Origin of the sequence: Pseudophaeobacter sp. C1-32P7 (genome assembly GCF_041008775.1) — a bacterium.
Classification (GTDB): domain Bacteria; phylum Pseudomonadota; class Alphaproteobacteria; order Rhodobacterales; family Rhodobacteraceae; genus Phycobacter; species Phycobacter gallaeciensis_A.
Window position 1 is genome coordinate 1 of the sequence record NZ_JAXGFR010000012.1, and the last position, 57,671, is coordinate 57,671.

A 57,671-nucleotide genomic window follows, 5' to 3' on the forward strand; every position below is an offset into this window, starting at 1 on the left:
CCCAGAGATTTGAGAAACGAATTTGTAGCGCACATTGCGAAACGCACTCCCCATCATGAGATGGAGATCACATCGCAGCCGAAGCCATTAGCAGCAATGTGGGGTTGAGACGGCGCTTACTTTCCGGGCGTCGATCACGCACGAATGCTGCGCCTCAACACCTTGCAACCTCAGCTTAAGTATGGACAGCATGCCTCTGTATTCACTCAACAATAAACCGCTCAATGTTTGAGCTCTCCCGCCTCAACCTAGCCGCGTTGGGCCCAAAACACGCAACAGGCTTGATCGGTGAAGCATTAGCCGCCAACATGATCCGAAATGCATTCCAAAAGGAGAATACCGCTACGTATGACAGTTTGAGCTCACCGCCGGGACAGGTCGGGAGTTCGGTAATGCAACAGGGAGATCAAAATGAAATTCACAAGACTAGTTACCGTCTCGCTTCTGGCGATGACGGCGGCAAGCCCCGCGCTGGCCGAGAATGTCCTGCGTTGGACAAGCCAGGGCGACGCTCTGACCATGGACCCCCATTCGCAAAACGAAGGCCCCACAATCGCGATGAACGGGCAGATCTATGAATCGCTCGTTACCCGCGATGCAGACCTTACCCTGCAACCTGAACTCGCCGAAAGCTGGGAAGCCGGGTCCGACGGCTGGACCTTCAAGCTGCGCAAGGGAGTGAAGTTCCATGATGGCGCGGATTTTACCGCCGAAGACGTGGTGTTTTCCTTCGAACGCGCCAACCACGAGGCCTCCGACTACAAAGAGCAGGCCAAAAACGTAACCTCGGTCGAGGTGATCGACGATTACACCGTCAAACTGATGACCGATGGCCCGAACCCGATCCTGCCGAACCAGTTGACCTCGATCTATATGATGGACAAGGGCTGGTCAGAGGCGAACAACGTCACCGCCCCGCAGGATTTCAAGGCCAAAGAAGAGACCTATGCGGTGCGCAATGCCAATGGCACCGGCCCGTTTTCGCTGGTCAGCCGCGCCCCGGATGAGCTGACAGTGCTGGAGCGCAACGCCGCCTGGTGGGGCAATGACATGTTCCCCGGCAATATCGACAAGATCGAATATCGCCCGATTTCCAATGCCGCGACTCGCGTTGCTGCGCTGCTGTCGGGTGAGGTCGACTTCGTGCTGGATCCGCCCTTGCAGGATCTCAAGCGTATCGAGGCCGCCGATGGGCTCGGCGTCAAAACCGTGGCCCAGATCCGCTCGATCTTCTTCGGCATGGATCAGGGCGTCGACAAGCTGCGCAGCTCGGATGTGGATGGAAATCCGTTCAAGAACAAGCGGGTACGCGAAGCCTTTAACCTGGCCATCGACAAGGCCGCGATCCAGCGCGTCGTCATGGAAGGCCTGTCCTTCCCGACCGGTATGATCACCCCGCCGGGTGTTCTGGGCAATACGCCGGACAACGACGCTTCCTACGGCTTTGATCCGGAAAAAGCGAAATCCCTGCTAACCGAGGCTGGCTATCCCGATGGCTTCTCGATCCAGCTGGACTGCCCCAACAACCGCTATAACAACGACGAGAAGATCTGCCAGGCGGCCGTGGCGATGCTGGCCAAGATTGGCGTAAAGGTGAACCTCGACGCGATTCCGAAGGCGCAGCACTTCCCCAAGATCCAAAAACGGGAATCGGATTTCTACATGCTGGGCTGGGGTGTTCCGACGCTCGACAGCCACTATGTCTTTTCCTACCTGCTGGATGGCGAAGGGTCCTGGAACGCGACCGGCTATGACAACGCTCGGGTGAACGAGATCACTGATGCGATCACCACCGAGATCGACATCGACAAGCGCACCGCGCTGATCGATGAGGCCTGGGATTTGGTGAAGGCCGACATTCCCTATGTGCCGATCCACCACCAGGTTCTGGCATGGGGCATCTCGGACAAGGTCGATATCGCGATCGCGGCGGATGATGCCTTCCGCCCCCGTTTCGCGGTCATGAAGTAAATTGAGTCACGGGGCGGGCCTGGCGTCCGCCCCTATGCTCCGGGGGCTCAATGACATTCTTTATCCTCAAACGGCTGGCGCAGTCCTTGCTTGTCATGGCTGTCGTCTCGGCCATCAGTTTTTGCCTGTTCAACTTCGTCGGCGATCCGGTCAACAATATGGTCGGACAGGATGCCACGCGCGAACAGCGGATCGAAATCCGTCAGAAACTGGGGCTCGATGACCCCATCCTGACGCAATACACTCGCTTCATGGGGAATATCCTCAGCGGCGATTTCGGGCTCAGTTACCGGATCAAGCGCCCCGTGGATGAGTTGATCCTGGAGCGGTTACCCGCGACGCTAGAGCTGGTTTTTGTCAGTGCGATCATAGCCTTGGCGGTTGGAATTACACTGGGTGTCTATACCGGTATCCGGCGCAAATCCTGGGTCAGCCGGGTCATCCTGTCGACATCGCTGATCGGGGTCAGTCTGCCAACCTTCATCATTGGCATCGCGCTGATCTATGTCTTTGCCGTGCATCTGCGCTGGCTGCCGTCCTCGGGGCGCAGCGGTACAGTGGACCTTGGCTGGTGGAAGACATCACTGCTGACCAGCGATGGCTGGCGCGCCATCGTCCTGCCCGCGATTACCCTGTCGCTGTTTCAGCTGACGTTGATCCTGCGTCTGGTGCGGGCCGAGATGATGGAGGTCATGCGCACCGATTTCATCAAGTTCGCCCGCGCCCGTGGCCTGTCTGAACGGGCGGTGAACTTTCGTCACGCGCTGCGCAACACGCTGGTTCCGGTGATCACCATCATCGGCCTAAATATCGGCGGGCTGATCGCCTTTTCGGTGATCACGGAAACCGTGTTTCAGTGGCCCGGTACCGGCCTGATGTTCATCCAGGCTGTCGATTTCGTCGATGTGCCGATCATGGCAGCTTACCTTGTCTTCGTGGCGCTGCTGTTCGTCCTGATTAATCTGATCGTCGACATTCTATATTTCGTCGTCGATCCACGTATCCGTCTGGGGTCCTGATGAGCCTTCCAACCGATCGCCCGGCCACCCGCTGGGAGCGTTTCAAGGACAATGACATCGTCTGGTCCTTTTTCCATTCACCGGGGGCGGTGATTGCCGCCGTGATCACGGTTCTGATGATCCTGGCCTGCGTTTTTGCCCCTGTTCTCGCACCATTTGATCCCTTTGATCCGGCGCAAATCTCGCTTTGGGATGGCAAGCTGCCCCCCGCCTGGGCCGAAGGCGGGCAACCGCAATACCTGCTGGGCACTGACAACCAAGGCCGCGACATGCTGTCGACGATCCTTTACGGTGGGCGCCTGTCGATCATCGTGGGGCTGGCTGCGGTCTGCCTTGGCATGGTGTTGGGCGTCACGCTGGGGGTGATTTCCGGCTACGTCGGCGGCGTCACCGATGCAGTGATCATGCGCATCGCCGATGTGCAGCTGACCATCCCGGGCATTCTGCTGGCGATCCTGATCAACGGCATCGGCCGTGCCGTACTGCCGCTGGAGCTGCGCGACGAATTCGCCATCTACGTGGTGATTATCGCCATTGGCCTGACCGACTGGCCGCAATTCGCCCGCGTCGCCCGCGGCGCCACATTGGTCGAGGCGAACAAGGAATACGTTCAGGCGGCGCGCATCATCGGCCTGCCCCGCTGGCTGATCATGATCCGTCACATCTTTCCCAACACCCTGCGCCCGGTTCTGGTGATCGCGACCATTGGCCTTGCCCTAGCGATCATTTCCGAGGCGACCCTGTCTTTCCTCGGTCAGGGCATCCCGCCCACCACGCCATCGCTTGGCACCCTGATCCGGGTTGGCAACGAATACCTCTTCTCCGGTCTGTGGTGGATCACCTTCTTTCCCGCAATCGCTCTGGTCGTTCTGGTTTTCGCAGTGAACCTGCTTGGCGACTGGATGCGTGATGCCCTCAATCCGAAACTAAGATGACTGAACTTTTGAAAATCGAAGGACTCGATGTCGAGTTCCCCACCCGCCGCGGCACGGTCAAGGCGGCGCGCAATGTGTCGCTGACCGTGAAGCCGGGCGAAGTCGTCGGTCTGGTCGGGGAATCCGGCGCCGGTAAATCCACCATTGGCAATGCCATCATCGACCTCTTGGAGGCGCCGGGGCGCGTTGCAGGCGGCTCGATCCTGTTTCAGGGAGAAGAGCTGCGTGGGCGCGACGAGGACGAGATGCGCCGGATCCGGGGCGACCGGATCGGGATGATCTTCCAGGATCCGCAAACCTCGCTCAATCCCCTGATGACCATCGGCGCGCAGCTGGTTGAAACGATTGAAAAAACCACGGGATTGAAGGATGCCAAGGCCGAAGCCCGTGCGGTGGAACTGCTGGAACAGGTCGGCATCACCGAGGCCAAGGCACGGCTGCGCGCCTATCCGCACCAGTTCTCGGGCGGCATGCGTCAGCGGGTGGTCATTGCCCTTGCCCTTGCCGGCGATCCCGATCTGATCATCGCGGATGAGCCGACAACCGCGCTTGATGTCTCGATCCAGGCGCAGATCCTTGATCTGCTGAAACGGCTTTGCCGGGAGCGCAATCTGGGCGTCATCATCGTAACCCATGACATTGGTGTCATTGCCAATATCGCCGATCGGGTCGTGGTGATGTACCGCGGCGAAGTGGTGGAGACCGGTGATGTCGCGCAGATCCTTGGCGCCCCCAATCACGAGTACACCCGGTCCCTGATCGCCGCTGTTCCGCGCGCCGACCGCAAGCTGGAGCGGTTCACCTCGGTCGATTACATCGAGGGTGACACCAAACCCTTTAGCCGGATCGACATTCAGAACCACTGGCTGGGACAGGCCCGCAGTGACCGTCAGGAAAGCGCCGCCGTGGAGGTGCAAAACCTCAACCTGTCTTTCGTGCTGCAAAAATCGCTGTTCAAACGGAACCGGCGCATGCTGAGGGCCGTGAATGAGGCGACATTCTCGGTTGCCGAAGGGGAAACCTTTGGCATCGTTGGGGAATCCGGCTCAGGAAAGTCAACCATTGCGCGGCTGATCGCGGGGCTTTATCGCCCGGATTCCGGTGCCATTCGGGTGCTGGGCCAAGATGTCAGCTCGCGCCCCAACAGCGCCCCGGCGCAGCAGGCCCGCCGGGCGCTGCAAATGATATTCCAGGACCCCTATTCCTCGCTCAATGCGCGGATGCGGGTGTTCGATATTGTGGCCGAGCCAATCCGTTATCACCGGATGACCGACAATGAAAAGGAAACCCGCAGGGTCGTTGGCGATCTTCTGGATCATGTCGGGCTGGGCGCCGCCGCCGGGCTGCGCTATCCACATGAGTTTTCCGGCGGTCAGCGGCAGCGTATATCAATCGCCCGGGCGCTGGCCTCACGACCACGGATCCTGATCTGTGATGAGCCGACCTCAGCGCTGGACGTCTCGGTGCAGGCAACAATCCTGAACCTTCTCAAAGACTTGCAAGAGGAACTCGGCCTGACGATGATTTTCATCAGCCATGACCTGCCGGTGATCCGCCAGATGTGCGACAGGATTGCGGTGATGCGGAACGGCCAGATCTGCGAAATCGCGGAGGCAGAAACTTTGTTCGAAGCCCCCGCGCATGAGTATTCGCGTCATTTGCTAGATCTGATGCCCCGCATGGATCTGCTGGGCGGCGCGACGGCATAGGGTGGCCAACATTCCCGGACCTTCCTTCAGGCCCGGGAATGCAATTTTTAAGAGAACAATTCGTGCGCCAGTTCCAGCGCATCGACCAGCGTGTCGACCTCTTCCCTTGTGTTATACATCCCAAAGGAGGCACGGCAGGTCGCCGCCACACCAAGGTGATCCATCAGCGGCGCCGCGCAATGCTGCCCGGCACGGACAGCGACGCCCTTCTTGTCGAGAATGGTCGAAATGTCATGGGGATGCGCGGCATTGTTCATGGTTAAGCTAAAGATCGCCGCCTTGCCCGGTGCTTGCCCCTGAACACTGATCCAGTTGAGACCGTTCAGGCGTTCGGAGGCATAATTGCACAGATCGCGTTCATGGGCGGCGATGTTCTCCATGCCGATACCCATCATGTATTCCAGCGCAACACCCAACCCGATGGTCTGCACGATACCCGGCGTGCCGGCCTCGAACTTCATCGGTGGATCGTTATAGGTGACCGTATCGCGCGTGACTTCGCGGATCATGTCACCCCCACCAATAAAGGGACGCATTTCCGCCATCCGTTCGGGGCGGATATAGATTGCCCCAGACCCCGACGGACCATAAAGCTTGTGTCCGGTGATGGCATAGAAATCGCAGCCGATATCCTGCACATCGACTGGCATGTGCACGGCGCCTTGCGACCCGTCCACCAAAACCGGAACGCCTTTGGCGCGGGCGCCTTCGGTCACCGCCTTTACATCCACCACGGTCCCCAACACGTTCGAACATTGGGTGATGGCAACCAGTTTGGTTTTCGGACCGATGGCATCGATCACCGCCTGCGGATCAAGGCTGCCGTCGGGCGCGGTATCCACCCATTTCAGAACGGCGCCTTGCCGTTCGCGCAGGAAATGCCAGGGCACGATATTGGCGTGATGCTCCATCACCGACAGAACGATCTCGTCCCCCGGCTCGAACCGCGGCATGGCCCAGCTGTATGCCACCAGGTTGATCCCTTCGGTGGTGCCGGAGTTCAGCACGATTGTGTTCTCATCACCTGCGTTCAGGAACCGGGAAATGACACCCCGCACGGATTCATACTTCTCGGTCGCCAGGTTAGACAGGAAGTGCAAGCCTCTGTGAACATTGGCGTATTCTTCCGAGTAAGCCCGTGTAATCGCATCGATCACCACCTGCGGCTTCTGCGCCGAGGCACCGTTGTCCAGATAGGTTAACGGCTTGCCGTTCACATGCCGGGACAGGATCGGGAAATCGGATCGGATCGTGTTGACGTCATACATAAGCGGGCAGTCCCAGTTTGGCTGGGCCAAGAAGACCCAAAACGAATGTCAGAGTAAAGAGGGCCAGAAGGCTCGCCATCACCAGCACGCCAAAGGCGCGCCACAGGGAATTGAACCTATGCGCCTCGTTCACGAAATGCAGGAGCACGTAAATCAAAAACACGTTAACCAGCAGGCTCAGCAACGCGCCGATACCGGCGGAGAGCAGCGTCACCACGATCACCACGGCCTGAATGCCAACACGGACCAGTTGCAGCCAGATCATCACCGGAAGAACTTGGGCAAAGCCACCCTGCCCACCGATCAGTCGACCACAAAAGGTCACCGCCACGGAAAAGACCACGAGAAGCCCGGCAGAAAGCCCCACCAGCGCTGTCGGTGATAGGTTCAGAAACGCCAGTTCCTGCGCCACCGGAAACAGCCACAGCATCAGCGCATGGGTCAGCGCGTTCAGCACGGCCACCAGCAACAGACCTGTCCAGACCGCCTCTCCCCGCCACTGCTGGGCAAGAACGATCTCGGCCGCCTTGGCCGGGCTGCGCAGGGTCAGCAGTGCAAGGTTCAAGAACGGGTTCATGTGCGGGTCCAATAGGCTTCGATCATGCCGGACAGCCAGAACCACAACACGACTGCCAGCCACAAAATACCAACACTGTTGAGCGCCGGACCCGGGCCGATGAACCCGGCAACCAATCCGTTCAGCAGCAAGAGCGGGCTGGAGGCCAGAAGCGTCCAGAACAGGACCAGACGAGAGCGATAAGCCTCACCCTGCCCGCCCAGCATACGCGCCAGAAGATGCAGCACGAAAGACATGGCATAAAGCGCCAGTGGCGCCATGAAGACCAGTCCCAGAAGTGCGCCGCCCAGCAGCATGTTCAACTCTTGCCCCGTCAGATGCGCCTCACGCGCAAGCCGGGGCATCTGCGCCACGAACGCCATGGCGCAGCCAAACATCACAAAGACCAACAACCGGTCTTCGCGGTGGCCCATAGACAGGAGCCGCGCAATTACACGGCGCGGCCCCCGGTATGTGGCAACAATGTCAGTTGTCACAGCCATCAGCGGCGCCGCGACAACCAGCCTTCGAGACGCGCGACGATTGCCTCGGCGATCGTGTCGTCCTCGATTTCGTCGACGGCCTCGGCCAGGAACGCAAGCGTCAACAGGTCGGTCGCATCACCTTCCGGCACCCCACGCGAACGCAGATAGAACAGCGCATCCTCGTCAATCGCGCCAGACGTGGAACCGTGCGAGCAGGCCACGTCATCGGCGTAGATCTCCAGCTCGGGCTTGGCGAGGAACTGGCTGTCGTCATCCAGCAGCAGCGATTGGCTGATCTGGTAGCCATCGGTTTTCTGCGCACCTTCCTTGACCAGGATCTTGCCCTGGAACACACCGGTTGCCCCGTTGCGCAGAACCTTCTTGAAGACCTGACGGCTTTCGCAATTCACCGCGTCGTGGGTGATGAACACGGTGTCATCGTGATGGAAGTCGCCATCACCGGCGCAGGCGCCCGCGATATGCGCAATCGCATCGTCGCCGGTCAGCTCGATCACCGCCTCGTTACGGGTCAGCACGCCGTTGACGGTGAGGGTAAAGGCCTTGAGCTGCGATTCCGTGCCGAGCCGCGCAAACAGATGCGTGGCCGCGCGGCGTTCGTGATCACGGCCCTGCGAACGCACCAGATGCAGCTTGCCGGTGTCGGCAATGTCAATCTCCATGCATTTGTTGAACCGCGCCGCCGCCGGACCGTTTTCCAGGATCGTGGCTTCGGCGCCCGCGTCCACAAGAATGACGTGGTGCAGGATTGCATCCGAACCGGTCTCGGTGTGGCGATAGACCATGTTGATCGGCTTGGAAGGTGTGCCGGTCACGTGGATCGCCAGACCATCCTGGGCAAAGGCCGTATTCAGCGCCGCAAGCGGACGGGCAACCGGGGATTGGCCGCGTGCCTCAAGAACACCGTACAAGTCTTTGGCCCAATGGATATCTTTTCCACAGATATCGGCGATCCGGTCGATTTGAACGCCTTCGAGCGCCAGATCATCTGAGGCCTCGGCGTCAAAGACGCCATCGACAAAGACCACCTTCAGGCTGTCGAATTCATCGAACATCGGCGGCTCGCCCGCGTCAAAGACGGCGGCAGGCGTCACCTCGGCCGAGGTCAGCGTCTCGGGCCGGGTGTATTTCCAGTACTCATCGCGGCGACCGGGCAGACCCAGCGTTTGCACGCGGGACAGCGCAGCGCGGCGGGCCGGTCCCAGGCAGCCGCCCTCGGGCAGCGTCAGCGCGGCGAGCCGCGCATCCGTAGCTGTTTGTTTTACCTCGGGAAGCGCCATTTACGCCACCTCTGCCAGGATGTCGGCATAACCGTTGTTTTCTACCTCAAGCGCCAGCTCGGGGCCGCCGGTTTTGATGATGCGGCCATTGGCCATGATGTGCACCACATCCGGTTTGATGTGATCCAGCAGGCGCTGGTAGTGGGTGATCACCAGGAAGCCACGGCCTTCGTCACGCAGCGCGTTGACGCCATCGGCCACCAACTTCATCGCGTCGACGTCGAGCCCGGAGTCAGTTTCATCGAGAATGCACATCTTGGGGCCCAGCATCGCCATCTGCAGGATCTCGTTGCGCTTCTTCTCACCGCCGGAGAAACCGACGTTGACCGGACGTTTCAGCATGTCGGCGTCGATCTTCAGATCCTTCGCCTTGGCGCGGACTTCTTTCAGGAAATCAGCAGCGGAGAGTTCGTCCTCGCCGCGCGCTTTGCGCTGCGCGTTCACGGCGGTGCGCAGGAAGGTCATGTTGCCGACGCCGGGAATTTCGACCGGATACTGGAACGCCAGGAACAGGCCAGCTGCCGCGCGCTCTTCCGGCTCCAGATCCAGCAGATCTTCACCCTCAAGCGTCGCCGATCCGCCCGTTACCTCATAGCCGTCCTTGCCGGACAGAACATAGGACAGGGTCGATTTACCCGACCCGTTAGGTCCCATGATCGCGTGTACCTTGCCGGCTTCGACCGTCAGGTCCACACCTTTGAGGATCTGCTTATCCTCTTCTTCAAGTTTGACTTGCAGGTTTTTGATTTCCAGCATGATTTCCTCGTTTCTTATCCTGAGTGCACGGCCGTGGCCGCGCCTGAATTCGTTTTCTTTGTCGGATCCGCCGCCAGAGCCTGCTGGCTCCGCAACGCGGCGGGAAATGTGTCATAAAGCGCAGCCTGAGCCGCAGCGATGCCATCGGCATGGGGCAGCGGCCCGTCGTCGTGGTGCAGGCCGCGCGCAAGGCCGGGAATATCTTCCCATGCCTCTGGCGCGATCATCGCCCGCCCGATCGAGGCAGCGTAGTCGTGGTATTTCAGATAACCCTGATCGCCGGGCCAAACCCAGGTAGAGGGCACGCCGTAAGAATCCGCCGTGATCAGCCCATGCAGCGACGACGCAAACACATGGCGGCAGGCGCCGATCTGTTGGCACACCACCTCGGGCTCCCCGCGCGGATCGATCAGATCGAAAGCAGGATCGGAGGCCGCAACGGCCCGGACCATCGGATCGTCGATCTGGCTGTGATGCGGTACCAATCCGATACGGTCGCCCCGCTTCGGCTTGTCGCCAAGCGCATCCGCGATCAGAAGCCCCGGGTCCCCGAACCGGTTGGTCTGCAAGCCGAGCAAGGCCGCCGTTACCGGCCCCCGCAGCAAAGCCACCTGAACATTCTCAAGGAACCCATTGGGAATATGGTGCAAAACACCGCTTCCCCAGATCCACGGCGCGTTGTTTTTCGGTGTGGATTTATCCGAAAAATTCCGGCGTACGATCTGCAGGATCGACCCCACCGCAAACAGATCCGCCTGCGCCGGGCGGCTGTGCTGCACCGCACGTCCCGAGACATGCGCCGTCACGATGCGCGACAGGGGATCACCGAAGTTCGGCGTACCTTTCCACCAGAACAGCCGCAAAGGCCCGTTATGCAAAGGAACAGCAGTCATTTCAGACCATCCCTGCCGCGTTGACGGCGGCGAGAGATCCAGAAACCGACGCACCAAAACGCCAGAGCTCCAACCGCACCCGCTGCATAAACGCCAAGCCCATCAGTGATCCAGCCGCCCACAACGGCGCCCGTGCAAAACCCGGCCAGCAGCACTGCCGCGCTGCCGGTTCCCTGCCGATGGAGACGGTGGTGATCCCACGCGCCCCGAGCCGGTCTGGAAAGGTTTTGATCAGGCGTCCGCCGCATCGGTATCAGCCCACCGAACCTTCAAGGCTGATCGCAACCAGCTGCTGTGCTTCCATGGCGAATTCCATCGGCAGGGCCTGCAGTACGTCCTTGCAGAAGCCGTTCACCACCAGGGCAACCGCCTCTTCTTCGTCCATGCCACGCTGACGGCAGTAGAACAGTTGTTCATCGTCCACTTTGGATGTGGTCGCCTCATGCTCCACCCGCGAGGAATTGTTCTTTACCTCGATGTAGGGAACCGTGTGGGCGCCGCACTTGTCGCCGATCAGCAAGCTGTCACACTGGGTGTAGTTGCGGCTTTCCTTGGCTTTAGGGTGCATAGAGACCAGACCACGATAGGTGTTCTGCGCCTTGCCGGCCGAAATCCCCTTGGACACGATGCGGGATTTTGTGCGCTTGCCCAGGTGCACCATCTTGGTGCCGGTGTCGGCCTGCTGCATGTTGTTGGCGATGGCGATCGAGTAGAACTCGCCTTGGCTGTCGTCGCCGCGCAGGATGCAGGACGGGTATTTCCAGGTCACGGCAGAGCCGGTTTCCACCTGGGTCCACATCACCTTGGCTCGGTCACCGCGGCAATCAGCGCGTTTGGTGACAAAGTTGTAGATGCCGCCCTTGCCGTTTTCGTCACCGGGGTACCAGTTCTGAACGGTGGAATATTTCACCTCGGCGTCTTCTTCGATGATGATCTCGACCACGGCTGCGTGCAGCTGGGCCACGTCACGCTGCGGCGCGGTGCAGCCTTCGAGGTAAGAGACGTAAGAGCCCTTGTCCGCGATGATCAGAGTCCGCTCGAACTGGCCGGTGTTTTCCGCGTTGATGCGGAAATAGGTGGAGAGTTCCATCGGGCAGCGCACGCCCGGCGGCACGTAAACAAAGGAGCCATCCGAAAACACGGCCGAGTTCAGCGTGGCGTAGAAGTTGTCGGACACCGGCACGACCGAGCCGAGGTATTTCTTCACCAACTCTGGGTGGTTCTTGATCGCTTCGGAGATCGAGCAGAAGATGACACCCGCCTCTTCAAGCTCCTTCTGGAAGGTGGTGCCGACCGACACGGAGTCGAACACCGCGTCCACAGCGACCTTGCGGCCTTCGGCAGGTGTATCCTCAGCGCCTTCGACGCCTGCCAGAATCATCTGTTCTTTCAGGGGGATACCAAGCTTTTCGTAAGTGGCGAGCAGCTTGGGGTCGACCTCGTCCAGCGACTTCGGCTTCACTTCCATAGATTTCGGACGGGCGTAGTAATATTGATCCTGGAAATCGATTTCCGGGTAGCTGACCATCGCCCAGTCCGGCTCATCCATCTTTTCCCAGCGTTCAAAGGCGGACAGACGCCATTCGGTCATCCATTCCGGTTCTTCGTTCTTTTCAGAGATCAGGCGCACGATATCGGGGTTCACGCCCTTGGGGGCGTATTCCATCTCGATATCGGTCTCCCAGCCGTATTTATACGTGCTGACCTCGGCCACCGCATCCACGGTTTCCTGGTCTACACCTTCCTTGACTTGCGTCTGGTCCAAAGCGGCCATGATCATCTCCTGCACTCACGCCGCGCGGGCGCGATGTTTCTTTTGTTTCTTCAGCCACGCTTCGGCAAAGCGCAGCACATCTTCTTCTGTTGTCTCCAGCCCGAGCGAAACCCGAACGGCGCCCTGGGCGGTTATCTCATCGTATCCCATCGCAGTCAGAACCGCGCTGGCCCGGACCTTGCCGCTGGAGCAGGCGCTGCCCGCGCTAATGGCGAAACCGTCAAGGTCCATTTGCATGACCTGCGTTTCGCCTTTCCAGCCCGGAGTGGCGAAACAAGTGGTGTTGGGCAGGCGGGGCGACTCTTTCCCGACAAAAATAGTTTCCGGGGCGTCGACCGCAAGGGCATTTTCTAGAATATTTCTAAGTTCGGCGACGCGATCCCAGCCCCCATCGGCTAGATCCCGGGCCGCCGCCGTGGCAGCAGCCGCAAAACCGGCGATCCCAATCACGTTCTCGGTGCCCGAGCGGCGGCCCATTTCCTGTCCGCCGCCCTTGATCTGCGCCGCCAGATCGGTGCCGCGCTTCAGCACCAGCGCGCCGCAGCCCTTGGGGCCGCCCAGCTTATGCGCCGAAATCAGCGCCATCTCGGCGCCGAGCCAGTTAAAGGCCACCGGCAGCTTGCCAAAGGCCTGTGTCGCGTCCGTCACCGCAAGCCCCTGCGGCAGGTTCTGCACCACGCCGGTTTCCGAATTGGCCAACTGCAACGTCGAGCCAGCCGGGTCGGGCACCTCGACGATACCATGCTGGGACACCGAAAGATCCTCGTTAGTCCAGGCCCTTACAGCATCGTGTTCAACCGGGGCGCCGTGCAGACCCCGCCCAGACAAAGCCAGCGCTGCGCTCTCGGTGGCGCTGGAGGTAAAGACAATATCGGCCCCGTCTGCGCCAAAGGCCTCCGCGATCTGCGCGCGGCTGCGTTCGATCAGGGATTTCGCCGCGCGCCCTTCGGCATGCACTGACGACGGGTTGCCGCACAGGTCCATCGCCGCAATCATCGCATCGCGCGCCTCTGCCCGCACGGGCGTGGTGGCATTGTGATCCAGATAAACGCGTTTCATAGACTCATGTTTTCCAATCTGAGGGCACTTGCACCGTCCCTGCCTCTAGCGGGAACCGGGGTCAATCGGCCTCGGCGTCGACCACCGCAAAAAGGTTCGGAACCGCCGGGCACGGCGCCAGCTCGTTTTCGATCACATCCGACAGGCGCGTCTGGTGCAGGAACACATAGACCTGCGCGCTAAGACTTTGCCACAGACGGTTGGTCAGCGACTGCGCCCGCGATCCAGAGGCCGCGCCGGAGGCACCTGCCCCCTTGTGCATCGCATCAACGGTTTCATCGACGGCCGACAGCACATCCACCACCCGGATTTCCGACGCAGGTTTCGCCAGACGATAGCCGCCGCCCGGCCCACGTACCGAAGCCACCAGATCGGCCCGGCGGAGTTTCACAAACAGCTGCTCCAGATAGGGCAGCGAAATATCCTGACGTTTGGAGATATCGCCAAGCACGACAAGGGTGCCTTCCGGTTGCAGGGCTATATCAGCAAGGGCAACCATGGCATAGCGCCCCTTGGTGGATAGTTTCATCGTCCAGACACTCCAAACAGCCGCGTAAATGCCGAAAACATTGACCTTAACCGCATCAACGCATATCTGATCTTGACAGCGCAGGTCCAAGACCCCCGCAACAATTAGAACAGTTCTAAGGTGCCTTACCGAATTCGTCAAGTTTCCCGGTCCGGCATTCAAGGAAATACCAAGAGTAGGAACGTACTGCCCATGCCTGAGGTCATTTTCCCCGGACCCGAAGGCCGCCTGGAAGGCCGCTATCACCCCCAAAAAGAAAAAGACGCACCGATCGCGATCATCCTGCATCCACACCCTCAGTTTGGCGGCACGATGAACAACAAGGTTGTCTATAACCTGCACTATGCCTTCTACAACATGGGCTTCACCGTGCTGCGCTTCAATTTCCGGGGTGTTGGCCGGTCGCAGGGTGAATACGACCAAGGCGTCGGTGAGTTGTCCGATGCGGCATCGGCGCTGGATTACCTGCAGTCGATGAACAACAACTCCAAGCATTGCTGGGTTGCCGGCTTCTCCTTTGGCGCCTGGATCGGAATGCAGCTGCTGATGCGCCGCCCGGAGATCACTGGCTTCATCTCAGTAGCTCCGCCTGCCAATATGTATGACTTCTCGTTCCTGGCGCCCTGCCCGTCCTCGGGTCTGATCATCAACGGCACCGCCGACCGCGTGGCGCCGCCCGCAGACACGGTGAACCTGGTGAACAAGCTGCACGAGCAGAAAGGTATCACCATCACCCATACCGAGGTCGAAGGCGCGGATCACTTCTTTCAGGATCAGCACATGGACACGCTGATGACCAACGTGAACGACTACGTCAAACGCCGCCTGACAGAGAACACGCGCTGATGAGCACGATCGAGACGCTGGCCCAAAAGCTGGCCATCGATACGCTGAAGATACAGGACGCCATCGGCCAGGACCGGCTTTATGTCGAAGTCGGACAGGTTCTGGGCGCGGCGTCCCAATCTCTGGAAGAGGCATTTCTGACCGAGATCCGCGTGCGCCTTGCCGAACGCAAAGCCCGCGATTTCCTGAACCAGAAAATCGCAGCCCTGCAGGCCGAAGCTGAAGCGCAGCTGAACAAGACGGACGGCGCGTCGTGACGATGCGCCTCCAACGACAGTTCGACTTTCTCCTCGAAGCAGAGAAGCTACGCCGGATCGAACGGCAAAACCTCATTCTGGACGGGTCGCGCGCGGAAAACTCGGCCGAACACAGCTGGCACCTCGCACTTTATGCGCTGGCGCTCGCCCCGTTGGCAGACCCGGATGTGAACATCGACCGGGTCATCCGGATGCTGTTGCTGCATGATCTGGTGGAAATCGACGCGGGCGATCATCCGATCACCGATGACGTCGACTGGGAGGCCGTGGCGGTTTCTGAACTGGCAGCAGCCCAGCGACTGTTTGGCTTGCTCCCAGAGGATCAGGGCGCAGAGCTGTTCGACCTTTGGCGCGAATTCGAGGCAGGCGAAAGTCTTGATGCACGGTTCGCCAAGCATCTGGACCATTGTCAGCCGATCTTTCAGACCCTGTACTGTGCGGATGCGCCGGAGTTCCATTTTGATGTGGTCCGGGAAAACCTGTCCACCGGACGCGCCGCAGCGCTGGAGACGCAATTCCCCAAGGCCTACCATCACGCGATGAACCTTTTGGGTCAGGGCAGCGTAGCGAGTTGTGCGACACTGACCCAGAGGCTGGAATTCCTCAATCAGGCCGACGCGCTGAAACTGGTTCTGCGCGCCTCCAAACTCGGAGATGGATCGCGCCGGGAAAACTCTGCCGAACACAGCTGGCATATCATGCTCTATGGCTGGATCCTGGCCGAGCACAGTGCCCACGACGTGGATGTGGGCCGCATCGTGCAGATGCTGTTGCTGCATGATCTTGTGGAAATCGACGCCGGGGACACTCCAATACACGGCACCCAGGACCCTGCGGCGCTGGCCGCGCTTGAGGCCAAGGAAGCCGCCGCCGCTGAGCGCCTGTTCCACCTTCTGCCGCATCCGCAAGGCAGCGCCTTTCACGGGCTCTGGATCGAGTTTGAAGCCGCTGAGAGTCCGGATGCCATTTACGCCAAATCCATCGACCGGGTTCAGCCGATCTTTCTGAACCTATTGAACGGTGGCGGCAGCTGGGTGGAATACGATGTCAGCCTCAGCCAGCTGGAAGAGCGCGTCGGGGTAAAAGTGGCCAGGGGGGCGCCAGAGGTCTGGACACATGTGCGCGCTCAGTTATTGCCCTGGTTTGAAGCAGCCGGCCGGGTCTAAACACCTCCCCTCTGGACGGGCCCCACAGACATAATCAGACCAAACGGAAACCGGGGCAGTGATCACCACCGCCCCCGTTTCAATTCATTTACTTAATTCGGCCCGGCCAATGCGATGGACGGAACACCCAGATTGCTGGGCAGGGTTGCGTCAGCTCACCAGACGCAGCCCCCCTGCTCCACCCATACCTGACTGCTGATCATCAAGCTCAAAACGCGACAGCGTTCCGGCCAGCTCACGCGCCTTGCTGTCCATGCTCATGCTCATGGCGGTCATTTCCTCAACCATGGCGGCATTGGTTTGGGTCGCCCCGTCCAGCGTGCTAAGCGCCGAAGCCATTTCGGACAGGGCCGAAGCCTGATCGGTTGATGTGCCGGAGATTGCCTCAATCAGCTTATTGGTTTCGGAAACCCGCGCGACGATATCCTGAAGGGCGTCGCCAGCCTTGTTGACCAGTTCCGATCCTTCCTTGACCTGCTTGGCGCTGGTTCCAATCAGCGACTTCACCTCGTTTGCAGCGTCGGCGGTGCGCTGCGCCAGTGCCCGGACTTCGGCCGCCACAACAGCGAAGCCTCGGCCACTTTCTCCGGCGCGGGCGGCCTCGACGCCCGCATTCAACGCCAAAAGGTTGGTCTGGAAGGAAATATCCTCGATCACGTTGATGATCGTCGAAATCTCGTTGGAGGACTGTTCGATGTTTCCCATGGCATCCACGGCTGCGGACATCAGATCGCCGTTTTCCACCGCACCGCGATAGGCCGTGCGTGCATTCTCGGCGGCCTTGCCGGAATCAGCCGCGCTTTTCTTCACGGACTCGCTCAGCTCCTGAAGGGCTGCCGTGGTTTCGGTCAGGGTTGCCGCCTGCGATTCCGTCCGGGCCGACAGGCTTTGCACCGCCTCAGAAACGGAATGCGCATCGTTGCGGAAATCGCCGGAGATCGTCATTGCGGTGCCAATGCCCGAGTTCAGGCTTTCCGCCAGTTCATTGAAGGCGTCGCGCATGGATTCGTACTCATGCGGGAAATCTCCGGTGATACGACCGCTGAGTTTTCCTGCCGCCATAGTTTTCAGGCTCTCGTCGAAAATCATCACAACGTTTTCTGAATCCCGCTTGCTGCGCAGGGCTTCCTCTTCAGCTTCCTCGGCCTTGGCTGCCTCTTCCTGCAGCGCCTGTTGCTGCTCTTCGAGCGCCCTACGGGCCGCCTGACGCTGATAGATGCTCATCAGCAGAATACCGGCCTCCAGCAGCAGGATCACGGCGTGCATCACCGTGCGTTCGATGCTGGCAAGGACCGAGCCGCCCGGGAACACCAAGGAGGGCAGCATCAGGCTGAAGGCAAGGTGATGAACCGCCACAAGCACGGTGGCAAAGATTACCGCGCCGGGACTGTAGAGGGTCGACACCACGGCGAGCGAGGCGAAGAACAGCATATGACTGTCGATCTGCCAAGCATGACCGGTAAAGGAACTCGTGAACAGGATGCTGTGACCGATATAGCAGAAGGCGATGACATAATCGCGAAAACTATCGGAGAATCCTTTTGACAGCCAGGTCAACAGGCCCAACGCACCGCTCAAGCTGGCCATTAGCCACCACGGCACCGCGCCATCAACGAAATAGGCCACCAGGGCCGGAGCAGGCAGCAGGACCAGAGTGGCCAGACGCTGAAACTGTTTGTCAGATGAGTTTGTGACGGTGGACATATCCAGCCCATCGCCTTGTGTAACCTTGCCCATACTCGAGCAGCCCCTTTACTCACTCTGCGCAGATCTGGGCGATCACCGTTCCATCGACCACAAACCAAGCGCCGTTCTCTTTTAACCGTCTGGCGTCCGCCAGATCCTCAAGCACTGTTAGCGCACCAAACGGCGCACGTTCGGGGGAAATCTCCTGCAGACCGGATCCGGCGATCACGTCGGGTGCATCCGGCCCCCATGGCGCCGACACCACAAGGATTGGCGTGCCCGGGCTCAGGTCTTTGTTCGAAGCCAGAACCAGCAACGGCGACAATGCAACAACGATACAAGCCGCCATACCGGCCAGAAAATGCTTCATCAGATTTCCTTCCGGACTTCTCTCTATCCAAAACTCGTTGCCATTTGGTTAGAAAATTGAAAGCTGTTTTAACGATCATCCACAATCGCGCGCCCCGTAGAAACGGGCTCTTCCCGCAGCCCTTCAGATAGATTTAGCAAGGCCAGGATGCGGAATTTTCGCGCGGCACGTTTTTCGGGGCTGTTCCAACGCAGCGGCTTGCGATACCCGGAAGACACCACATCTCTCCCGGAAACTTCGGAGGCCGCGATGCCCGTGCACTACATCTACCTGATCATCGCAGTTGCCGCCGAAACCATTGGCACCACCGCCCTGCAGGCCAGCCAGCAGTTCAGCCGCCTGATGCCCTCCCTGATCGTTCTGGTCGCCTACGGGTTTTCCTTCTACATGCTGGGCCTGACCCTTAAGGTGATGCCGGTGGGGATCGTCTATGCCATCTGGTCCGGGCTCGGCATCGTGTTGATCGCGGTGATCGGTCTTGTGGTCTTTGGCCAGAAACTGGACCTGCCGGCCGTGCTTGGCATGGCGATGATCTTGGCGGGAATCCTTGTCATTCATCTGTTTTCAGGGTCTTCTGGCCACTGACACAGGCGCCCCGGCGCCCAAATCGCTGCGTCGCAGCGGCCTTTGCGCCGTGTTTGCGGATTTTCTCTGGCCTTCGGGCCGGTATCGGGCTATGCGCGGCGCAACTTCCTTACAAAGGCTGACGTCATGGACCTGCGCAACATTGCGATCATTGCACACGTGGACCACGGGAAAACCACCCTGGTCGACGAGTTGCTGAAACAATCCGGCGCCTTTCGCGAAAACCAGGCTGTGGCGGAACGCGCCATGGACAGCAACGATCTGGAGCGCGAGCGGGGCATTACCATTTTTGCCAAACCGACTTCGGTCGAATGGAAAGGCACACGGATCAACATCGTCGACACCCCCGGTCACGCCGACTTTGGCGGTGAGGTCGAGCGGATCCTGTCCATGGTGGACGGTGTTGTGCTGCTGGTCGATGCCGCCGAAGGCCCGATGCCGCAGACCAAGTTTGTGACCTCCAAAGCGCTTGCGCTTGGCCTGCGTCCCATCGTGGTGCTGAACAAGGTGGACAAGCCCGACGCCGAGCCGGACCGCGCACTGGACGAATGTTTCGATCTCTTCGCCTCGCTTGACGCGAATGAGGACCAGCTCGACTTCCCGCATATGTACGCCTCGGGCCGCAATGGCTGGGCCGATGCAGAGCTGGACGGTCCCCGCAAGGACCTGCACGCGCTGTTCAACCTGATCGTCAACCACGTGCCCGAGCCTGCACAGATCAAGCGTCAGGATGAAGGTTTCCGCATGCTGGCCACCACGCTGGGCAGCGACCCCTTTGTGGGCCGCCTTCTGACAGGCCGTGTCGAATCCGGCACTCTGAAAGTGGGTGCGACGGTTCAGGCGCTGACCCGCATGGGCCAGAAGATCGAACAGTTCCGCGTGACCCGTATTCAGGCGTTCCGCGGTCTGGCTCAACAGGACATCGAAGAAGCCCAGGCGGGCGACATCGTCTCCATCGCCGGCATGGCCAAGGCGACCGTGGCCGATACAATCTGCGCCCTTGCTGTGGACGAACCCCTGGATGCCCAGCCCATCGACCCGCCCACCATCACCGTGACCTTCGGCATCAACGACAGCCCGCTAGCGGGTCGTGATGGCAAGAAGGTCCAATCGCGCGTTATCCGTGACCGCCTGATGAAAGAGGCCGAATCCAACGTCGCGATCAAGATCGCTGACACCCCCGGCGGCGAGGCTTTCGAAGTTTCGGGCCGCGGCGAACTGCAGATGGGCGTTCTGATCGAAAACATGCGCCGTGAAGGGTTCGAACTGTCGATCTCCCGCCCGCAGGTGATCATGCGCGAAGAGACCGGCGTCAAGATGGAGCCCGTCGAAGAGGCCACCATCGACGTTGATGACGAATACTCCGGCGCGGTGATCGAAAAACTGACTGGCGCCCGCAAGGGGGAGCTCGTCGAGATGAAGCCCGCAGGCGCTGGCAAGACACGGATTATCGCTCATGTGCCTTCGCGTGGTCTGATCGGCTATCACGGTGAATTCCTGACCGACACCCGCGGCACCGGTGTTCTGAACCGCGTATTCCACGGCTGGACCCCGCACAAAGGCCCCATTCCCGGCCGTCGTGCAGGTGTGCTGATCTCCATGGAGAACGGCCAGTCGGTTGCCTACGCTCTGTGGAACCTCGAAGAGCGCGGCAAGATGATGATCGGCGCCCAGGCCGACGTCTATACTGGCATGATCATCGGCGAACACTCCCGTGACAACGATCTGGAAGTGAACCCGCTGAAAGGCAAGAAACTGACCAACGTGCGCGCCTCTGGCACGGATGAGGCAGTGCGCCTTACCACCCCGATGACGCTGTCGCTGGAAGAGGCAATTGCCTATATCAATGACGACGAGCTGGTCGAAGTCACGCCAAACAACGTACGCCTGCGCAAGCGCTACCTGGATCCGCATGAACGCAAGCGGATGGCCAAGTCTAACGGCTGATCACATTTACGAGGCCGCCCCCCGGGGCGGCCTTTTTCTATGCCACATTCATGATAGGGTCCGCCAAAATTACAGGAGGACCCGAATGCAGAAAATTCAGGTACAGGGCGTCCATCACATCACGCTGACCGGCGCCGACAGGCAGACATCGATCGATTTCTGGGAAGGCCTCTTGGGCATGCCCTTCGTCTTTGATCAGCCCAATCTGGACAATCCGGACGAAGGCCACCTCTATTTCGACCCCGGTGATGGGCGGCTGATTACCGTCTTCACCAATGAAACCCGCACGCCCGACCGCCGCCGCACCCCAACGGAACCCGGCTGCGTGCATCACATCGCGTTCAACGTCAGCAGGGCCATGTTCTCGCAAGTTGAAAAACGGCTGAAGGACCGCGGCATCGGCCACTCCGGCGCGAAGGACCGCGGCTTCATGGATTCGATCTACTTCAAGGATCCGCTGGGGCTGATGATCGAGCTGGCTTGCTACAGGTTTGAACCGCCCACCGGCTGCACCCATGCGGATGTAATGATCGAAGCCCACAAGATCCGCGTCGCCCGCGGAGATTACAACATACAGGAAGAGCACCTGGCCGATGCGATCGAGCTTCTGGTGACCTGCCATACCTCCAGCCTGACGGACGATAGACGACCCCGCGATCCCTATTGATTGCTGGTGGCATCCCGGCAAAAGAAAAGGAGCGCAGGATGACCTGCGCTCCTTTTTTGTCTCACCCTGCCCTTTTCGGGCAGGTCGCGGAAAACCGCAATTATTCAGAGGTTTCCACCACCATCAGTTCACGCTCAGAGGCGTCGCGCGCGTGGCTCAACGCCTCCTGGTATTCGGGGCTGTTGTAGCATTCGACGGCGGCCTCGACGCTTGGGAATTTCGCCACCACGTTCCGCGGGCGTTCCTTGCCTTCCAGCTGTACGAACTTTCCGCCGCGGGCGATGAAGCTGCCGCCGTGTTTCGCAATCGCTGGGCCGGCCAGCTCAGCGTATTTGCCATAGGCCTCCGCATCGGTGACCGTGACGTGAGCAATCCAGAGTGCGCCCATGATTATCCCTCCAAAAGTTGTTCTGCAGCCGCGATGGCCGCTTCGGCCCCGGCAAAATCCTTGCCGCCGCCCTGCGCCATATCGGGACGGCCACCGCCGCCCTTACCGCCAACAGCAGGCACAGCAGCCTTCAGCACATCTACCGCGGACACCTGACCAGTCAGATCATCGGTAACCCCGGCCGCGACTGCGACCTTACCGTCGTCGTTGGCGATCAGCAGGATCACACCAGAACCGAGTTTCTGTTTATGTGCATCAATGAGCCCGCGCAGATCCTTGCCGGAAACGCCTTCCAGCGCCTGACCGAGGAAGGTCTTACCCCCGATCTCTTTGGTCTCGACACCACCGGACGCACCGCCGCCCATAGCGACTTGCTGCTTCAGCTGCGACACCTCGTTCTGCAGCGCCTTGCGCTCGTCCATCAGCGCCTTGATGCGGTCGATGACATCGGAAGGCTGTGCCTTCAGCATCGCTGCCACATCCGCCATCCGGCCCGCCTCGGCCTCCAGATATTCAGAGGCTGCAGCGCCGGTCAGCGCCTCGATACGGCGCACGCCAGCCGAGGATGCGCTGTCGCCAAGGATGACGAAGGAACCGATATCACCGGTCTGCTTCACATGCGTCCCGCCGCAGAGTTCGATGGAATACGTCTGTTTGTCGTGACCCTTGCCGGTTGCTGCGCGCCCCATGGAGACGACACGAACCTCGTCGCCGTATTTCTCACCAAACAGCGCCTGCGCACCCAGGGCACGGGCATCATCCGGCGTCATGATCCGGGTCTCCACCGGGGTGTTCTGGCGAATATAGGTGTTCACGTCTTTTGAAACCTGGGTCAGCTCCTCGGCGCTCAGCGCCTTCCCGTGGCTGAAGTCAAAGCGCAGACGATCCTCAGCGTTAAGCGAGCCGCGCTGTGCCACGTGATCGCCAAGCGCCTCCCGCAGGGCCTCGTGCAGCAGGTGCGTGGCGGAGTGATTGGCACGAATGGCGCTGCGGCGGGTGTGATCCACCACCAGCTGCGCGGGTGCATTGACCGTCACGATCCCATCGGTCACTTCGCAGAAGTGGATAAAGACATCGGCAGCTTTCTTGGTGTCCGTGACGCGCAGGGCACCACCTTCGAGACGGATTTCACCGCTGTCTCCGACCTGACCACCGGATTCGGCATAGAACGGCGTCTGGTTCAGGATAAGCTGAACGCTATCGCCCTTACCCGCCTCACGCACGATCTCGCCATTCTTGACGATGGCCTGGATCTGACCTTCGGCGCTTTCGGTTTCATAGCCGAGGAAATCGGTGGCGCCATGTTCATCGGCAATATCGAACCACAGGGTGCTGTCGGCACTTTCGCCCGAGCCGGACCATGCGGCACGCGCCTTGGCCTTTTGCGCCGCCATGGCGGTATCGAAGCCGTCGGTGTCGACTTCACGCCCCTTTTCGCGCAGGGCGTCCTGCGTCAGGTCCAGCGGGAAGCCGTAGGTATCATAAAGCTTGAACGCAGCCTCACCCGGCAGGGGTGCGCCCTCGTCCAGTCCGGACAGTTCATCATCCAGCAGCTTCAGACCGCGGTCCAGCGTCTGTTTGAAACGGTTTTCCTCCAGGTGCAGCGTTTCCTGGATCAGCGCCTGCGCGCGGCCCAGTTCTGGATAGGCGGCGCCCATCTGCTGTACCAGGGCTGGGACCAACTGGTGCATCACAGGATCCTTGGCGCCCAGCAGGTGCGCGTGGCGCATGGCGCGGCGCATGATGCGGCGCAGCACATAGCCGCGCCCATCATTGGAAGGCATCACGCCGTCAGCAATCAGGAAAGAGGTAGAGCGCAGATGGTCCGCGATCACCCGGTGGTGCACGTTTTGATCGCCATAAGGATCAACGTTTGTTACATCGGCCGAGGCTTCGATCAGCGCCTTGAACAAGTCGGTGTCATAGTTGTCGTGGCTACCCTGTAGCAGCGCACCGATACGCTCCAACCCCATGCCGGTGTCGATGGACTGCATGTCCAGCGCCTTCATCGAGCCGTCTTCGAACTGTTCGTTCTGCATGAAAACGACGTTCCAGATCTCGATGAAACGGTCGCCATCTTCATCAGCGCTGCCCGGAGGGCCGCCCCAGATGTGATCGCCGTGATCGTAGAAGATTTCAGTACACGGACCGCAGGGCCCGGTCGGCCCCATCTGCCAGAAGTTGTCCGAGGTATCGATGCGGATGATCCGGTCCTCGGGCACGCCGACCTTTTTCCAGATTTCAAAGGCTTCGTCGTCGGTATGATAGACGGTGGTCAGCAGACGGCTCTTGTCGATGCCGAATTCCTTGGTGATCAACTCCCAGGCAAAGGGGATCGCCTCTTTCTTGAAGTAGTCCCCAAAGGAGAAGTTGCCCAGCATTTCAAAGAACGTGTGGTGGCGCGCGGTATAGCCAACGTTGTCGAGATCGTTGTGCTTGCCGCCCGCGCGCACACATTTCTGCGCGGTGGTGGCACGTTTGTAATCACGATGCTCGACCCCGGTAAAAAGGTTCTTGAACTGGACCATGCCCGAGTTGGTGAACATCAGGGTGGGATCGTTGCGGGGCACAAGCGGACCGGATTCCACGATTTCGTGGCCTTGCTTGGCAAAGTAGTTCAGGAAGGTGGAGCGGATGTCGTTCAGCGTCGCCATATGCGGGATCCCTTTTCGGGCTTTGTCAGGGTTTCAGGCAGGTTTAGCCCCAGAGCGCAGCCCTGTCCACTGCCCGCCGAAACGAAAAAGGGCGCAACCTGCGTTGCGCCCCAGTTCATATTGGATCGGATCACATCCGGGCGGCCTCAGGCCTCCAGAATGTCATCGTCACCGCCGCCGTCGGGGCGGTCAAAGTCGAGCCCATGTGCCGCGCGGATCTTGTCTTCGATATCATAGGCGATTTCCGCATGTTCCCGCAGGAACTGTTTCGCGTTTTCACGGCCCTGCCCGATCCGTTCGTCTCCGTAAGAGAACCATGCGCCGGATTTGTTGACCACACCGGCGGCCACACCCAGATCGAGCAATTCACCCATCTTGGAGATGCCTTCGCCATACATGATGTCGAATTCCACCTGTTTGAAGGGCGGCGCCACCTTGTTCTTGACGACCTTGACGCGGGTTGCGTTGCCGACAACCTCATCCCGATCCTTGATCGAGCCGATGCGGCGGATATCAAGGCGGACCGAAGAGTAGAATTTCAGCGCGTTACCGCCAGTTGTCGTTTCGGGCGAGCCGAACATCACGCCAATCTTCATGCGGATCTGGTTGATGAAGATCACCATGCATTTGGAGCGGCTGATGGACCCGGTCAGCTTGCGCATGGCCTGGCTCATCAGACGGGCCTGCACGCCAACACTGGAATCACCCATGTCGCCTTCAAGTTCGGATTTGGGTGTCAGTGCCGCCACCGAATCCACGATCACCATGTTGACCGCACCAGACCGCACCAGCGTATCAGTAATCTCCAGCGCCTGTTCGCCGGTATCGGGTTGCGAAATCAGCAGTTCGTCCAGATCGACGCCCAGCTTGGCCGCGTATTGCGGATCCAGCGCGTGTTCCGCATCAACAAAGGCGCAGACGCCGCCCTTTTTCTGCTGTTCGGCCACGCAATGCAGCGTCAGTGTCGTTTTACCGGAGCTTTCCGGGCCGTAAATCTCAACAATCCGGCCCATCGGCAGGCCGCCGATCCCAAGCGCGATATCCAGCCCCAGAGACCCGGTCGAACTGGCTTCGATCTCCTGGATCGCCTTGCCGTCGCCAAGCTTCATGATCGAGCCCTTGCCGAACTGCCGCTCAATCTGGGCAAGCGCGCTGTCCAGCGCCTTTTGCTTGTCACCGCTCTCTTTGTTTTTCATGGTCAACAGATCCGCCATAATCCCTAATCCCCTTCTATGTGTCATACCCGTGGGGTTGCGGCAATCACTTGCTTTGTTCGCCTCTTGTTCCTTATGAGATCAAAACGGGAACATTGCAAGTAAAACTTCCGAGAAGGCGTAGAGGACCGGCACAGGAACCGCTGTGTCTAACGCTGAGGCTGTCCCTGGCCAGACGAAGTTGGCAAAGGGAAGCGCCCGCCACGCGCACCAGAACCTCCCCCCTCAGGCACAGGCAAAGGATCTGATGCAGCCTTTAAAACGATACGGACAGACTGCAGGGAGCTTCTAAATAATTCTGACTTCAGGCAAGGGGGGGGAAACTGAGGCCCCTTCCCCTGGGATCAAAACCCAAACAAGTTAGCATTGGCTATGGCTTTCTCAACGAACACCGCACGGTCGGTTTCCGGTTTCCAGCCGAGTACCTGTTTTGGCTTTTCATTGCTGAATGGCGAATAATGTGCTCGGCTTTTCCAATCTGCGAGGCTGGGTCGGATTACGCCGGACCGGCGCAGAGCATATTTCTTGAGCGCATATTTGACCGCATCCGACGCGTAGAATGCAAACAGGTTGCCGGAGTTCACGCGGATTCTGGCGCCGAGTGCGGTCTCGATGGCGTCAAAATAGTCACGCGCCGAAAGCATCGGCTCACCGATGAGATTGAAACTCTGCCCTTCGACCGGGGCATCCATCATCCGGACAAGTCCATCTGCAATATCTTCGTTCAGGACGAAGGGCAGGATATTGCGCCCGTGGCCCCAAATGCGAACCGCCCCGGCACCGTGCCAGCGACCGATCCCCCAGTGCTGCAGCGGTCCGCCGGGCCCGACGACGATGCCGGGACGGGCAATTGTTACAGGCAGCCCGCGCTCGCGGTGGAGCTTCATCAGCTGCTTTTCGCATTCTGCCTTGGACCGCGCATATAGATTGCGGTCGGTCAGATCCTCTGCAAATCCCGTCTCTTCGGTGATGGTCAGTGCAGGGTTCGACATGTCATAGCTTGCGATTGTGCCAGTGTAGATCAACCGTTTTACACCTGCCATTTGGCAGGCTTCGGCGATGCGTGTCGCAACCCCCACGTCGTTGATCAGGCAATCCTCCCATGTGGTTTCAAGCGCCTTTGCTAAATTGAACACCACCTCGATCCCCTGCATTGCTGCGGTCAATGCCTTCAGATCGTGTAGCGAGGCGCTCACGGTTTCCACCTTGTCGGGAAGATCAGGAAACGGGCCAGAGCGGCTGCGCGACAGGACCCGCACATCGCGGCCGTCGGCGACAAGGCGCCGTGTCAGTGCCCGGCCGATGAAACCGGTTCCGCCGATCACCATGACGCTTGGCTTTGGTTTTCTGGTTTGAACGGCAGGTGCGGCGGCGCGCAAAACCTTTTCGGGCAATAGAGCGATAGCATCGTCGATCGCCTGCATGACCTCAACCGCGGTTTCGCCAGCATAAGGCTTTGCATGCGCCGCGCTGGGACCCGCTGCATAAAGGGCCGCATTCATGCCACGAAAGCTGCGCCCGTATGGGTTTTTGGTATTGAGAGACGCAGTCTGAACCGCCGCGTTCCCTATCCCCTGCCACAGGTGCTGGCGGGACAGGTCCAGCTGTCTACGCAGCGGGTTGGCCACCAAGTCCGATGTGTTTTCCCGCTCAACAACAAGCACGTCCTGCGCATAGTCCAGCCGCGCCCGCGCGCTGGATCCGCGCAGCGTCACGCTGCGGTTGTCGGTGGTTTCGACCATGGCAAGGGTAAAGGTGATCTGCACAGCACCAGCCCGCGCAAGGATCCGGAATCCCTGCGGGCGCATATCCTCTCCAGGCAGGGCGACGGGCCATTCCGCCTGGGCATGCAGCACCTCGACAGGACCAAAAAGATCATGCGCAAAGGCAAAAAGATGCGGCCCTAGTTCAAGCAGGAGGTTTTTTGGCTCGCGCAAAAGCCAAAGATTATAGGGGCCAGAGCGGAGCGGTGCGAGCGGCAACGCCCAGCTGATGTCACAGCCAGACACCCGTCCGTAGGCCCCAGCGCGCATGTCCTCTTTCATCTTTTGATAGGAGGGAAGACCCAGAAAGTTGTGCCCGGCGCAAAACCGCTTGCCTGCTTTGGTGGCTGCCGCCTCGATCTCGCGGGTCTCGGCCGCTGATTCAGCAACCGGTTTTTCAACCAACACATCGAGCCCGCCTTCAAGGCACTTGATGGCCAGCGCCCGGTGCAGATGCGGCGGGGTCAGGATATGCACGGCGTCGCAGCTACCAGAAGCGATCAGATCATCGACAGAGGTAAAGGCCTGCGCACCATATCGTCCTGCGAACCCTTTGGCCGCGGTTTCATTGACATCGCAGACCGCCGCGATCCGCACATTCGGCGTCGCCTTGAGGGCGTCCGCATGCCAGGTGGCAATATATCCGGCGCCAATCAGGCCTATGCGGGTTTCGCTCGCCATGGAATGTTCCTTTACTTGTACTCGATGATGCGCATGTCGCGCCCGGTTAGGCGGCGCAGGTGAAATTGCACCATGCCGATCAGGTTCGGAAATTTTGATAGGGTCAGTAGAAAGCCAGGGTATCTTGCATTGGTGAGCGGAATGCCATCCCTGCGCAATCCCGCCGTTGAGCGTGCCCAATTGAGCGCATAGACCCCCAGAATGGGCAGGCTGAACGGCCACCACACCGCAGCCGCAGTGAGTGCGAAGAGCGGTAGCGCAAGGGCGTAAACATAGGCGCGCCTGCATTCTGTGGTAAAATAGTCAGGATGAAGATGATGCACCTGCGCAAAGCCGTGGCCGGTGCGCACCGCTCGCGTCCACCACTGACCAAACCGCAGCATATCCGCATCATGACGTGTCATGTCTCTGGGTATGCGCCAGAGGGTATGGCCGGATTTGCGAAAACGGCAGCAGATCTCATCGTCTTCGGCAGCGATCACCTGCGGGTTCATACCGCCCACGGCCTGCCATAGCGCAGCACGAACCATCATATCGCCGCCGCAGGCCATGATTTCGCCCGGCGGACGATGCCATTCCCAATCACAGAGAAGGTTATAGGGGCTGGCCTCCGGATGGATCTCGGAGCGCCAGCCGGTTACCATGCCGACCTCTGGATGATCGTTCAGATAATCGCGCGCGGCCTCTACGAACCCGGATGCCAGAACACAGTCGCCATCGATGAACAGGACAAACTCGGGCTCCTCCAGCGCGTCAAACCCCGCGTTTCGCGCACGCGCCGCGGTGAAGGGGATCGACATATCCAACTCCACCACTTTGGCGTTGCACTTGCGGGCCTCGTGAAGGCTGTCATCGTCTGAGCCGCTGTCCACATAGACAATGTGCCGAGCCTGCCCCTGGACCGAGTCGAGGCAGGCAATCAGACGCGCGCCCTCGTTGCGCCCAATGAGAACGATATCGACCGGCGTCATGGACGCTTCTCCAGAACGGTGCTGCCGCCTGCATAGCTGGTAAACAGGCGGGATAGGCGGGCGGCTTCGGTATGAATGTTGAAATCGTCCAACACCTTTGCACGGCCTGCCAGCCCCATGTCCTGCCGGGCCTTGCTGTCCGCCAACATATGGTCCAGGGCCGCGCGCAGTTCTTGCGGATCGCCGGGCGGTACCAGCAGCCCGCTGGTGGCGTGATCCACCAGTTCCGGTATTCCTGCAATCCTTGTTGCAACAACCGGCACAGCCGAGGCCATTGCCTCCATCAGAACCACGGGCACTCCTTCGGCAAAGCTGGGCAGGACAAAGACGTCGGTGCTCGAGAGCGCTTCTGCGACTTCGGATTGCGAACGGTAACCCAGAAAATCGACATTTAGCCCCTGTGCCTGCGCCTCAAGCGCGGCGCGATCCGGACCGTCTCCGATCACCGTCAGTTTCCAGTCGCCAGAGAGGTCCCGCAACGCATCAAGCAGAATTGGCAGACCCTTGACCGCCGCGAGCCGCCCGACGAAGAGCAGGTTTGCCCCCTTGTGAGGCGCAGAAGTGTAGCGGCCCGGGTCAATGCCGCAATGGATGATATGAAAGCGCGCCCAATGGGATTGATCGGCAAAACACATCAGCTGTGATCGGCAGAATTCGCTGATGCAGGCAACAAACCGCGCCCGTGCGGCCTTTTCATCGATCCGCCAATGGTTCGGATTGAAAAAGATGTCCGGCCCGTGGATCGTGAAACTGTAGGGGATGCCCGATAGTTCCGAGGCCAGCATTGCCACAGTGCAAGCAGCAGTGGCGATGTGATTGTGCAGATGATCGACCTCCTGTCGGCGCAGCTCATCCGCCAAGACGCCCGCCTCAAGGAAGTAGATCAGGTTATAGAGGCGCCCCTTTACCCCTCGGGGCGCCGTTTTCCAGGCCAGTCGCAAGGCAGCGATATAACGGCCGGGATTTCGCATCCAGCGCAGATGCGCGCGCAGCAGGCGCAGGGGCTTTTTACAGGCGCCAAGCACCTTGAAGGTCAAGGCATGCTCCTGGCGCTGCTCTGGACCCACTAGGTGCTCGGCCCCCGTGGTGCGGATCGAGCAGGTCAGGACATCATGACCCAGCGCCCGCAACGCCGCGACTTCACGCTGGATAAAGGTATCCGAGGCGCGCGGGTATTCTCCGGTCAGATAGGCAAGCTTCGGCAATGTCATGGCTCACCTGCGATGCTCTGTGCCATCATCTCTTCGAATGGCGCGTGATCCTTGCCACCCAATGTGGCCCGCAAGGCCGCGTTGGGATAGCGCAGCGGCATCAGCCGTGCGCGAATAATCGGTTCCTGAAACAACCCCGGCAGCCCCGCTGATATCGGCCGCAACAGGCGCGCCAGCTTCAGCCAAACGTCATAGGTGATGGGAAGGACGAACTTGGGCCAGCCAGTCAGAGTTTTGTGCACCGACACAAACCGCCTCCGGTCAGGTAGATCATCGTCCACCACATTGATCGACACCGGTCCCTTTGGTTCCTTTTGCGCCGCCCGGATCAGGGTTTCGCCAAGGTGATCAACATGAACCAAAGGTAAGGCGCCATCCTTGCCGATCTGCACGAAAACGTTGGATGCCCAGAACCCCAGCAGAGCGTTCCACGTTCGTCCGGCCCCCCAAACCGCACCGGGCCGGATCAGCCAGGCATCGGGCATAGTCTCTTGGACCAGCGCTTCCTGTGTGAGCTTTGCCTTAGAATAGGCATCACGGGCTTTCTGGGCGGTTGCCAGAGCGCAGGTTTCGTCCAGAGCGTCACCGGGGGCAAGCGCCGCCGTATCGTAGACCGCAATGGAGGAAATAAGCACGAACGTGCCACGCCAGGTTTCCAGAGCAGAAAGCAGCGCTTGCGTCCCCCCCAAGGTTACACGGTCGTGCGCCGCCGCATCATCACCCAGATGCGCTGCGGCATGGATGATTGCCCCGACTTCGCTGACAAGTGGGGTCAGCTGTTCGGTGGCATCTGCCGCGGTTAGATCCAGCTTTACCGCAGTGATGCCGAGATCATCCTCCCACGCGGCGTGCGGCAGGCCGCGGTATAGCGCGATCACCTCGATCCCCTGATCGCGGGCGGCGCGCAGGGCAGCGGAGCCGACAAAGCCGCTCGCGCCGGTGATCAGGATACGGTTCACTGCGCCCATGGCATCGGCTCCATCGCATCGCAGCGGGTTGTCATGGTCTGGGCTCCGCTGAACTCGCCTGCGTTCTGGATGGCAAGCGTGACTTCGGTCAGGTGCAGGGCGAAATCACCGGACAGCCGCCCCGGGCGTCCTTCGGCAAGCGCGGATAGCATTTCGTCGGGGCCAAGCATGAAATTCATCGCCGCAGCCCCCCATTTCCCAACCTTGGGATGGGTTGGCTGCTTGAGCCGGATCCGTTTCTTCAACGGCGATTCCATCAGGCGCCGCCTTAGTTTGATACGCCGTGCGAACCGGATTTTCGCATCATTGTCCCAGGCTTCATCGCAGCTCAGCACGCCTGCGTCGCCGACGATCTGGATCTGGTGGTTGTGCGGCGCAACAAAGGAACAGGTCAGTCGCGTGACCGGGCCGTTCTCGAAAAACAGGGTCGCCACCGACAGATCCGGTGCATGCGGTCCGTGCCCCTCCTTGCCCGGAACAGCCTCGGCGCTGGCGGCAACTACCGTGCGGACCGCTCCGAACCAGCTGATCAGCCAGGCCAGGTAATAGCCTGCGTGTTCGAGCGTACAGCCAACCCGGAATTCATCCTCATAAGGCCAACGCGCGCCGCTCTCCGTCTGCCATTTGTGGTATTCAGCCTGGGTGATGAACCCGTCATCCAGCTCGGCATAGATAGCGCGCGGAGTGCCTGCGGTATTGTTGCGAAGAGCCTGACCAAGAGTTTGCGCCGCTTCCCCCAGGACCGAGCAAGGGGCCGAAGCGATCTGCAAGCCGCGGCTAATGGCAAGATCCACCAGTTCTTTGGCCTCAGGAAAGGTCGTCGCCAGGGGTTTTTCGGAATATACCGGGTGGCCCGCACCCAGACAGGCGCGGCTGGTTTCAAAGTGGGATCCTGGATTTGTCAGGTTGAGAACGAGAGCACCCGGCGCGCTTTGGAACAATGCTTCAAACGTTGGTGCAAGCGGCAGGTTCCAGTAGGTGCAGAAGTGTTTGAGCCGTTGTTTGTCGGTATCAAACACGCCCGCGATCTCGATCCCCGGCATAACCGCCAAGGACCGCATATAAAGGTCGGCCACAAAGCCGCAGCCAAGTACCAGAAGCCGCTGTTTCACGCCCCTGCCCCCGATAAGAAAAACCCGCAAGAACGGGACACACCTGCCAAACTTTCAAGGAGCACTAATAAGACCTGCCTTTTCCCACGACATCTGCCTATTTTACAAAAATGGCCAGAATTCGGCGAGACTTCGAATTCTGAATGATGGGCAAAAATGGCGCGTTTCCGCAACATTCGATGTCGCTTTGCGCTATTTCAGAGCGGAGAATTTACCTTCTCTTCCCGCTTTCCAGACCGAAATATCGCCCAATAGTGGCACAGTTTGCCAACTCCGTTGCAACCGGAAGCACGCCAGAGCAGTCAGACCGAAAATCAGGTGCTTTGCAGCACTGCCTCAATAGCGAAGGCCTCCACGAGGTATTAAGCTGACCACGCGAAATGCACTGCACTCTACCGCATCAAAGCTCTCGCGGCGCTTTTGTTGTCCTTTGAATGGAAGAATTGTGACACATGCAATCTGATAGTATGTCTTAGATTGATTTCCTTTCGGAGCCCCGTGGCAATGCTTGTATTTTATGACGAACGGCTGGTTCTTCTTTCGGTTCCGAAAACCGGCACCACGGCCTATCAGGCCGCGCTGCGGGATCGTGCTGATTTCGTAGTCTCCGATCCGCCGCAGCTGAAACATGCCCCTGTGTTCCGCTATAACCGCTGGTTCCGGCCGATGTTCGAACGGGTCTGCGGTGTTGAGCTGGAGCTGGCCGCCGTGATGCGTGAGCCGATCAGCTGGCTGGGCAGCTGGTACCGGTTTCGTCAACGGCCGTTTCTGGATGGGTCCCCGAATTCGACCAAAGGGATCAGTTTCGACGATTTCGTCCGAGCCTATTGCAAAGGCGATGTGCCGAAATTTGCCGATGTGGGAAGTCAGGCTAAGTTTCTGGAGCCACAGCGTAATGGTTGCGCAGTGACGCATCTGTTCCGATATGAGGACCAGCCCGCGCTCACAACCTTTCTGGAGGAACGGCTTGATATGAAGATCGCAACCGACCGCCAGAACGTCAGCCCCGCCATGGAGTTGACACTGGACCCCAAGGTCGAAGCCATCCTGCGGCGTAAGCGTGCGGCGGATTTCGAACTCTACGACAGCATCGGCGACTAACGCCGACGCCTTTCGTCAGAAAAATACTGGCTGCCGAAAGCAGGCAGCGCCTGCGCAGCGTCAGTGAAGTTGGGCGTGTACCGTTTCGGTCAGCTGGCTCAGCGAGAAGGGTTTGGGCAGGAACACCGAGTTCGGCACATCCGGGTCCGTTTCACCAAAGGCGCCTTCTGCATAGCCGGAAACGAAGACAACACGGGTATCGGGGCGTTCTTTCAGTGCCTCGCGTACCCAGCTGGGGCCATCCATCCCCGGCATCACAACGTCCGTGACAAAGACATCGACGCTCAGTCCCGGATCCTCCAGCGTGCGCAGCGCGTCTTCGGCGGATTCTGCCTCCAGCACCGTATAGCCGCGCATCCGCAGCGCGCGCGATGCAAAGGCGCGCACCGGCGCCTCATCCTCGACCAGCAACACCACACCCTCGCCATGCTGCGGCGCGGCGGTTTCCTCGACGGGTGCCTCGACTGGGGCATGTTCCACGGCGTCTTGCTTGTGCACCGGGAAAAACAGGGTGAAGCGGGTGCCGTGATCCTTGACCGAGTCGATGAAGATATAGCCACCGGTCTGTTTGATGATGCCATAGGCGGTCGACAGGCCCAGACCGGTGCCCTCACCCGTGCGTTTGGTGGTGTAGAAGGGTTCGAACACCTTCTGCATCTTGTCCGGATCGATCCCGACACCTTCATCTGACACCCGAATGGTGACCCAATCGCCCGCAGGTACTTTGGCCCGGTCGCGTTCCAGCGGTGCCGTCAGCGTAACCGCTTCTGTCTCGACGCGGATTTCACCGCCATTGGGCATCGCATCGCGAGCGTTCACCACAAGGTTCATCAGCACCTGTTCCAGCTGGCGTTTGTCCGCCCGGATCGAGCGCATCACCGGATCGTGGCTGAGCGTCAGAGTCACCTTCTCCCCGACCAGACGATTCAGCAGATGCGTCAGGTCCGACAGCGTGTCGCGCACGTCCAGGATTTCGGGCTGCAGGGTCTGCTTGCGCGAAAACGCCAGAAGCTGACTAACAAGGGAGGCCGCCCGGTTGGCGTTTTCATGAATCTGGATCAGATCACCATAGTCCTGATCGCCCTGATCGTGGCGCAGCAACAGCAGGTCACAATGGCCAGAAATGGCGGTCAGCAGGTTATTGAAGTCATGCGCCACGCCGCCGGCAAGCTGGCCGATGGCCTGCATTTTCTGGCTTTGCACGAATTGCGCCTCAAGCGTCTTCAGCTCGGTCGCGTCGTTCAGCACCGCGATCAAAACCGGCGCGCCCTCTTCGAAGGTGCGCGTCAGGGTCACCTGTACGAAAACCTCGCGGTCACGGCGCGATAGCCGCAGGAATTCGGACTTGTTAGAGGCCAGCCCTGCGGCCGTATCGCGCAGCCAATCGGACATCGGGCGCCCCAGTCCCTCCATCAGCTGACCGAGTTTCAGATCGTCGCGCGGCTCCACCGCCAGCAGACGCTGGGCCATCTTGTTGAGAGACAGGATATCGCCGCTGGGCGCCACTTTCAGGAAGGGCACGGGCAGGCTTTCGAACCCGGAGCTGGAAGCGCTGAGCCCGGAGGTGTCCACCTCCATCAGGTAAAGCTCGCTGCGGCCCTGGGTGCGGTTCAGCTCCGTCGCCAAGACGTCCACCGGCCCGGATTGGGTCATGATGGTGTTGAGCTGGCCGGGATTGACCGGCAGTGCTGTGAACAGGCGCTCGGTGGATTTGACCCGTTCGCCGATCAGTTTGCGGGCGGCCTCGTTCATGAACAAAACCGCGCCGGACCGGCCCACGGTGATCATCGGGATTGGCACCGCCTCGGCACCGCGCCCGCTGCCGCTGCTGCGTTCGGCAATATCCTCAACCCGCCACAAAAAGCTGCCGCCCTGCATCTGGTGCACCGCGAGACGGACATGACCGCGCCGGGTGACGATATCCTCACGCGCAGCACCGCTTTTTGCCGCCTGGCTTTGCAGGCGGAACAGTACTGCAGTCGGATTGGCCAGAACCGAGCGCAATGTGCCGGCAAGGGTTTCCTGTTTGCCTTCGGAAAACCGCTTCACGGCGGCCTCGTTGCAGGCGTGAATGCTGCCGTCCACATCGGTAACGAAGGTGGGCGTGGCGTCCTTTTCGATGAAACCGGTCAGAAGATCCGTCGCCATCGCCCGGGCATTCAGTCGCACCCTGGATTGCAGCACCATCAGAAGCGCCACCGCCACCAGAGTCAGCGAAACGGCGAGCATTCCGCGCGAGACCCGGTCAGGCCACTCAAGCGCCCAAGGCGCCACCAGCATTGCGCCTGCCAGCAGCAGAACGATCAAAAGGCGTTTATTCTCTGGGGTATTCACCCGCAATGAAGGAACGGAGGAAGTGGGGCGACCTGTCATTACGGCTCCGAAAAAAGACAAGATGCCGCCAATACGCCGCCATCAAGGTTAAGGCCACGTTAATGGTGCAGCGGCTTTTGTTGACAGATACTTATCAATCAGCCTTCGACCGCGTCAACATCGCTGCGAAGAAGCCATCGGTGCCATCCTGCACCCCCCAGGCTTTTTCGCCGATCAGTTGCCATTCCGGGCTGCGGGACAGGAAGGCACGGATCTGATCGCCGTTCTCCGTCTCCAGCATGGAGCAGGTGGCATAGGCCAGCACACCGTCTGGCGCTGTAAGTTCGGCCGCCTCATCCAGAATTTCGGCCTGAATGGCACGGATCTCGTCCAGCCGCTCCGGCGTCAGGCGCCATTTGCCTTCGGGTGCGCGCCTCCAAGAACCGGAGCCGGAACAGGGCGCATCGCAAAGCACCAGATCAAAGGGCGCCGCAGAGCGAACCGCCTCGGTGGGCTGGCAGCTGATCTGAACCCCAGCGCGCGATGCCCGCTCCGGCAGATCCTTCATCCGGCGGGGATCGATGTCATGGGCTGTCAGGCGGATTTGGGCACGCGCCGCCATGGCGAGGCTCTTGCCACCGCCTCCGGCGCAGTAGTCCAGCACGGACAGGCCATCACGCAGCGGCAGCATATCCACCACCGCTTGGCTCGCGGCATCCTGCAGCTCAACCAAACCATTGTTGTAAGCCGCCCCGTTACGCAGTTTGCGGGCGCCTTCGGTGATCTCCAGCGCGGTGGGTGAAGCAGCATGGGGCTCGGTTGAGATCCCCTCCTCCTCCAACGCGGCGCGGGCCGCCGCGACGCTGCCCTTCCGCAGGTTTACCCTGAGATGCACTGGGGCGCGCTGGCGCAGTGCCTGCGCTGCGGCCTCGGCATTGTCCCCAAGGCTGCTTGAAAAGGAGGACCAGAGCCAGTCCGGAATATCGAATTCCTCGGCCGGACTGGAAAAACCGACAGGCTCGGCCTGTTCTTCGGCGCAGAGCGGCGCAGGGGCGTAGCCTTCACCTGTGAACATATCGGAGGGATCGACGCCCGCCTCGCGCAGACCGCCAAGGATCAGGCCCCGGCCCGTCAGGCTGCCACCCAGAACCGCATGGGAGCGAAAGCAGCGCAGCGCTGTGAAGACGTGATCGCGCACTGCCGCGCGATCCTTGGAGCCCGCAAAGCGACTGCGCCGTGCCCAGCCGGTCAAAGCCTTCTCCGCCGCCTCGCCTGCGATCACCTGATCCAGGACCTCGATCGCCGCCTGCAGGCGGGCCGCCGGGGTCACGCCCCGGCCCCGATCTTCGCTGCCGCTGTCACAGTACTGCGCATCAAGATCATCCGATCCGGTAGTTCGGGCTTTCGCGTGTGATCTGCACGTCGTGCACGTGGCTTTCCTTGAGGCCGGCGCCAGTGATCTTCACGAAATTGCAGTTACGGCGCATCTCTTCGACGGTCGCACAGCCGGTATAGCCCATGGCCGCGCGAAGACCGCCGACCAACTGGTGAATGACCGCGCCTGCGGAACCTTTGTAGGGCACCTGACCTTCGATCCCTTCGGGCACCAGTTTGTCGCTGGCGGCGTCCTTCTGGAAATAGCGGTCGGCCGAGCCGCGCGCCATGGCGCCAAGGCTACCCATGCCGCGATAGCTCTTGAACGAGCGGCCCTGATACAGGATCACCTCGCCCGGGCTTTCATCGGTGCCGGCGATCATCGAGCCGACCATGGCGCAGGAGGCGCCGGCGGCAATCGCCTTGGCAAAATCGCCGGAGAACTTGATGCCGCCATCGGCGATCACCGGGGTGTCGCCTGCCGCGCTGGCACAATCCATCACAGCGGTCAGCTGCGGCACACCCACGCCCGCCACCATGCGAGTGGTGCAGATCGAGCCCGGGCCGATCCCGACCTTGATGGCATCCGCGCCCGCATCAATCAGCGCGCGGGTCGCTTCGGCGGTGGCGACGTTACCAGCAATCACCTGCACTTCGTTCGAAAGCGCCTTGATCCGTTTGACAGCTTCGATCACGCCTGCCGAATGGCCGTGGGCGGTATCAACCACAACAATGTCGACGCCGGCATCGATCAGCGCCTCGGAGCGTTCAAAGCCAGAATCGCCAACCGAGCTGGCCGCTGCGACGCGCAGACGGCCCAAATCGTCCTTGCAGGCGGTGGGGTTCAGAACCGCCTGTTCGGTGTCTTTCAGGGTCAGAAGACCGGTCAGCTTGCCCGATTTGTCGGTGATCAGCAGCTTTTCGATCCGGCGCGCCTTCATCAGCGATTTCGCCTCTTCGCGGTCGGCAGGCTCTTGCAGGATCGCCAGTTTGTCCGATGTCATCATCACCGAAACCGGCGTGTTGTCATCGCTCGCAAAGCGCATGTCGCGATTGGTCACAATGCCGACCACACGGCCATCGCTGTCAACCACCGGAAAGCCGGTCACGCGGTAGCGTTCCTGCAGCGCCTTGGCATCGGCAAGGGTCTGATCCGCCGTCAGGGTGATGGGATTATAGACGATACCGCTTTCGAAACGCTTGACCCGGCGTACCTGCCGGGCCTGCTCTTCGGTATCGAGGTTCTTGTGAATGACGCCCATGCCACCGGCCTGCGCCATGGCAATCGCCATGCGGGCCTCGGTCACCGTGTCCATGGCCGAGCTGAGCAGCGGAATGTTGAGCGAAATCGAGCGTGTCACGCGGGTGCGTGTGTCCGCCGTGCTGGGCAGCACTTCGGATGCCCCCGGAACCAGAAGAACATCATCAAATGTGAGAGCCTCACGAATCTGCATTTGTCATCCCCATGCAAAACCCCGTTTGGCGGTGACCCTATGGCACAGAAGCCCGGGAGGGAAAAGAGGCCACGACAAGAAATAGATCAAATCCCGTTGCAAGGGCCTCTGGGTCAGGCAAACGGGGCGTACGGCAGGCTCAAGACGCATCTCAGATGCTCATTTTTGAAAAATGCCGGAACCAGGCCCAAAAATGACGCGGGCCGCCTTTCCCTTGGGCAAAAAGAACTTATGCTCCGCCACAGAATTCTAGTGAAAAGGCACAGGCATGGCTGACGATCCTCTCGTTGTGTTTACCCCCTCCGGCAAACGCGGCCGGTTCCCCGCCGGAACCCCGGTTCTGACAGCTGCGCGGCAGCTTGGGGTCGATCTGGATTCCGTCTGCGGTGGCCGGGGCATCTGCTCGAAATGTCAGATCACCCCCTCCTATGGCGAATTCTCGAAACTCGGCGTCTCCGTGCAGGACGACGCGCTGAGCCCATGGAACAAGGTTGAACAGCGCTACAAGGACAAGCGTGGCCTGATCGATGGCCGTCGCCTTGGCTGCCAGGCCCTGATCGAAGGCGACGTGGTGATTGACGTTCCCCCCGAAAGCCAGGTCCACCGGCAGGTGGTCCGCAAACGGGCCGAGGCGCGCGACATCGTGATGAACCCGTCGACCCGCCTGTTCTACGTCGAGGTCGAAGAGCCCGACATGCACAAACCCTCGGGCGATCTGGAGCGGCTGGCCGAGGCCCTGCGGGTCCAGTGGGAGATCGAGAACGTCCAGTGCGATCTGCAAATCCTGCAAACCATGCAGCCCGTCCTGCGCAAGGGCGCCTGGAAGGTCACCGTCGCGGTGCATCTGGGCGACAGCAATACGCCGCCGCGCATCATGCATATCTGGCCTGGCCTCTACGAAGGCTCGCTTTATGGGCTGGCGGTTGACCTTGGCTCCACCACCATCGCGGCCCATCTGTGCGATCTGAAAACCGGCGAGGTCGTCGCCTCCTCCGGCATCATGAACCCGCAGATCCGCTTTGGTGAGGATCTGATGAGCCGGGTCAGCTATGCAATGATGAACAAGGGCGGCGATCAGGAGATGACCCGCGCGGTCCGCGAAGGAATGGCGCAGCTGTTCACCCAGATTTCGGCAGAGGCCGGGATTGATCAGACGCTGATCGTCGATGCGGTCTTTGTCTGCAACCCGGTGATGCACCACCTGTTCCTTGGCATTGATCCCTTCGAACTGGGTCAAGCGCCCTTTGCCCTGGCGACCTCGAACGCCTTGTCCCTGCGGGCCAGCGAGCTGGATCTCAACATCCACCCCGCAGCGCGTGTCTACCTGTTGCCCTGCATCGCCGGCCACGTGGGCGCCGATGCTGCCGCTGTGGCCCTGTCCGAAGCACCGGATAAATCCAAGGATCTGGTGCTGGTGGTCGATGTGGGCACCAATGCGGAGATCCTGCTGGGGAACACGGAAAAGGTCCTCGCCTGCTCGTCCCCCACAGGTCCAGCCTTCGAGGGCGCGCAGATCTCCAGCGGTCAGCGCGCCGCCCCCGGCGCCATCGAGCGTGTCGAGATCAATCCCGAAACCAAGGAACCCCGGTTCCGCGTCATAGGATCGGAACTCTGGTCGGATGAGGAAGGATTTGCCGAGGCGATTGCCACCACCGGCATTACCGGCATCTGCGGCTCAGGCATTATCGAAGCGATTGCCGAAATGCGCCTTGCCGGTGTTCTCGATGCTTCGGGCCTCATCGGTTCGGCAGAACAGACCGGATCCAGCCGCTGTATTCAGGACGGGCGCACCAACGCCTATGTCCTCTGGGATGGATCTGCCGATGGCGGTCCGACGATTACTGTCACCAACCCTGACATCCGGGCGATCCAGATGGCCAAGGCGGCGCTCTACTCTGGCGCGCGGTTGCTGATGGACAAATTCGGCGTCGACACCGTGGACCGCGTGGTGCTGGCCGGCGCCTTTGGCGCCCATATCTCGGCCAAACACGCGATGGTTCTGGGCATGATCCCTGATTGCCCGCTGGAAAAGGTCACCAGCGCCGGCAACGCCGCAGGCACCGGTGCGCGCATTGCGCTTCTGAACACCGAGGCCCGCCGCGAAATCGAAGAAACCGTGCGCCAGATCGAAAAGGTGGAAACCGCAGTCGAGCCCCGGTTTCAGGAACATTTCGTCAATGCCTCGGCCATCCCGAACTCGGTCGAGCCCTTTCCGATCCTGGAAACGGTGGTCACCCTGCCAGAGGTCAACTTCAACACCGGCGGCGGCGATGGCGCGGCAGACGGCGGGCGCAGACGCAGGCGTCGGCGCGGCTAATCCGCTCACCCAAGACTGTGTCCACTGGGGCTTGACGCTATACGTCCCGGTATTGGTCACCGGGACGTTTTTTTCATGTCCCGCCCCTTTGCCCCAAGATTGCTGGCCAAAGCCCACGTGAGGATCGGATTGAATCACATCACGTAGCCAGGTTGCGGCCGTCCCAAACACGCGATCGCTTTGACTGCCGTCCATCACGTACCCTACAGCCGACACCACTGGACCCAACCAGACCTCAGTCGAGTGAAGCGAGACAGGCCAGAAGTTCGGCCCTGCGAAACGGCTTGGTCAGGAATCCATTCATGCCGACCTCGAAACAGGCCCTTGTGTCGCTTTTCTGGGCATTCGCCGTCAGCGCAACGATCCGGCATTCGGCGCGGCCGGTTTCGGTCTCGTGCTGCCTGATCCTGCGCGCCGCCTCCAGCCCGCCCATGACCGGCATGGAAAGATCCATGAGGATCAGGTCGTAATCCGCGCCCAGATAGTTTTCGACGGCGGCAGCACCGTTTTCCGCAAGACGGACCTGCGCCCCCAGTTTCTGGAGCATCTTGTCCACGACCATCTGGTTGGTCTTGTTGTCCTCGGCTACAAGGATTTTCATCCCATGCAGCCGGTCCGATGCGATACCCGTGTCGGTCCCAACATCCCGTTCCAGACCACCGTTGATCTGATTGGGGACTGCCTTCCCCGCAGTCTCTGCCCCCCGCGGATCAGCAGCATCTGGCGCAAGGTTCAACCAAAGAGAGAAACGCGCGCCCTGTCCTGGCGCCGAGTCGACGGTGATGTCGCCCCCCATCCGTTCGATCAGCGCCCGCGAGATTGCAAGGCCCAGCCCCGTGCCCTCTGCCTGCGCCTGCGGCGAGCTGGCGGCTTGCTCGTAGGCCGAAAAGATCGAACGCAGCTTACTTTCCTCGATCCCGCAGCCGGTATCCGAAACCACGAATTGCAATGGCCCCCTTGCGGAGGCCGGATCATAGGAAACCGCCAGCGAGACATAGCCTTCGTCAGTAAATTTGATCGCGTTTCCGATCACGTTCAAAAGGATCTGACGGATCTTGCTGGCATCCCCCACGAAAACGGATGGCACGGCATCAGGGTAATCCAAGCGAAACTCAAGCCCCTTGAACGAGGTCTTGGCCGAGAAAAGCGTAACGATTTCATCAACAAGATCGCGCAATGAAAAGGGCTCATAGTGCAGTGAAATCTTGTCCGCGATGATCTGCGAGAAATCCAGAACTTCGTTGACGATCTTCAGCAATGAATTGGTAGAACTCAGTATCGTATTGGCAAGCAGGGACTGCTCTTCGTCCAGACTGGTGTCTTGCAGCAACTCGCAGATGCCAAGGATGCCATTCATCGGCGTCCGGATCTCATGGCTCATCTCAGCCAAGAACCGTTCCTTGGCCTGGCTGGCTGCCTCCGCCTCCTGCTTTGCGATCTTGGCCAGTTCCAAAGCCGCGTCGCGTTCACGTTCCGACGTGACATCTGCTGACGAGCCGACAAGGTGCGTCAGCTTGCCTGTCTCGTCGAAGACCGGGCTCATAGTCGTGCGGATGTATCGTTCCTTGTGGACCGCAGGGAGATTGATCTCATAGGTTACCTCTTCGGCGGCGCGCGCCACTTCGATATGCTTGGCAAGAGCCCGCTCGCCGGTGGAACCGCCAAATACTTCCATCGCAGTCTTGCCAAACCAACCCTCTGCCGGAAGTTTCGAAATAGCCCGGGCGCGCGAATTCATCGCGGCATATCGGGGGATCCCATCGTCGCCGACCTCCAAAACGATCACCGCCATGCCAATCGCATCCAGCATGGAATAGAAATCGGTCACCTGAAGTCGTTTCACCCGTTGCTTCCCTTGCAGCTCGGACACGTCACCCAAATGACCATGGGCAACCATTCCTCTGTTGTAATCTGTAAATGGATCACCGCTAACGAAGTCTGAAGATAACCTTTTGCCAAAGGTTTGTGCGCAATCCGACCGCACCCGCAACGTTTGGCTCAGGAAGCACACGCACGGGACACGGTCGCCCCTGCTCCGTTTGTCAAAATACGGTGCCCCCAGACCGCACACAAGAAAAGGCCGGGACAAATCCCGGCCTCCCCTCACGATATTGTTATCAGGTTCAGGCGCGGCGGCGACGGCCACCGGTGCGGCCACCGCGGCCACGGCCTTCTTCGCCAGCCTTTGCCGGTGCCTTGTTGGCGGCAATCCAGGCACCGCCGTGCGGATCATTGTTGGTCAAGAGGTTGGCAGCGCGGATCGCTTCCATCTCCTTGCCCGCGCGCGGCTTGGTCGAGCCGAGACCGAACAAGGTGACGAAGGTCTCATCGTCCATGCCTTCGGGCAGGATGATACCAGCGGCGGTTACCTGTTCCTTCTTCTCGGCAATCGCCTTTTGCGTCACCGGCAGCGCCACCGGGTTCATGATCGCAGAGGTCATGCCCGCGCCCATTGCCATCGGCAGGAAGGCGTTGTTGATGCCGTGACGGTTCGGCAGACCAAAGGAGATGTTCGACGCACCGCAGGTGGTGTTCACACCCAGCTCTTCGCGTAGGCGACGCACGAGGGTAAAGACCTGATGACCAGCGGTCGCCATGGCCCCGATCGGCATTACCAGCGGGTCGACCACGATGTCATGCGCGGGGATACCGAAATCGGCAGCGCGTTCGACGATCTTCTTGGCCACGGCGAAACGCACGTCGGGATCTTCCGAGATCCCGGTGTCGTCGTTCGAGATCGCAACCACCGGCACGTTGTATTTCTTGACCAGCGGCAGAACCAGCTCCAGGCGCTCTTCCTCACCGGTGACCGAGTTCAGCAGCGGGCGACCCTGCGCGGCGGCCAGACCGGCCTCAAGCGCCTCGGGGACCGAGCTGTCGATGCACAGCGGCACATCGACCAGACCCTGCACCAGCTCAATGATCTTGGTCATCAGCGGCGGCTCTGTCTCGTTCGGGTTGGGGTTGGAATTATAAACAACGCCCGCGTTGATATCGAGGATATTGGCCCCGGCTGCCACCTGTGCCAGTGCGTCTTTCTCAACGGTGGAGAAATCGCCCGCTTCCAGCTCTGCTGCCAGTTTTTTACGGCCTGTCGGGTTGATCCGTTCGCCGATCACGCAGAACGGCTCATCAAAGCCCAGGACAGCGGTTTTTGTTTTTGATTCTACGACAGTACGGGTCATGTCTTATCCTTGGGAGTTGACCGGCTGCGCCGAGGCGCCGCCGTTGTTGATGGCCCAGGTGGCGTTGGTCTTGATGCCGCCCAGCGGGAAGAAGTGTACGTTGGTAATGTTGAAGTCCGGGTTCGCGGCCTTGTGGGCTGCAAGCTCGGCAACGACATCGGTCGGCTCATAGGGCAGCAGCAGCTTGGATACGTCCATTGCGCGTTTCTGCAGCACCTTCAGCGACGGGCCCACACCGCAGGCGATGGCGAATTTGATCAGCGTCTGCAGCTTGGCCGGACCGGCGATACCGATGTGGATCGGCAGGTCGACACCGGCCTCTTTCAGACCGTCAGCCCATTCGATGATCGGCTTTGCCTCAAAGGCGAACTGGGTGGCCAGCGCCATCTTGGCATCGGTGCGCTCCGAGAATTTCTGTTTCCACAGAACCGCTTCCATCACATTCTTCGAGGAACCGTCCGGATCGATGTCCTTGTTGCCTTCGGGGTGGCCCGCGACGTGCAGGTTGGAGAAACCCGCCTTGTCGAACAGTCCGGTTTCCAGGAGCTGCATCGAGCTGTCGAAGGCACCGTGCGGCTGCGCCACACCACCGGCCAGAAGCAGCGCCTGTTTGACGTCGGCCTCGCCCTGATAGCGTGCGATCCAGTCCGCCAGGGTCGCCTCGTCCTTGATGATCCGCGCCGGGAAGTGCGGCATGACGGGAAAGCCCTCGGCATTCAGACGCTTGGCGGTCTCGACCATGTCTTCGATGGGCGTGCCCTCGATATGGGCGATATAGACGCGGGTGCCTGCGGGCAGCAGGTCGCGGAAATCCTCGACCTTGGTAGCGGTGCGCGGCATCACCTCGATCGAATATCCGTCAAGGAAGGCTTCGACCTGCGGGTTGACGGGCTGCGGGCTGGTGGCCTCGCGTTTCTTGAAGTTCAACAAAGCCATCACGGCCTCCCATAGTGGTGTCAGGCTCACGCCCATCCGTCATTCGCGATCAGGGCTTTCAGACGCTCCTGATCGAACTCTCCTTCCAGACGCACCGCTTCGGCTTCGGCGATCTCTGCCGGATCGCCCTCCGCCGCAAAGGGAGCCGCCTTGCGCCATTCCGCAAGATAGGCGTCCGCATCCTTTGCGTTCACCTTCATCGCTGCGCGGTCAATGGCCTGCTCGAACCGTTCCTCGAGCTGGCGTTTGGCGCCGCGGCGGCCCTTGCCCACGATGACCTGAGCCGGGATATCGCGCCAGTATACGATGGTGACGTCAGGCATGTCGGGTCCTTTGCTTTGCGTCTGTTCTGCTGCGTTTCTAGAATGCGATCCTGAAACGCGGGTGCCGGTTTTCGACAACACTTGGGGTTTGAGCGACCTTTTGCTCTGGCTCTGAATACATTCTCCGGGCCCGCATGGCCACAGAGGGGCATCCTCATAATTCTCATCAAGCTTATGAGGTTGTCGCCAAGACCCTGCACAAGCCCCTGGCAACACAGGCTGAACGCCGAAACAAGGGCCGGAGCAGCGCCGTTAACCGACACAAGGAAAGCGTCGATCCGGGTGCCGCTGCCCTTGCACATACGTCTTTGTGAACATATCCTAAAACCAACACGATAATCGGAGGGCGTGAATCATGGCGCCCAGGCGTTCCAAAGGTGCGGGCGCGTTTCCCAAGGCGGTTGAAACCCCTGTACCAGCCCGTCCGGATCCGGATGCGCTTTATGCGGCATTGGATCTTGGCACAAACAGTTGTCGCATGCTGATCGCCCAGCCCAATGGCAGTGGCTTTCACGTGGTGGACAGCTTTTCCAAGTCGGTCCAGCTTGGGACCGGCCTTGAACGAACCGGGCGCCTGTCCCGTTCGTCGATGTCGCGCACCATTCAGGCGCTGCGCATCTGTCAGCAAAAGCTCAAACGGAACAAAGTGCGCCGGATGCGGCTCGTCACCACCGAGGCCTGCCGCCGCGCCAAGAACGCGCGCGATTTCATCCGACAGGTTAAACGGGAAACCGGTCTGACGCTTGAAATCATCCAGCCCGAGGAAGAAGCGCGTCTGGCGGTCATCTCCTGTGCGCCGCTGGTTTCGACCAAGACCGAACAGCTCTTGGTGGTGGATATTGGCGGCGGCTCGACCGAATTGGTCTGGATCGACATTTCCTCGGTCCCGCGCCGCGACCGGCCTTCGGCCATCATGCGCCTGCATGCCGGGTTTCATCCGCCAGAAAGCCCCTTCCCCGCCGCCAAGGTGGTGGATTGGATTTCCGTCCCCCTTGGGGTGGCGACACTGCGCGATCAGTTCAACGACGTCGACGACGATGCCGCCCGTTTTGCCTTGATGAGCTGGTTCTTCGAAGAACACCTCGCCGATTTTGCCCCCTATAAGGATGAGCAGGCCCGCGAAGGTTTCCAGATCGTCGGCACCTCGGGCACGGTCACCACCGTCGCCGCTTCGCATCTGGGGTTGAAACGCTATGACCGCACCAAGGTCGATGGGCTGCGCATGACCAGTGATCAGATCGACAAGGTGATCCGCGGTTATCTGGATCTCGGCCCGCAGGGACGCCGCAGTGACCCACGTATCGGCGAGGACCGTCAGGCGCTGATCATGTCTGGCGCCGCGATCCTGCAGGCTCTGCTGCGCTGCTGGCCCACCGACCGGTTGTCGGTCGCGGACCGGGGCCTGCGCGAAGGGTTGCTATATGCACAGATGAGCGCGGACGGTGTTCTGGAAGACGGACCCTTTTAATAACGCAGACCGAACCCTCGGCATTTGAGTTTTCGTGTCCGATCTGTCATGGACCGCGGAAAGTGAGCCTTTACTGGCAAAGTCCGACATCGGCAATGATGGTACAAAGAGATGGCAAAGACCCCTTCCGGCAAGAGCCCGACCGGCAAGAACACTTCGGGCCGCGGCCAGCGTGACCTCAAGGTCAAGGTAAAGACCGCTCGCGGGCGCAAGCTGTCTTCGACCCGCTGGCTGCAGCGTCAGCTGAACGATCCCTACGTGCGCCGCGCCCAGGCCGAAGGCTATCGCGGCCGGGCCGCCTACAAGATCATGGAGCTGGACGAAAAGTTCCGCTTCCTGGTGCCGGGGGCCCGGGTCGTTGATCTTGGCTGCGCGCCAGGAGGCTGGGCGCAGGTCGCGGTCAAACGCATCAATGCGCTGGGCGAAAAGCAGGGCAAATCCATCGGCCGCATCATCGGCGTCGACCTGCAGGAGGTCGAGCCGCTGGCAGGGGCCGAGTTCCACCAACTGGATTTCATGGATGAGGGCGCCGACGATCAGGTCAAGGAATGGCTGGGTGGCATGGCCGATGTGGTGATGTCGGATATGGCCGCCGCCAGTTCCGGCCACAAGCAGACCGACCACCTGAAGATCATGGCCCTTTGCGAGGCAGCTGCCTATTTCTCATTTGATGTGCTGGAACAGGGCGGCACCTTCGTGGCCAAGGTTCTGGCCGGCGGTGCCGAGGGCGACCTGCAGAAACTTTTGAAACAGAAGTTCACCAAGGTTGCCAACGTGAAACCGCCCGCATCGCGGTCGGACAGTTCCGAAAAGTTTGTGATTGCCACGGGCTTCCGGGGTTAAGCGCCTCGGCGGGCAGATCAGGCCGCTTTTTAATGCAAAGGCTGCTGCGTTGTCTGCAGGGACAGGGTGGCCAGTTCACGCAGCAAACGCGCATCTGGGCCTTCGTCTTCGCACTGGCGGAAAATCATCTGGGCACGCGGCGTCGGTGCCATGTCGGGCATCGGGCTCTTGAACAGATCTTGAAGGCGTTTCAGCATCGCGGCGGTCCTTATTCTTGCGTCGGCTGAATCTTGCCTACCCGCGTATTTCGCCCAGCCGATGGCCGAATTGTGGCAAACCTGCCTTTTTGTTGCAAAACCGGAAACAATAAGGCTTCCACCTCCGAATTTTCCAAGAACCGCTGGTGCGGACTATTCGACGTAGCTGTCCCCAGACGCCTCTGCGGCCTCGGCGCCGGGCTGGTCCAGCCGCATCAACGCACCGTTGAACTCGGCGCCAAAAATCAGGATCGCGGCATTCACATAAAGAAAGATCATCGCCGCCATGGCTCCCGCTAGCCCCGCATAGGTGGCCGAATACTGCGCGAAAGATCCGACATAGATCGCAAAACCAATCCCCGCGGCCCACCACAGCACCACCGTCAACACCGCCCCCGGCAGAATCTGCGATACCCGGTGCCGCTGCCCGGGCAGCAGTATATGGCACAGCAGCACCGCGACCAGTGGCAACAGAAACAACAATACGCCACTGAACCCCCGCTCCCATCCCGGCCCGACCAGCTGATAGGGCAGCAGATCGGCGATATAGCGGACATAAAGCGGCAAAACGACCTCGAAGAGAGCCGCCACAAGGATGCCCGCGCCGCCCAGCACCACCAACCCGGCGCAGATCAGACGCGCCTTCCAGAAAGGCCGGGGATCGTTGTCGCCATAGGCATTGACCATGGCCACCCGCACCGCGTTGACACCGTTGGACGCGAAATAAAGCGCCAGAACCCCGCCCAGCGTCGCCAGTTGCGTGCTGGAGGTCTCCAAAACCGCGAAGAGTTCGTTCAGGATCGGCTTTGAAACCTCCTCGGGCCAGCCGCCAAAGACGAGGTCCACCAGATCCTCTATCGCGACATCCTGTGACAAAAGGCTCGCGGCGGCCCCCGAAAGGGCGACGGTGAACAGGACAAAGGGGAACAGCGCCAGCATCATCGACATGGCGATATGACTGCTCATCACCCATCCGTTCTTGCGGTTGAATGCGGCGGCAGCGCGGGCCAATGCGCGCAGCCAAGGGGAAAGGACAGTAAACAGGTTCATGCTGCAAACCGTTCCACAGCCTCGGCAGAATCGCCAGCCTGACAGGGTTGGTTTTCACCTCTGGTGTGACCTGTGGCCTCCCGGTCACCCAAGAGCCTGCGGTCCTCGCCTCGCGACTGCCCACTGGCAATCAGCGCAGGCCCTGGCCATACTACATTGGAAAGGAACCGAATAATGGGACAGGCCAGGTGACGTTCTGGGTCGCGATCAGCACGGGTGGCGTCCTCCTCATGTGGGGGCTTGCGGTTCTGGGCGCGCTGAACGCTGCCCGCACCGCCCGCACGCCGCAGGGCGCCATCGGCTGGGTCGTGTTCCTGCTGGCCTCGCCCCTGATCGCCCTGCCCGCCTATATGATCTTTGGCCATCACCGGTTCGAACGCTATCGCGCCGCCCGCCAGGACGCCCATCGCGCCGTGCGGGAGATGCAGCCAATGGCCGAGTTGCGTGGCGCACATAGCCCTGCGAAGATTTCCGTGGACCCTGCACCGTTCGAAGCGGTCTCTGGCCTGCAGGTCTGTACCGGCAACGGCTTCCGCCTGCTGATTGACGGAAAAGCCGGGTTTGCCAGTATGTTTCGCGCCATAGATGAGGCGCGCGACTACCTCTTGATCCAGTTCTACATCGTGCGCGACGATGATTTGGGACGCCACCTAAAGAGGCACATCATTGCCGCCAGACAACGCGGCGTTGCTGTCTGGTTCATGGCCGACCGGATCGGTAGCCACGGCCTGCCCACCTCCTATCTTGCCGAGCTGCAACAGGCTGGCGTTAATCTGGTGGATCGCGGCACCCAAAGGGGCCCCAAGCACCGCTTCATGCTGAACTTTCGCAACCACCGCAAAACCGTGGTGGCCGATGGCCGTGTCGGCTTTACCGGTGGGCTGAACGTCGGCGATGAATATATCAGCCACACCAAGGCGTTTGGCGACTGGCGCGACACCCATGTGGAGCTGACCGGCCCGGTGGTGCAACAGCTGCAGCTGACCTATGCGCAGGACTGGCATTGGCTGACGGATGAGCCGATCCTGGACCTGCTCACATGGGAGCCGGAGCCGTCGCCGGAAAACCGATCCGCCCTGATCGTCCCGACAGGGCCCGGGGATACCACCGAAAACGGATCAATGATGTTCTTTTCGGCCATCTCTGCCGCCCGCAGCCGGGTCTGGATCGCTTCGCCCTATTTCGTGCCCGACCTTGATGTGGTGGCCGCCCTCAAACACGCAGCGCTGCGCGGCGTGGATGTGCGCATACTGTTGCCAGGCATTGTCGACCACTACCTGCCATGGTTGGCCTCGTTCGCCTATTTCGATGACCTGCAAAAGGTCGGTGTTCAGGTGCTGCAGTATTCCGGCGGCTTCATGCATCAAAAAACCTTTGTCGTCGATGATACCGTCGCCGCCGTCGGCACCACCAATATGGACAACCGCTCTTTCCGGCTGAATTTCGAAACCATGGCGCTGTTCTTTGATACCGGCGCGGCGGAATCTGTCGCCGCGATGCTGGAGGATGATTTCACCCGCGCGCGCAGTTTGGATCGGCCACTCGCGGCGCAGCACTGGTCCGTCCGCCTTTTCGCCCCCGTGGCCCGGTTGCTGGCGCCGGTGCTGTGAGAGTCCGACCCCGTTTCCAAAGTCACGAACTGACGCCGCAATCCCGGCAGGCCGCCCTGTTCCGCGCGCAAAACGCCCCTAAATGTTTCCCAGTCTCAACCAACGCCCCAGCGCCGACAGGATGACAAACCACTATGGTTCTCAAGATTACCGACGTGAGCAAGAGTTATACCTCAGGCCAAGCTGTGACGCCCGTATTGCAGGGGGTCTCGCTGACGCTTGAGGCCGGATCCAGCCTGGCCCTGACCGGGGACAGCGGATCAGGGAAAAGCACTCTGCTCCATCTGGCTGCGGCTCTGGACAGTTTTGACAGCGGAGAGATCACAATCGAGGGCACCCACCTGTCCGGGTTGAACGAGGCCGGGCGCGCCGCCCTACGCCAGCGGCAGGTCTCTATCGTGTTCCAGCAATTCAACCTGATCCCATCCCTCAGCGTTGGTAGCAACCTCAGCCTGCACGCACGGCTGGGCCGTCGCCGGGACCGCGCTTGGGAAGATCGCTTGATCGACCGGCTAGGCCTATCGAACTTACTGGACCGCTATCCTGACCAGCTATCCGGCGGACAACAGCAACGGGTCGCCATCGGCCGCACCATGGCCTTGCGCCCGGCGCTTCTGCTGGCCGATGAGCCGACCGGAAACCTTGATGAAACCGCCAGCGAGGCGGTGATGGGCCTGATGCTAGAGCTGCTGCGCGACAGCGGCGCGGCGCTGTTTCTCGTGACCCATTCGGACAGTATCGCCAACCAGCTGGACCGCCGACTGCACCTGAAACAGGGCCAGATCGCATGATCACTGCCGCCTTTCTGACGTTGCTGTCCCATTGGCGACGCCATCCCTTCCAATTGCTCGCCATCGTCGCCGGGCTGGCGCTCTCCACGGGGCTCTGGTCAGCGGTGCAAGCCATCAACGCCGAGGCCCGCGCCAGCTATGCCCGCGCCGCGAGCCAACTGGGACAAGCGCAGGCCGATCAGCTGGTGGCCGGTGATGGCGTAATCCCGCTTGATACCTATGTGGCCCTGCGCCGCGCCGGTTGGCGGCTGGCTCCGGTTCTGGAGGGGCGCATCAAGCTGGGCACGCAATCCATTGATCTTATGGGGATTGATCTACTGAACCCGCCGCCGGTCGCACTGTTGTCCGAAGAAACAGGCGAAGAGGATGAGGCATCCGATATCTCACTGTCGCTGCTGCCCCCCGGCCAGTTGTTCCTGCACCCGGATACCGCCGCGTCTTTTCCACCGGTCGAGCGTACGCCGCGCATTGTGGTTTCACCGAATGTTCCCCGCGGCACTGCCATTGCCGATATCAGCTTGGCGAGCCGACTTCTCCAGCGCCCGGATACCCTAGATCGGCTGGTGATCCTTCCAGAACAATCCAGTGACCTGCCGCCGCTAGAACAGCTAGCGTCGGCGCTCACCCGGATCAGCGCACAGACGGCAGGTTCAGCTACGGCCCGGCTCACAGACAGTTTTCACCTCAACCTCACTGCCTTTGGCCTGTTGTCCTTCGCCGTCGGGCTGTTCATCGTGCAGGGCAGCATTGGGCTGGGGCTGAAGCATCGCCGCGGCCTGTTCCGCACCCTGCGCAGCCTCGGGGTGCCGCTGCGCACCCTTGCTGGTCTACTGGTGGCAGAGCTGGCGCTCATTGCACTGGGCGCTGGTGGCCTTGGCCTACTCATTGGTTATGGGGTTGCGGCAGCGCTGCTGCCAGATGTCAGCGCGACGCTGTCCGGACTATACGGTGCCTCGGTCGAAGGCAGCCTGACCCTGCGCCCGGTATGGGTTCTGTCCGGCCTTGGCATGGCCCTCGCGGGGACCGCACTGGCAGGCGCGCGGGCGCTGTTCAGCCTCTGGACCATGCCGGTTCTGGCGGCCCCGGCGACCTCCGCCCGGGGACAGCAGACCGCCCGGTCCTTCCGGCTGACCGCTCTTGCTGGCTTCCTAATGATGTCCGCTGGCTGCGCGACGCTGTGGATGTTTGACGGGCTGGTGGCGGGCTTTGCCTTTCTGGGCGGGCTGATGCTGGGCGCGGCGCTGCTGCTGCCACAAGCGCTGTCGATGCTGCTGCGCCTTGGTGCCCGCAGCGCACGGGGTCCGCTCGCCGAATGGGTCTGGGCCGACAGCCGCGCGCAATTGCCCGGCCTGTCGCTGGCGCTCATGGCCCTGCTGCTGGCGCTAGCAACGAATATTGGCGTTGGAACAATGACTTCCAGCTTTCGGCTCACCTTTACAGGCTGGCTGGATCAGCGGCTTGCGGCAGAGTTCTACATCACGCTGAACAGCGACCAGCAGGGCACTGATTTTGCGGCATGGGCTGAAACACAGCCCGATGTCCGCCCGCTGCCGATCCGCTGGCACGAGATCCGGCACCGAGAGGCACCGCTGCGGATCTATGGCGTTGTCGACGATCCGACTTACCGGGACAACTGGCCGATCCTGCGGGCGCTGCCCGGCGTCTGGGATCAGGTGGCCGCGGGTCAGGGCATTCTGATCAACGAACAGCTGGCCCGGCGCCACGAGTATGCGCCCGGCGACACGCTTACCCTTGCGCCGGACTGGAGCGCGCCAATCGCCGGGATCTATTCCGATTACGGCAATCCAAACGGCCAGGCCATCGTCGCACTGCCTGATTTGCTGCACCGCGCGCCCGATATCCCGAACCGGCAATTTGGCGTCCGCATCCCCCCGGAACGCAGCGCGGATTTTATCAGCTCTGTCCGGCAGAGGTTTGATATCAAAACGGAAAGCATAAGAGACCAAGCCACGATCAAGGCGCGATCATTGGCGATCTTTGACCGGACTTTCGTCGTCACAGAGGCGCTCAACCTGCTGACGCTGGGGGTCGCCAGCTTTGCCATGCTGACCAGCCTTCTAACCCTCTGGGGGCAGCGGCTACCGCAACTGGCACCGGTCTGGGCCATGGGGGTGACGCGCGCACGGCTGGCCCGGATCGACATCCTGCGTAGCCTGCTGCTGGCGGGCCTCACTGCCTGTCTGGCGCTACCCCTGGGGCTGGCGCTGGCCTGGGCGCTGCTGGATGTGATCAATGTCGCGGCCTTTGGCTGGCAATTGCCGATGTATCTGTTCCCACTCGACTGGCTGCGCCTGTTCCTGCTGGCGTTGCTGGCCGCCGCCCTGGCTGCCCTGATCCCCGCCCGCAAGCTGAGCCGCCTGTCACCATCCCACCTGCTGAAGGTCTTTGCCAATGAACGATAAGCCGCTGCCGATCCTTGCTGCCGTTCTCCTGACGCTCGGCCTGACCCTTGCGCCCATGTTGCTGCGGGCGCAGGGTTTCGCGGGCCTGGGCACCAAGGCTGAAGGATTTGCCATCCCCGAACCGGGCACCGTGCTCAGCTTTCCGCGCGACCATGGCCCACACCCAGATTTTCGTATTGAATGGTGGTACTTGACCGCCAACCTTCAAGACGCGGACGGACAAGACTATGGTATTCAGTGGACCCTATTCCGCTCTGCGCTGGCCCCCGGAGAGCGATCGGGCTGGGACAGCCCGCAGATCTGGATGGGGCATGCTGGCCTCACCACCGAACGGCAGCATCACTTTGCCGAACGTCTGGCGCGCGGCGGTATCGGACAGGCCGGGATCACCGCAGATCCATTCAGCGCCTGGATCGACGATTGGCATATGCGGGGGACCGGCGTCGGCATCGACCAGTTGAGCCTCCGCGCCAGCGGAATGGAGTTTTCGTACAATCTGCAGCTCTCGGCAGACACGCCGCTGGTCCTGCATGGCGCGGATGGATATTCGGTCAAATCCGCCAGCGGACAGGCGAGCTATTACTACTCGCAGCCCGGCTACCGGATCGAGGGGCAGTTGATGCTGCCCTCGGGCCCTGTTGCCGTCACCGGCCACGGTTGGCTTGACCGGGAATGGTCCAGTCAGCCACTCGATGAGGATCAGACCGGCTGGGATTGGTTCTCCCTAACCTTTGACAGCGGTGAAAAACTGATGGGGTTCGTTCTGCGCGGCGCGGGCGGCGATTTCACATCCGGCACATGGATTACTGCCGATGGCAGCCCCCGCGCCCTGCCAGATGGCGCCTTCTCGGCGCAGCCGCTGGACTATAGCAGCGTCGCGGGCCGCTCGGTTCCTACACGCTGGCAGATCTCGCTGCCTGAACAGGAGCTGTCAGCAACCGTGGAGGCGCTGAACCCGCAAAGCTGGATGGGCACCGCCTTTCCCTATTGGGAGGGGCCTGTGCGGGTCAGCGGCAGCCACAACGGTCGCGGGTATCTGGAGATGACCGGTTATGAACCTGACGAGTAGCTGTCAGACATGAAAAGAGGCGCCACAAGTGGGCGCCTCTGATCTTTCGTACTCAGCTTTAAACCGCGGATCTACCGAACCACGTAGACCGAACAGTCGCTGTGCCGGATCACACGCGCGGCGTTGGGGCCAAGCAGGTAATCCTTGAGGTCGGGCTTATGCGCGCCGATCACGATCAGATCGGTTCCCGCCTTGGCCGCAACTTGCAGGATTTCCTGATAGGCGGTGCCGGTGGCCACCACATGGCGCACCTTGGCGTTCCGCTCCGCGCCCAGCACTTCCTCGCAAAGGTCCCGCAGATGCGCAGTAGTGTCCTTGACCGCCTTATCGTGGTGATGCTCTTCGAAAAAGCCGGAGACCCAGCTTTCGCCGAAATCCGGCAGGACATTCACCACATCCAGCTGGGCATCATCCAGCGCAGCGAGCCGCGCCGCCTGTTCCAGCACCTTGCGGTCCAGCGCCGCATCGCTCAGTTCAAGCGCACATAGAACGGATTTGCTCATCCCGGTACTCCTTCCTTGCTGGCGCGACCGCGCTGCATCATGGCCACCAAGGCCAGCAACAGCAATGCGGGGATAAAGATCAGCTCCTTGGGCAGTTGATCCTGCGGCGCCTTGATCTCAGTGACCTGAACCGGTTCGTCGCCATAGAAATCAAAGCTGCCAAGGACCTCTTCTGCCGGGGTGCCGAAACCAGGCGCGTCCAGTTTCATCAGCCCGTCTTCAGGCAGCAGCACCAGACCGATTGCCTCGGCCATGGCCAGACCATCGCCGGAACCATCCGAGGGGATGACCAGAGTCGTTGAGGCCGCGCCGCCAGTGTCAAAATCGGGACCTTCGATGCGCAGGCGCAACTCCTGCCCTGCTTCAGAAGCCGAGAGCACCTCAACCAGTTCGCTCGGGGCCGCCTTGGCAAAGGGCGGCATGATCCGGTTCATGAAGAAATCCGGACGGAACAGGGCAAAGGCCACAAGAACCAGAAGCACGCTTTCGTAGATGCGGCTGCGGGTCAGGAAATACCCCATCGTCCCGGCGGTAAAGACCAGGATCGCAATGGTCGCCGATATGGCCACCAATATGCCCTGAGCCCATGTCACATCGATCAACAGCAGATCGGTATTGAAGATGAACACAAAGGGCAGCGCCACGGTGCGCAGGGAGTAGAAGAAGGCAACGAAGCCAGTGCGGATCGCATCGCCGCCGGAAACAGCCGCCGCAGCAAAGCTTGCAAGCCCCACCGGTGGTGTCACATCGGCCATGATCCCAAAGTAGAAGACGAAGAGATGCACGGCGATCAGCGGCACGATCAGCCCAGATTGCGCACCGAGTTCGACCACGACCCCGGCCATCAGCGAGCTCACGACGATATAGTTCGCCGTGGTCGGCAGCCCCATGCCGAGGACCAACGACAGAAGGCCAACCATCACAAGCATCAGGATCAGGTTGCCGCCCGATAGGAACTCCACCAGTTCGGACATCACCTGCCCCACGCCCGTCAGCGTCACGGTGCCCACGATCACACCCGCCGTGGCGGTTGCCAGGGCGATGCCGATCATATTGCGGGCACCGTCGATCATGCCGTGCCACAGGTCGCTCACCCCATCCATGAAGTTGAAGGCAAGGTTGGACTGTCCCCGGAACAGGGCCTTGAGCGGTTTCTGCGTCAGCAGGATCACAAACAGCAGTGCCGTCGCCCAGAAGGCCGACAGGCCGGGCGATTTCTGTTCGATCATCAGGAAATAGACCAGCACGATGATCGGCAGCAGATAATGCAGCCCCGCCTTATAGATCTTGCCCACATCCGGCAGCTCCACATCCTCGGCATTGGGACCGTCCGGCACCAGATCCTCGACCCCGGCCGCGAGCTTCAGCAACGCCACATAGGCCGCAACCACCAGCAGCGACAAGACTGTGCCAGAGGCTTCGGGCATCAGCGAAATCACCCAACCGACGGGATATTGCACGCCGTAACACAGCGCCGCGAAGCCCGCGAAAAACGCCGCCATACCTCCGATTGTGCGGCCCATGGAGACCACCCGGTTGCCCAGCGTCGGCATGTTCCGCTTCACCGCCTCCAGATGCACGATATAGACCAGCGCGACATAGGAAATTGCAGCCGGCAGGAAGGCATGGGTGATGACCTCGACGTAGGAAATCCCCACGTATTCAACCATCAGGAAGGCCGCAGCCCCCATCACCGGCGGCATGATCTGACCGTTGACCGAAGAGGCGACCTCGACCGAGCCGGCCTGTTCATTGGTAAAGCCCACCCTTTTCATCAAGGGGATGGTGAAGGTGCCCGTGGTCACAACGTTGGCGATGGAAGAGCCTGAGATCAGGCCTGTCGCTGCCGAGCCGACAACAGCCGCCTTAGCCGGGCCACCGCGCAGGTGGCCAAGGGCGCCAAAGGCCATTTTGATAAAGTAATTCCCGGCGCCCGCCTTATCCAGCAGCGCCCCGAACAGTACGAAGAGAAAGAC

General features: G+C 60.6%; 48 protein-coding genes (1 of these 48 running past the window's edge). 18 read left to right on the forward strand and 30 right to left on the reverse strand.

What is annotated here, in order from left to right:
• The first annotated feature begins 411 nt into the window (after positions 1-411).
• From SM763_RS16430 to SM763_RS16445, 4 genes are read left to right on the forward strand one after another with little or no spacing between them, the layout of a single operon-like run.
• Entirely contained in the window at positions 412-1,971 is a 1,560-nt protein-coding gene (locus SM763_RS16430; protein WP_368999200.1) for an ABC transporter substrate-binding protein, read from the forward strand.
• A gap of 50 nt (positions 1,972-2,021) precedes the next feature.
• Positions 2,022-2,990, forward strand: a complete 969-nt coding sequence (locus tag SM763_RS16435; protein ID WP_368999201.1) for an ABC transporter permease — start codon at positions 2,022-2,024, stop codon at positions 2,988-2,990.
• Positions 2,990-3,925, forward strand: coding sequence for an ABC transporter permease (locus tag SM763_RS16440; RefSeq protein WP_065270315.1), 936 nt, complete (start codon positions 2,990-2,992; stop codon positions 3,923-3,925). Before SM763_RS16435 ends, SM763_RS16440 begins: the two co-directional genes overlap by 1 nt.
• On the forward strand, positions 3,922-5,634 hold the full coding sequence (locus SM763_RS16445; RefSeq protein WP_065270316.1) for a dipeptide ABC transporter ATP-binding protein: 1,713 nt from the start codon (positions 3,922-3,924) through the stop codon (positions 5,632-5,634). Before SM763_RS16440 ends, SM763_RS16445 begins: the two co-directional genes overlap by 4 nt.
• 47 nt (positions 5,635-5,681) lie before the next feature.
• On the opposite strand, the gene SM763_RS16450 is transcribed toward SM763_RS16445, so the two are convergent.
• From SM763_RS16450 to iscR, 9 genes are all read right to left on the reverse strand, one after another.
• Positions 5,682-6,902, reverse strand: a complete 1,221-nt coding sequence (locus SM763_RS16450) for a cysteine desulfurase (RefSeq protein ID WP_368999202.1) — start codon at positions 6,900-6,902, stop codon at positions 5,682-5,684.
• Positions 6,895-7,479 carry a YIP1 family protein gene (locus SM763_RS16455; protein WP_274829302.1) on the reverse strand — a complete coding sequence of 195 codons (585 nt, stop codon included), beginning with the start codon at positions 7,477-7,479 and terminating at the stop codon, positions 6,895-6,897. Before SM763_RS16455 ends, SM763_RS16450 begins: the two co-directional genes overlap by 8 nt.
• The gene (locus SM763_RS16460; protein WP_274829301.1) at positions 7,476-7,961 is read right to left on the reverse strand and encodes a YIP1 family protein; all 486 of its coding nucleotides are present in this window, start codon (positions 7,959-7,961) and stop codon (positions 7,476-7,478) included. The genes SM763_RS16455 and SM763_RS16460 overlap by 4 nt, the downstream gene beginning before the upstream one ends.
• On the reverse strand, positions 7,961-9,241 hold the full coding sequence (locus SM763_RS16465) for a SufB/SufD family protein (protein ID WP_368999203.1): 1,281 nt from the start codon (positions 9,239-9,241) through the stop codon (positions 7,961-7,963). Before SM763_RS16465 ends, SM763_RS16460 begins: the two co-directional genes overlap by 1 nt.
• Positions 9,242-9,997 carry a Fe-S cluster assembly ATPase SufC gene (sufC, locus tag SM763_RS16470; RefSeq protein ID WP_274834176.1) on the reverse strand — a complete coding sequence of 252 codons (756 nt, stop codon included), beginning with the start codon at positions 9,995-9,997 and terminating at the stop codon, positions 9,242-9,244.
• Positions 9,998-10,011: 14 nt separating this feature from the next.
• Entirely contained in the window at positions 10,012-10,890 is an 879-nt protein-coding gene (locus SM763_RS16475; RefSeq protein WP_368999204.1) for a polysaccharide pyruvyl transferase family protein, read from the reverse strand.
• Between the two features lie 253 nt (positions 10,891-11,143).
• Entirely contained in the window at positions 11,144-12,664 is a 1,521-nt protein-coding gene (gene sufB / locus SM763_RS16480; protein WP_274834179.1) for a Fe-S cluster assembly protein SufB, read from the reverse strand.
• A 15-nt stretch (positions 12,665-12,679) separates the two neighbouring features.
• On the reverse strand, positions 12,680-13,723 hold the full coding sequence (locus SM763_RS16485) for a cysteine desulfurase family protein (RefSeq protein WP_368999205.1): 1,044 nt from the start codon (positions 13,721-13,723) through the stop codon (positions 12,680-12,682).
• A gap of 61 nt (positions 13,724-13,784) precedes the next feature.
• A complete protein-coding gene (gene iscR, locus SM763_RS16490; protein ID WP_065270325.1) occupies positions 13,785-14,252 on the reverse strand; it encodes a Fe-S cluster assembly transcriptional regulator IscR in 468 nt (155 codons plus the stop codon).
• Between the two features lie 192 nt (positions 14,253-14,444).
• Between iscR and SM763_RS16495 the strand changes: the two genes are divergently transcribed.
• Genes SM763_RS16495 through SM763_RS16505 form a run of 3 tightly spaced genes read left to right on the forward strand, consistent with a single transcriptional unit; the run spans position 14,445 to position 16,521 of the window.
• Positions 14,445-15,098: an alpha/beta hydrolase gene (locus SM763_RS16495; protein WP_065270326.1), complete on the forward strand. Its 654-nt coding sequence runs from the start codon at positions 14,445-14,447 to the stop codon at positions 15,096-15,098.
• Positions 15,098-15,355, forward strand: a complete 258-nt coding sequence (locus tag SM763_RS16500; protein ID WP_274829296.1) for a hypothetical protein — start codon at positions 15,098-15,100, stop codon at positions 15,353-15,355. The genes SM763_RS16495 and SM763_RS16500 overlap by 1 nt, the downstream gene beginning before the upstream one ends.
• Complete coding sequence (locus SM763_RS16505) at positions 15,352-16,521, forward strand: HD domain-containing protein (protein ID WP_368999206.1); 1,170 nt, start codon at positions 15,352-15,354, stop codon at positions 16,519-16,521. Before SM763_RS16500 ends, SM763_RS16505 begins: the two co-directional genes overlap by 4 nt.
• Before the next feature lie 150 nt (positions 16,522-16,671).
• Here the strand turns inward: SM763_RS16505 and SM763_RS16510 are convergent, their stop codons facing one another.
• Both SM763_RS16510 and SM763_RS16515 read right to left on the reverse strand, forming a co-directional pair.
• A complete protein-coding gene (locus SM763_RS16510) occupies positions 16,672-18,258 on the reverse strand; it encodes a methyl-accepting chemotaxis protein (RefSeq protein ID WP_368999207.1) in 1,587 nt (528 codons plus the stop codon).
• Between the two features lie 19 nt (positions 18,259-18,277).
• Entirely contained in the window at positions 18,278-18,577 is a 300-nt protein-coding gene (locus SM763_RS16515) for a hypothetical protein (protein WP_274833643.1), read from the reverse strand.
• Positions 18,578-18,826: 249 nt separating this feature from the next.
• Here SM763_RS16515 and SM763_RS16520 point away from each other — a divergent pair, with 249 nt between their 5' ends.
• The 3 genes from SM763_RS16520 (at position 18,827) to SM763_RS16530 (ending at position 21,776) form a co-directional block, all read left to right on the forward strand.
• On the forward strand, positions 18,827-19,162 hold the full coding sequence (locus SM763_RS16520; protein WP_368999208.1) for a DMT family transporter: 336 nt from the start codon (positions 18,827-18,829) through the stop codon (positions 19,160-19,162).
• A 126-nt stretch (positions 19,163-19,288) separates the two neighbouring features.
• Positions 19,289-21,109, forward strand: a complete 1,821-nt coding sequence (gene typA / locus SM763_RS16525; RefSeq protein WP_368999209.1) for a translational GTPase TypA — start codon at positions 19,289-19,291, stop codon at positions 21,107-21,109.
• Between the two features lie 85 nt (positions 21,110-21,194).
• Positions 21,195-21,776: a VOC family protein gene (locus SM763_RS16530; protein ID WP_065270332.1), complete on the forward strand. Its 582-nt coding sequence runs from the start codon at positions 21,195-21,197 to the stop codon at positions 21,774-21,776.
• Positions 21,777-21,876: 100 nt separating this feature from the next.
• Here the strand turns inward: SM763_RS16530 and SM763_RS16535 are convergent, their stop codons facing one another.
• From SM763_RS16535 to SM763_RS16570, 8 genes are all read right to left on the reverse strand, one after another.
• Positions 21,877-22,164 carry a DUF1330 domain-containing protein gene (locus SM763_RS16535; protein ID WP_274834188.1) on the reverse strand — a complete coding sequence of 96 codons (288 nt, stop codon included), beginning with the start codon at positions 22,162-22,164 and terminating at the stop codon, positions 21,877-21,879.
• Between the two features lie 2 nt (positions 22,165-22,166).
• Positions 22,167-24,818 carry an alanine--tRNA ligase gene (gene alaS, locus SM763_RS16540; RefSeq protein WP_368999210.1) on the reverse strand — a complete coding sequence of 884 codons (2,652 nt, stop codon included), beginning with the start codon at positions 24,816-24,818 and terminating at the stop codon, positions 22,167-22,169.
• A gap of 146 nt (positions 24,819-24,964) precedes the next feature.
• On the reverse strand, positions 24,965-26,032 hold the full coding sequence (gene recA / locus SM763_RS16545) for a recombinase RecA (protein WP_065270335.1): 1,068 nt from the start codon (positions 26,030-26,032) through the stop codon (positions 24,965-24,967).
• Between the two features lie 344 nt (positions 26,033-26,376).
• On the reverse strand, positions 26,377-28,476 hold the full coding sequence (locus SM763_RS16550; RefSeq protein WP_368999211.1) for an NAD-dependent epimerase/dehydratase family protein: 2,100 nt from the start codon (positions 28,474-28,476) through the stop codon (positions 26,377-26,379).
• Positions 28,477-28,487: 11 nt separating this feature from the next.
• A complete protein-coding gene (locus tag SM763_RS16555; RefSeq protein WP_368999212.1) occupies positions 28,488-29,447 on the reverse strand; it encodes a glycosyltransferase family 2 protein in 960 nt (319 codons plus the stop codon).
• Positions 29,444-30,658 carry a glycosyltransferase family 4 protein gene (locus tag SM763_RS16560; protein WP_368999213.1) on the reverse strand — a complete coding sequence of 405 codons (1,215 nt, stop codon included), beginning with the start codon at positions 30,656-30,658 and terminating at the stop codon, positions 29,444-29,446. The genes SM763_RS16555 and SM763_RS16560 overlap by 4 nt, the downstream gene beginning before the upstream one ends.
• Positions 30,655-31,626, reverse strand: a complete 972-nt coding sequence (locus tag SM763_RS16565) for an NAD-dependent epimerase/dehydratase family protein (RefSeq protein WP_368999214.1) — start codon at positions 31,624-31,626, stop codon at positions 30,655-30,657. Before SM763_RS16565 ends, SM763_RS16560 begins: the two co-directional genes overlap by 4 nt.
• Entirely contained in the window at positions 31,614-32,738 is a 1,125-nt protein-coding gene (locus SM763_RS16570; RefSeq protein ID WP_368999215.1) for a Gfo/Idh/MocA family protein, read from the reverse strand. Before SM763_RS16570 ends, SM763_RS16565 begins: the two co-directional genes overlap by 13 nt.
• A 504-nt stretch (positions 32,739-33,242) precedes the next feature.
• On the opposite strand from SM763_RS16570, the gene SM763_RS16575 reads away from it, so the two are divergent.
• Positions 33,243-33,839: a gamma-glutamyl kinase gene (locus tag SM763_RS16575; RefSeq protein WP_368999216.1), complete on the forward strand. Its 597-nt coding sequence runs from the start codon at positions 33,243-33,245 to the stop codon at positions 33,837-33,839.
• 60 nt (positions 33,840-33,899) lie between these two features.
• On the opposite strand, the gene SM763_RS16580 is transcribed toward SM763_RS16575, so the two are convergent.
• The 3 genes from SM763_RS16580 to guaB form a co-directional block, all read right to left on the reverse strand.
• Positions 33,900-36,212 carry a hybrid sensor histidine kinase/response regulator gene (locus tag SM763_RS16580; protein ID WP_368999217.1) on the reverse strand — a complete coding sequence of 771 codons (2,313 nt, stop codon included), beginning with the start codon at positions 36,210-36,212 and terminating at the stop codon, positions 33,900-33,902.
• 94 nt (positions 36,213-36,306) lie between these two features.
• Complete coding sequence (locus SM763_RS16585; RefSeq protein ID WP_368999218.1) at positions 36,307-37,482, reverse strand: RsmB/NOP family class I SAM-dependent RNA methyltransferase; 1,176 nt, start codon at positions 37,480-37,482, stop codon at positions 36,307-36,309.
• Positions 37,483-37,531: 49 nt separating this feature from the next.
• Positions 37,532-38,980, reverse strand: coding sequence for an IMP dehydrogenase (gene guaB / locus SM763_RS16590; protein WP_065270343.1), 1,449 nt, complete (start codon positions 38,978-38,980; stop codon positions 37,532-37,534).
• 268 nt (positions 38,981-39,248) lie between these two features.
• Between guaB and SM763_RS16595 the strand changes: the two genes are divergently transcribed.
• On the forward strand, positions 39,249-41,297 hold the full coding sequence (locus tag SM763_RS16595; RefSeq protein WP_368999219.1) for an ASKHA domain-containing protein: 2,049 nt from the start codon (positions 39,249-39,251) through the stop codon (positions 41,295-41,297).
• Between the two features lie 235 nt (positions 41,298-41,532).
• Here SM763_RS16595 and SM763_RS16600 read toward each other — a convergent pair whose 3' ends face one another.
• The 4 genes from SM763_RS16600 to SM763_RS16615 all read right to left on the reverse strand — a co-directional run bounded on the left by SM763_RS16600 (position 41,533) and on the right by SM763_RS16615 (position 45,741).
• On the reverse strand, positions 41,533-43,140 hold the full coding sequence (locus SM763_RS16600) for a PAS domain-containing sensor histidine kinase (RefSeq protein ID WP_368999220.1): 1,608 nt from the start codon (positions 43,138-43,140) through the stop codon (positions 41,533-41,535).
• Positions 43,141-43,420: 280 nt separating this feature from the next.
• Entirely contained in the window at positions 43,421-44,482 is a 1,062-nt protein-coding gene (locus SM763_RS16605) for a methyltetrahydrofolate cobalamin methyltransferase (RefSeq protein ID WP_065270345.1), read from the reverse strand.
• Positions 44,483-44,485: 3 nt separating this feature from the next.
• A complete protein-coding gene (locus SM763_RS16610; RefSeq protein ID WP_065273465.1) occupies positions 44,486-45,418 on the reverse strand; it encodes a methylenetetrahydrofolate reductase in 933 nt (310 codons plus the stop codon).
• A 26-nt stretch (positions 45,419-45,444) separates the two neighbouring features.
• Positions 45,445-45,741 carry a virulence factor gene (locus SM763_RS16615; protein ID WP_274829279.1) on the reverse strand — a complete coding sequence of 99 codons (297 nt, stop codon included), beginning with the start codon at positions 45,739-45,741 and terminating at the stop codon, positions 45,445-45,447.
• Positions 45,742-46,096: 355 nt separating this feature from the next.
• Between SM763_RS16615 and SM763_RS16620 the strand changes: the two genes are divergently transcribed.
• Together SM763_RS16620 and SM763_RS16625 are read left to right on the forward strand one after the other, a co-directional pair.
• Positions 46,097-47,209 (forward strand): Ppx/GppA phosphatase family protein, encoded by a 1,113-nt coding sequence (locus tag SM763_RS16620; RefSeq protein WP_065270347.1) that lies wholly within the window; start codon positions 46,097-46,099, stop codon positions 47,207-47,209.
• A gap of 111 nt (positions 47,210-47,320) precedes the next feature.
• Positions 47,321-48,052 carry an RlmE family RNA methyltransferase gene (locus tag SM763_RS16625; RefSeq protein WP_368999221.1) on the forward strand — a complete coding sequence of 244 codons (732 nt, stop codon included), beginning with the start codon at positions 47,321-47,323 and terminating at the stop codon, positions 48,050-48,052.
• Positions 48,053-48,081: 29 nt separating this feature from the next.
• Here SM763_RS16625 and SM763_RS16630 read toward each other — a convergent pair whose 3' ends face one another.
• The gene (locus tag SM763_RS16630; protein WP_274839152.1) at positions 48,082-48,249 is read right to left on the reverse strand and encodes a hypothetical protein; all 168 of its coding nucleotides are present in this window, start codon (positions 48,247-48,249) and stop codon (positions 48,082-48,084) included.
• A 153-nt stretch (positions 48,250-48,402) separates the two neighbouring features.
• Complete coding sequence (locus SM763_RS16635; RefSeq protein WP_368999222.1) at positions 48,403-49,299, reverse strand: YihY/virulence factor BrkB family protein; 897 nt, start codon at positions 49,297-49,299, stop codon at positions 48,403-48,405.
• Positions 49,300-49,487: 188 nt separating this feature from the next.
• Between SM763_RS16635 and cls the strand changes: the two genes are divergently transcribed.
• The 4 genes from cls to SM763_RS16655 all read left to right on the forward strand — a co-directional run bounded on the left by cls (position 49,488) and on the right by SM763_RS16655 (position 55,192).
• Positions 49,488-50,909 carry a cardiolipin synthase gene (gene cls / locus SM763_RS16640; RefSeq protein ID WP_368999223.1) on the forward strand — a complete coding sequence of 474 codons (1,422 nt, stop codon included), beginning with the start codon at positions 49,488-49,490 and terminating at the stop codon, positions 50,907-50,909.
• A gap of 134 nt (positions 50,910-51,043) precedes the next feature.
• The gene (locus tag SM763_RS16645) at positions 51,044-51,700 is read left to right on the forward strand and encodes an ABC transporter ATP-binding protein (RefSeq protein WP_368999224.1); all 657 of its coding nucleotides are present in this window, start codon (positions 51,044-51,046) and stop codon (positions 51,698-51,700) included.
• Entirely contained in the window at positions 51,697-54,123 is a 2,427-nt protein-coding gene (locus SM763_RS16650) for an FtsX-like permease family protein (RefSeq protein WP_368999225.1), read from the forward strand. The genes SM763_RS16645 and SM763_RS16650 overlap by 4 nt, the downstream gene beginning before the upstream one ends.
• Positions 54,113-55,192, forward strand: a complete 1,080-nt coding sequence (locus SM763_RS16655) for a lipocalin-like domain-containing protein (protein WP_368999226.1) — start codon at positions 54,113-54,115, stop codon at positions 55,190-55,192. The genes SM763_RS16650 and SM763_RS16655 overlap by 11 nt, the downstream gene beginning before the upstream one ends.
• A 71-nt stretch (positions 55,193-55,263) precedes the next feature.
• Here SM763_RS16655 and SM763_RS16660 read toward each other — a convergent pair whose 3' ends face one another.
• Both SM763_RS16660 and SM763_RS16665 read right to left on the reverse strand, forming a co-directional pair.
• Positions 55,264-55,695 carry a universal stress protein gene (locus tag SM763_RS16660; protein ID WP_274829272.1) on the reverse strand — a complete coding sequence of 144 codons (432 nt, stop codon included), beginning with the start codon at positions 55,693-55,695 and terminating at the stop codon, positions 55,264-55,266.
• Positions 55,692-57,671 carry the 3' portion of a TRAP transporter permease gene (locus SM763_RS16665; protein ID WP_368999227.1) on the reverse strand. 1,008 nt of this gene lie beyond the right edge of the window, so the window shows 1,980 of its 2,988 coding nt (coding positions 1,009-2,988); its start codon lies beyond the right edge, outside the window — the gene reads right to left on this strand; the stop codon is at positions 55,692-55,694. The genes SM763_RS16660 and SM763_RS16665 overlap by 4 nt, the downstream gene beginning before the upstream one ends.

Excerpts from the sequence above, each read along its gene's own strand:
- SM763_RS16430 (WP_368999200.1), top strand. The coding sequence starts at position 412 with ATGAAATTCACAAGACTAGTTACCGTCTCGCTTCTGGCGATGACGGCG.
- SM763_RS16435 (WP_368999201.1), top strand. The coding sequence starts at position 2,022 with ATGACATTCTTTATCCTCAAACGGCTGGCGCAGTCCTTGCTTGTCATG.
- SM763_RS16440 (WP_065270315.1), top strand. The coding sequence starts at position 2,990 with ATGAGCCTTCCAACCGATCGCCCGGCCACCCGCTGGGAGCGTTTCAAG.
- SM763_RS16445 (WP_065270316.1), top strand. The coding sequence starts at position 3,922 with ATGACTGAACTTTTGAAAATCGAAGGACTCGATGTCGAGTTCCCCACC.
- SM763_RS16450 (WP_368999202.1), bottom strand. The coding sequence starts at position 6,902 with ATGTATGACGTCAACACGATCCGATCCGATTTCCCGATCCTGTCCCGG.
- SM763_RS16455 (WP_274829302.1), bottom strand. The coding sequence starts at position 7,479 with ATGAACCCGTTCTTGAACCTTGCACTGCTGACCCTGCGCAGCCCGGCC.
- SM763_RS16460 (WP_274829301.1), bottom strand. The coding sequence starts at position 7,961 with ATGGCTGTGACAACTGACATTGTTGCCACATACCGGGGGCCGCGCCGT.
- SM763_RS16465 (WP_368999203.1), bottom strand. The coding sequence starts at position 9,241 with ATGGCGCTTCCCGAGGTAAAACAAACAGCTACGGATGCGCGGCTCGCC.
- sufC (WP_274834176.1), bottom strand. The coding sequence starts at position 9,997 with ATGCTGGAAATCAAAAACCTGCAAGTCAAACTTGAAGAAGAGGATAAG.
- SM763_RS16475 (WP_368999204.1), bottom strand. The coding sequence starts at position 10,890 with ATGACTGCTGTTCCTTTGCATAACGGGCCTTTGCGGCTGTTCTGGTGG.
- sufB (WP_274834179.1), bottom strand. The coding sequence starts at position 12,664 with ATGGCCGCTTTGGACCAGACGCAAGTCAAGGAAGGTGTAGACCAGGAA.
- SM763_RS16485 (WP_368999205.1), bottom strand. The coding sequence starts at position 13,723 with ATGAAACGCGTTTATCTGGATCACAATGCCACCACGCCCGTGCGGGCA.
- iscR (WP_065270325.1), bottom strand. The coding sequence starts at position 14,252 with ATGAAACTATCCACCAAGGGGCGCTATGCCATGGTTGCCCTTGCTGAT.
- SM763_RS16495 (WP_065270326.1), top strand. The coding sequence starts at position 14,445 with ATGCCTGAGGTCATTTTCCCCGGACCCGAAGGCCGCCTGGAAGGCCGC.
- SM763_RS16500 (WP_274829296.1), top strand. The coding sequence starts at position 15,098 with ATGAGCACGATCGAGACGCTGGCCCAAAAGCTGGCCATCGATACGCTG.
- SM763_RS16510 (WP_368999207.1), bottom strand. The coding sequence starts at position 18,258 with ATGGGCAAGGTTACACAAGGCGATGGGCTGGATATGTCCACCGTCACA.
- SM763_RS16515 (WP_274833643.1), bottom strand. The coding sequence starts at position 18,577 with ATGAAGCATTTTCTGGCCGGTATGGCGGCTTGTATCGTTGTTGCATTG.
- SM763_RS16520 (WP_368999208.1), top strand. The coding sequence starts at position 18,827 with ATGCCCGTGCACTACATCTACCTGATCATCGCAGTTGCCGCCGAAACC.
- typA (WP_368999209.1), top strand. The coding sequence starts at position 19,289 with ATGGACCTGCGCAACATTGCGATCATTGCACACGTGGACCACGGGAAA.
- SM763_RS16530 (WP_065270332.1), top strand. The coding sequence starts at position 21,195 with ATGCAGAAAATTCAGGTACAGGGCGTCCATCACATCACGCTGACCGGC.
- SM763_RS16535 (WP_274834188.1), bottom strand. The coding sequence starts at position 22,164 with ATGGGCGCACTCTGGATTGCTCACGTCACGGTCACCGATGCGGAGGCC.
- alaS (WP_368999210.1), bottom strand. The coding sequence starts at position 24,818 with ATGGCGACGCTGAACGACATCCGCTCCACCTTCCTGAACTACTTTGCC.
- recA (WP_065270335.1), bottom strand. The coding sequence starts at position 26,032 with ATGGCGGATCTGTTGACCATGAAAAACAAAGAGAGCGGTGACAAGCAA.
- SM763_RS16550 (WP_368999211.1), bottom strand. The coding sequence starts at position 28,476 with ATGGCGAGCGAAACCCGCATAGGCCTGATTGGCGCCGGATATATTGCC.
- SM763_RS16555 (WP_368999212.1), bottom strand. The coding sequence starts at position 29,447 with ATGACGCCGGTCGATATCGTTCTCATTGGGCGCAACGAGGGCGCGCGT.
- SM763_RS16560 (WP_368999213.1), bottom strand. The coding sequence starts at position 30,658 with ATGACATTGCCGAAGCTTGCCTATCTGACCGGAGAATACCCGCGCGCC.
- SM763_RS16565 (WP_368999214.1), bottom strand. The coding sequence starts at position 31,626 with ATGGGCGCAGTGAACCGTATCCTGATCACCGGCGCGAGCGGCTTTGTC.
- SM763_RS16575 (WP_368999216.1), top strand. The coding sequence starts at position 33,243 with ATGCTTGTATTTTATGACGAACGGCTGGTTCTTCTTTCGGTTCCGAAA.
- SM763_RS16580 (WP_368999217.1), bottom strand. The coding sequence starts at position 36,212 with ATGACAGGTCGCCCCACTTCCTCCGTTCCTTCATTGCGGGTGAATACC.
- guaB (WP_065270343.1), bottom strand. The coding sequence starts at position 38,980 with ATGCAGATTCGTGAGGCTCTCACATTTGATGATGTTCTTCTGGTTCCG.
- SM763_RS16595 (WP_368999219.1), top strand. The coding sequence starts at position 39,249 with ATGGCTGACGATCCTCTCGTTGTGTTTACCCCCTCCGGCAAACGCGGC.
- SM763_RS16605 (WP_065270345.1), bottom strand. The coding sequence starts at position 44,482 with ATGACCCGTACTGTCGTAGAATCAAAAACAAAAACCGCTGTCCTGGGC.
- SM763_RS16610 (WP_065273465.1), bottom strand. The coding sequence starts at position 45,418 with ATGGCTTTGTTGAACTTCAAGAAACGCGAGGCCACCAGCCCGCAGCCC.
- SM763_RS16615 (WP_274829279.1), bottom strand. The coding sequence starts at position 45,741 with ATGCCTGACGTCACCATCGTATACTGGCGCGATATCCCGGCTCAGGTC.
- SM763_RS16620 (WP_065270347.1), top strand. The coding sequence starts at position 46,097 with ATGGCGCCCAGGCGTTCCAAAGGTGCGGGCGCGTTTCCCAAGGCGGTT.
- SM763_RS16625 (WP_368999221.1), top strand. The coding sequence starts at position 47,321 with ATGGCAAAGACCCCTTCCGGCAAGAGCCCGACCGGCAAGAACACTTCG.
- SM763_RS16630 (WP_274839152.1), bottom strand. The coding sequence starts at position 48,249 with ATGCTGAAACGCCTTCAAGATCTGTTCAAGAGCCCGATGCCCGACATG.
- SM763_RS16635 (WP_368999222.1), bottom strand. The coding sequence starts at position 49,299 with ATGAACCTGTTTACTGTCCTTTCCCCTTGGCTGCGCGCATTGGCCCGC.
- SM763_RS16645 (WP_368999224.1), top strand. The coding sequence starts at position 51,044 with ATGGTTCTCAAGATTACCGACGTGAGCAAGAGTTATACCTCAGGCCAA.
- SM763_RS16650 (WP_368999225.1), top strand. The coding sequence starts at position 51,697 with ATGATCACTGCCGCCTTTCTGACGTTGCTGTCCCATTGGCGACGCCAT.
- SM763_RS16655 (WP_368999226.1), top strand. The coding sequence starts at position 54,113 with ATGAACGATAAGCCGCTGCCGATCCTTGCTGCCGTTCTCCTGACGCTC.
- SM763_RS16660 (WP_274829272.1), bottom strand. The coding sequence starts at position 55,695 with ATGAGCAAATCCGTTCTATGTGCGCTTGAACTGAGCGATGCGGCGCTG.